The 47,885-nt window shown below is 63.1% G+C and carries 47 protein-coding genes and 1 riboswitch; of the genes, 15 read left to right on the top strand and 32 right to left on the bottom strand.

Going from position 1 to position 47,885, the window contains the following annotated elements; all coding sequences use genetic code 11:
- Positions 1 to 7 precede the first annotated feature (7 nt).
- From KF827_RS13920 to KF827_RS13880, 9 genes are all read right to left on the bottom strand, one after another.
- A complete protein-coding gene (locus KF827_RS13920) occupies positions 8 to 364 on the bottom strand; it encodes a hypothetical protein (protein ID WP_291006650.1) in 357 nt (118 codons plus the stop codon).
- Between the two features lie 166 nt (positions 365 to 530).
- On the bottom strand, positions 531 to 809 hold the full coding sequence (locus KF827_RS13915) for a SelT/SelW/SelH family protein (protein WP_291006646.1): 279 nt from the start codon (positions 807 to 809) through the stop codon (positions 531 to 533).
- Positions 810 to 825: 16 nt separating this feature from the next.
- The gene (folE, locus tag KF827_RS13910; protein WP_291006656.1) at positions 826 to 1,482 is read right to left on the bottom strand and encodes a GTP cyclohydrolase I FolE; all 657 of its coding nucleotides are present in this window, start codon (positions 1,480 to 1,482) and stop codon (positions 826 to 828) included.
- A gap of 78 nt (positions 1,483 to 1,560) precedes the next feature.
- Complete coding sequence (gene apaG, locus KF827_RS13905; protein ID WP_291006643.1) at positions 1,561 to 1,953, bottom strand: Co2+/Mg2+ efflux protein ApaG; 393 nt, start codon at positions 1,951 to 1,953, stop codon at positions 1,561 to 1,563.
- Positions 1,954 to 2,191: 238 nt separating this feature from the next.
- Positions 2,192 to 3,256 (bottom strand): OmpA family protein, encoded by a 1,065-nt coding sequence (locus tag KF827_RS13900; RefSeq protein ID WP_291006639.1) that lies wholly within the window; start codon positions 3,254 to 3,256, stop codon positions 2,192 to 2,194.
- A gap of 222 nt (positions 3,257 to 3,478) precedes the next feature.
- On the bottom strand, positions 3,479 to 4,669 hold the full coding sequence (gene metZ, locus KF827_RS13895) for an O-succinylhomoserine sulfhydrylase (RefSeq protein ID WP_291006636.1): 1,191 nt from the start codon (positions 4,667 to 4,669) through the stop codon (positions 3,479 to 3,481).
- Positions 4,670 to 4,738: 69 nt separating this feature from the next.
- A riboswitch (SAM riboswitch) is annotated at positions 4,739 to 4,818 on the bottom strand.
- 114 nt (positions 4,819 to 4,932) lie between these two features.
- Positions 4,933 to 6,804 (bottom strand): cobaltochelatase subunit CobT, encoded by a 1,872-nt coding sequence (gene cobT, locus KF827_RS13890; RefSeq protein WP_291006634.1) that lies wholly within the window; start codon positions 6,802 to 6,804, stop codon positions 4,933 to 4,935.
- A 16-nt stretch (positions 6,805 to 6,820) separates the two neighbouring features.
- Complete coding sequence (gene cobS / locus KF827_RS13885) at positions 6,821 to 7,786, bottom strand: cobaltochelatase subunit CobS (RefSeq protein WP_291006653.1); 966 nt, start codon at positions 7,784 to 7,786, stop codon at positions 6,821 to 6,823.
- Between the two features lie 124 nt (positions 7,787 to 7,910).
- Positions 7,911 to 8,528, bottom strand: coding sequence for a DnaJ domain-containing protein (locus KF827_RS13880; RefSeq protein WP_291006632.1), 618 nt, complete (start codon positions 8,526 to 8,528; stop codon positions 7,911 to 7,913).
- A 109-nt stretch (positions 8,529 to 8,637) separates the two neighbouring features.
- On the opposite strand from KF827_RS13880, the gene KF827_RS13875 reads away from it, so the two are divergent.
- Positions 8,638 to 8,922: a BolA family protein gene (locus KF827_RS13875; RefSeq protein ID WP_291006630.1), complete on the top strand. Its 285-nt coding sequence runs from the start codon at positions 8,638 to 8,640 to the stop codon at positions 8,920 to 8,922.
- Between the two features lie 215 nt (positions 8,923 to 9,137).
- Entirely contained in the window at positions 9,138 to 9,368 is a 231-nt protein-coding gene (locus KF827_RS13870) for a ribbon-helix-helix domain-containing protein (RefSeq protein ID WP_291006627.1), read from the top strand.
- Positions 9,369 to 9,371: 3 nt separating this feature from the next.
- Here KF827_RS13870 and KF827_RS13865 read toward each other — a convergent pair whose 3' ends face one another.
- From KF827_RS13865 to KF827_RS13850, 4 genes are read right to left on the bottom strand one after another with little or no spacing between them, the layout of a single operon-like run.
- On the bottom strand, positions 9,372 to 10,253 hold the full coding sequence (locus tag KF827_RS13865) for an AEC family transporter (protein ID WP_291006624.1): 882 nt from the start codon (positions 10,251 to 10,253) through the stop codon (positions 9,372 to 9,374).
- Between the two features lie 7 nt (positions 10,254 to 10,260).
- The gene (locus KF827_RS13860) at positions 10,261 to 11,556 is read right to left on the bottom strand and encodes an HlyC/CorC family transporter (RefSeq protein WP_291006622.1); all 1,296 of its coding nucleotides are present in this window, start codon (positions 11,554 to 11,556) and stop codon (positions 10,261 to 10,263) included.
- Positions 11,553 to 12,719, bottom strand: coding sequence for a 3-dehydroquinate synthase (gene aroB, locus KF827_RS13855; protein ID WP_291006620.1), 1,167 nt, complete (start codon positions 12,717 to 12,719; stop codon positions 11,553 to 11,555). The genes KF827_RS13860 and aroB overlap by 4 nt, the downstream gene beginning before the upstream one ends.
- Positions 12,712 to 13,338 (bottom strand): shikimate kinase, encoded by a 627-nt coding sequence (locus tag KF827_RS13850; RefSeq protein ID WP_291006618.1) that lies wholly within the window; start codon positions 13,336 to 13,338, stop codon positions 12,712 to 12,714. Before KF827_RS13850 ends, aroB begins: the two co-directional genes overlap by 8 nt.
- 221 nt (positions 13,339 to 13,559) lie before the next feature.
- On the opposite strand from KF827_RS13850, the gene KF827_RS13845 reads away from it, so the two are divergent.
- The 4 genes from KF827_RS13845 (at position 13,560) to KF827_RS13830 (ending at position 17,521) form a co-directional block, all read left to right on the top strand.
- Positions 13,560 to 13,700, top strand: a complete 141-nt coding sequence (locus KF827_RS13845; RefSeq protein ID WP_291006616.1) for a hypothetical protein — start codon at positions 13,560 to 13,562, stop codon at positions 13,698 to 13,700.
- 3 nt (positions 13,701 to 13,703) lie between these two features.
- Positions 13,704 to 15,542: a hypothetical protein gene (locus KF827_RS13840; RefSeq protein ID WP_291006614.1), complete on the top strand. Its 1,839-nt coding sequence runs from the start codon at positions 13,704 to 13,706 to the stop codon at positions 15,540 to 15,542.
- 3 nt (positions 15,543 to 15,545) lie between these two features.
- Positions 15,546 to 16,478: a site-specific tyrosine recombinase XerD gene (locus tag KF827_RS13835; protein WP_291006611.1), complete on the top strand. Its 933-nt coding sequence runs from the start codon at positions 15,546 to 15,548 to the stop codon at positions 16,476 to 16,478.
- A gap of 65 nt (positions 16,479 to 16,543) precedes the next feature.
- Positions 16,544 to 17,521: a CoA ester lyase gene (locus KF827_RS13830; RefSeq protein WP_291006609.1), complete on the top strand. Its 978-nt coding sequence runs from the start codon at positions 16,544 to 16,546 to the stop codon at positions 17,519 to 17,521.
- A 4-nt stretch (positions 17,522 to 17,525) separates the two neighbouring features.
- Here the strand turns inward: KF827_RS13830 and KF827_RS13825 are convergent, their stop codons facing one another.
- Both KF827_RS13825 and KF827_RS13820 read right to left on the bottom strand, forming a co-directional pair.
- Entirely contained in the window at positions 17,526 to 18,536 is a 1,011-nt protein-coding gene (locus KF827_RS13825) for a glycosyltransferase family 4 protein (protein WP_291006607.1), read from the bottom strand.
- On the bottom strand, positions 18,533 to 19,693 hold the full coding sequence (locus KF827_RS13820) for a glycosyltransferase family 4 protein (RefSeq protein WP_291006605.1): 1,161 nt from the start codon (positions 19,691 to 19,693) through the stop codon (positions 18,533 to 18,535). Before KF827_RS13820 ends, KF827_RS13825 begins: the two co-directional genes overlap by 4 nt.
- A gap of 143 nt (positions 19,694 to 19,836) precedes the next feature.
- Between KF827_RS13820 and KF827_RS13815 the strand changes: the two genes are divergently transcribed.
- The gene (locus KF827_RS13815) at positions 19,837 to 21,138 is read left to right on the top strand and encodes a nucleotide sugar dehydrogenase (RefSeq protein ID WP_291006603.1); all 1,302 of its coding nucleotides are present in this window, start codon (positions 19,837 to 19,839) and stop codon (positions 21,136 to 21,138) included.
- A 12-nt stretch (positions 21,139 to 21,150) separates the two neighbouring features.
- Here the strand turns inward: KF827_RS13815 and KF827_RS13810 are convergent, their stop codons facing one another.
- The 4 genes from KF827_RS13810 to KF827_RS13795 all read right to left on the bottom strand — a co-directional run bounded on the left by KF827_RS13810 (position 21,151) and on the right by KF827_RS13795 (position 23,322).
- A complete protein-coding gene (locus KF827_RS13810; protein WP_291006601.1) occupies positions 21,151 to 21,696 on the bottom strand; it encodes a helix-turn-helix transcriptional regulator in 546 nt (181 codons plus the stop codon).
- Positions 21,686 to 21,883: a hypothetical protein gene (locus KF827_RS13805; RefSeq protein WP_291006598.1), complete on the bottom strand. Its 198-nt coding sequence runs from the start codon at positions 21,881 to 21,883 to the stop codon at positions 21,686 to 21,688. The genes KF827_RS13810 and KF827_RS13805 overlap by 11 nt, the downstream gene beginning before the upstream one ends.
- Before the next feature lie 4 nt (positions 21,884 to 21,887).
- Positions 21,888 to 22,538, bottom strand: coding sequence for a helix-turn-helix transcriptional regulator (locus KF827_RS13800; RefSeq protein WP_291006595.1), 651 nt, complete (start codon positions 22,536 to 22,538; stop codon positions 21,888 to 21,890).
- Between the two features lie 106 nt (positions 22,539 to 22,644).
- Positions 22,645 to 23,322 (bottom strand): hypothetical protein, encoded by a 678-nt coding sequence (locus KF827_RS13795; RefSeq protein WP_291006592.1) that lies wholly within the window; start codon positions 23,320 to 23,322, stop codon positions 22,645 to 22,647.
- A 453-nt stretch (positions 23,323 to 23,775) separates the two neighbouring features.
- Here KF827_RS13795 and KF827_RS13790 point away from each other — a divergent pair, with 453 nt between their 5' ends.
- The 4 genes from KF827_RS13790 (at position 23,776) to KF827_RS13775 (ending at position 27,307) form a co-directional block, all read left to right on the top strand.
- On the top strand, positions 23,776 to 24,042 hold the full coding sequence (locus KF827_RS13790) for a hypothetical protein (protein WP_291006589.1): 267 nt from the start codon (positions 23,776 to 23,778) through the stop codon (positions 24,040 to 24,042).
- Positions 24,043 to 24,151: 109 nt separating this feature from the next.
- On the top strand, positions 24,152 to 24,916 hold the full coding sequence (locus KF827_RS13785) for a cyclic nucleotide-binding domain-containing protein (RefSeq protein WP_291006586.1): 765 nt from the start codon (positions 24,152 to 24,154) through the stop codon (positions 24,914 to 24,916).
- A gap of 133 nt (positions 24,917 to 25,049) precedes the next feature.
- A complete protein-coding gene (locus tag KF827_RS13780; RefSeq protein WP_291006583.1) occupies positions 25,050 to 26,291 on the top strand; it encodes a PLP-dependent aminotransferase family protein in 1,242 nt (413 codons plus the stop codon).
- 5 nt (positions 26,292 to 26,296) lie between these two features.
- On the top strand, positions 26,297 to 27,307 hold the full coding sequence (locus KF827_RS13775; protein ID WP_291006580.1) for an NAD(P)/FAD-dependent oxidoreductase: 1,011 nt from the start codon (positions 26,297 to 26,299) through the stop codon (positions 27,305 to 27,307).
- 10 nt (positions 27,308 to 27,317) lie between these two features.
- Here KF827_RS13775 and KF827_RS13770 read toward each other — a convergent pair whose 3' ends face one another.
- The 6 genes from KF827_RS13770 to KF827_RS13745 form a co-directional block, all read right to left on the bottom strand.
- Positions 27,318 to 28,862: an acyl-CoA synthetase gene (locus KF827_RS13770; protein WP_291006577.1), complete on the bottom strand. Its 1,545-nt coding sequence runs from the start codon at positions 28,860 to 28,862 to the stop codon at positions 27,318 to 27,320.
- Positions 28,863 to 28,864: 2 nt separating this feature from the next.
- Positions 28,865 to 30,370 carry a long-chain fatty acid--CoA ligase gene (locus KF827_RS13765; RefSeq protein ID WP_291006574.1) on the bottom strand — a complete coding sequence of 502 codons (1,506 nt, stop codon included), beginning with the start codon at positions 30,368 to 30,370 and terminating at the stop codon, positions 28,865 to 28,867.
- Between the two features lie 29 nt (positions 30,371 to 30,399).
- A complete protein-coding gene (locus KF827_RS13760; protein WP_291006572.1) occupies positions 30,400 to 31,299 on the bottom strand; it encodes a GNAT family N-acyltransferase in 900 nt (299 codons plus the stop codon).
- A 134-nt stretch (positions 31,300 to 31,433) separates the two neighbouring features.
- Positions 31,434 to 32,783 (bottom strand): AmpG family muropeptide MFS transporter, encoded by a 1,350-nt coding sequence (locus tag KF827_RS13755; RefSeq protein ID WP_291006570.1) that lies wholly within the window; start codon positions 32,781 to 32,783, stop codon positions 31,434 to 31,436.
- A gap of 51 nt (positions 32,784 to 32,834) precedes the next feature.
- Positions 32,835 to 34,739 (bottom strand): propionyl-CoA synthetase, encoded by a 1,905-nt coding sequence (locus KF827_RS13750; RefSeq protein ID WP_291006567.1) that lies wholly within the window; start codon positions 34,737 to 34,739, stop codon positions 32,835 to 32,837.
- 139 nt (positions 34,740 to 34,878) lie between these two features.
- Positions 34,879 to 35,874 carry a nitronate monooxygenase family protein gene (locus tag KF827_RS13745; RefSeq protein WP_291006564.1) on the bottom strand — a complete coding sequence of 332 codons (996 nt, stop codon included), beginning with the start codon at positions 35,872 to 35,874 and terminating at the stop codon, positions 34,879 to 34,881.
- Between the two features lie 120 nt (positions 35,875 to 35,994).
- On the opposite strand from KF827_RS13745, the gene KF827_RS13740 reads away from it, so the two are divergent.
- Entirely contained in the window at positions 35,995 to 37,008 is a 1,014-nt protein-coding gene (locus KF827_RS13740; protein ID WP_291006559.1) for an alpha/beta hydrolase, read from the top strand.
- Here the strand turns inward: KF827_RS13740 and KF827_RS13735 are convergent.
- From KF827_RS13735 to rph, 4 genes are read right to left on the bottom strand one after another with little or no spacing between them, the layout of a single operon-like run.
- Complete coding sequence (locus KF827_RS13735) at positions 36,938 to 37,495, bottom strand: L,D-transpeptidase family protein (protein ID WP_291006557.1); 558 nt, start codon at positions 37,493 to 37,495, stop codon at positions 36,938 to 36,940. The genes KF827_RS13740 and KF827_RS13735 overlap by 71 nt on opposite strands.
- Entirely contained in the window at positions 37,492 to 38,676 is a 1,185-nt protein-coding gene (gene hemW, locus KF827_RS13730; RefSeq protein WP_291006555.1) for a radical SAM family heme chaperone HemW, read from the bottom strand. Before hemW ends, KF827_RS13735 begins: the two co-directional genes overlap by 4 nt.
- Positions 38,660 to 39,271: an RdgB/HAM1 family non-canonical purine NTP pyrophosphatase gene (gene rdgB, locus KF827_RS13725; protein WP_291006552.1), complete on the bottom strand. Its 612-nt coding sequence runs from the start codon at positions 39,269 to 39,271 to the stop codon at positions 38,660 to 38,662. The genes hemW and rdgB overlap by 17 nt, the downstream gene beginning before the upstream one ends.
- 3 nt (positions 39,272 to 39,274) lie before the next feature.
- On the bottom strand, positions 39,275 to 39,991 hold the full coding sequence (gene rph, locus KF827_RS13720; RefSeq protein ID WP_291006549.1) for a ribonuclease PH: 717 nt from the start codon (positions 39,989 to 39,991) through the stop codon (positions 39,275 to 39,277).
- A 122-nt stretch (positions 39,992 to 40,113) separates the two neighbouring features.
- Between rph and KF827_RS13715 the strand changes: the two genes are divergently transcribed.
- On the top strand, positions 40,114 to 42,102 hold the full coding sequence (locus tag KF827_RS13715) for a TonB-dependent receptor (RefSeq protein ID WP_291006546.1): 1,989 nt from the start codon (positions 40,114 to 40,116) through the stop codon (positions 42,100 to 42,102).
- A 58-nt stretch (positions 42,103 to 42,160) separates the two neighbouring features.
- Positions 42,161 to 43,681, top strand: coding sequence for an alginate export family protein (locus KF827_RS13710; protein ID WP_291006544.1), 1,521 nt, complete (start codon positions 42,161 to 42,163; stop codon positions 43,679 to 43,681).
- On the opposite strand, the gene KF827_RS13705 is transcribed toward KF827_RS13710, so the two are convergent.
- The 3 genes from KF827_RS13705 to KF827_RS13695 form a co-directional block, all read right to left on the bottom strand.
- The gene (locus tag KF827_RS13705; RefSeq protein WP_291006542.1) at positions 43,678 to 45,543 is read right to left on the bottom strand and encodes a TRAP transporter fused permease subunit; all 1,866 of its coding nucleotides are present in this window, start codon (positions 45,541 to 45,543) and stop codon (positions 43,678 to 43,680) included. The genes KF827_RS13710 and KF827_RS13705 overlap by 4 nt on opposite strands.
- A gap of 125 nt (positions 45,544 to 45,668) precedes the next feature.
- A complete protein-coding gene (locus KF827_RS13700) occupies positions 45,669 to 46,637 on the bottom strand; it encodes a TAXI family TRAP transporter solute-binding subunit (RefSeq protein WP_290985667.1) in 969 nt (322 codons plus the stop codon).
- A gap of 140 nt (positions 46,638 to 46,777) precedes the next feature.
- On the bottom strand, positions 46,778 to 47,269 hold the full coding sequence (locus KF827_RS13695; RefSeq protein WP_291006540.1) for a DUF488 domain-containing protein: 492 nt from the start codon (positions 47,267 to 47,269) through the stop codon (positions 46,778 to 46,780).
- Between the two features lie 184 nt (positions 47,270 to 47,453).
- Here KF827_RS13695 and KF827_RS13690 point away from each other — a divergent pair.
- Positions 47,454 to 47,885: biotin/lipoyl-binding protein (locus KF827_RS13690; RefSeq protein WP_291006538.1), on the top strand; the 432-nt coding region annotated here is incomplete at its 3' end.

The following is a 47,885-nucleotide window of genomic DNA, read 5'->3' as shown; positions in this document are numbered from 1 at the left end:
GGCGCGATCAAACCAGCAAATTGGCGATGCCGCCGGTTTGCTTGCCGGTCTCCTTGAGCAACCTGGTACGGATATCCTCGCCGATTTCCTTTTCCAGCGCGGCACGCTTGTCGGGGTCCATGGCGGCCAAATCCTCTTCGGTGAGGCCCTTGCTCTTGAGCAATTGCTCACGCAACCGCTCGGCCACCGACATGCGGGCATAATCCAGGAAGGCTTCTTGGGTTGCCTCAGTGCCGGCTTTCTGCTCGGCCTCGGTGGGTGCTTTTTTGATGTCGTCTTCAGGATCTGGCTTGGTGAAATTGGCAACCGCTTTGGCCAGGCTTGAAATCCCGGCGGCGGCGGCCCCTACGGCGAGCAAAGACATAGCGCTTCTCCACACAGACCGGCCGCGAAATCACGGTCGGACATGGAGACAGCAGCAATCCGCATGCCAGCGGCGGAAATACTGCAAATGCGGCAAAAACACCGCCTGATCGGGGCGGCAATCCAGGCCCTGCGGCAGAATCTACCGGGTCAGGCTTGCCCAGCTATCAGCGGTCGATATGACCGAGATCGCGGGCAGGATCCATGCGATCACGTACCAGTTGCTTCAAGGTCTTCACATCGGGGAAGCCGCCGTCGCGTTTGCGTTCCCAGATCAAATCGCCATCATATTCGATGCGAAACACCCCGCCTGTGCCGGGCTGCAAGGCCACCTCGGCGAGATCCTCGCCGAAGGTGGATAGCAGTTCCTGCGCCATCCATCCGGCCCGCAACAGCCATTGGCATTGCGTGCAATAAACGATGACGATGCGGGGCCGTGCCGACAAACGCAGCCCTCGCCGCTCAGCCTTCAACCTGGCGGGTATTGGCGCCGCCGCCGATCATGGTCATGAATTCCTGCCGGGTGCGCGGATCCTCGCGGAACATGCCGAGCATGCGGCTGGTGACCATGGTGACGCCGGGCTTGTGGATGCCGCGCGTGGTCATGCATTGATGCGCCGCCTCGATCACCACGGCCACGCCGCGCGGCTGCAGCACGGTCTGGATCGTATTGGCCACCTGGGCGGTCAACTTCTCCTGAATCTGCAGGCGCTTGGCATAAATCTCCACCACGCGGGCCAGTTTGGAGATGCCCACCACGCGCTTGCCCGGCAGATAGGCCACATGGGCCTTGCCGATGATCGGCACCATATGATGCTCGCAATGGCTTTCCAGCCGGATATCGCGCAGCACCACCATCTCGTCGTAACCATCGGTTTCTTCGAAGGTACGCTCGAGAATGTGCACGGGATCTTCGTCGTAGCCGGCGAAGAATTCCTCATAGGCACGCGCCACACGCTCAGGCGTGCCCAGCAGGCCTTCGCGCTCCGGATCGTCGCCGGCCCAGCGGATCAGCAGCTTGATCGCGGCCTCGGCCTCTTCGCGGCTGGGACGCTGCACATTCACCACATCGCCAGCCTTGTTGAACTTCTCGACCTTACCGATCGCCGTGGGAGACATGTCATTCACCGTATTTCTCCGCTGCCAGGAAACATGCAACACATACGTGGCCCTGGCCGCTCTGGATCAATCCCATATTCAATTCAGCCGGCGCGCTTCGTGCGGGCTGTCGAGCGAAAAGGCCGGGATCGCCACATCGAAGGTGGACCCGCCCTTATCTACCATCTGATAACTGCCGACCATGAAACCGGACGGCGTGGGTAGCGGCGTGCCGCTGGTATATTCGAAGCTGTCGCCGGGCTCGAGCACGGGATGCTCGCCCACCACGCCAGGCCCGCGCACTTCCTGCACCCGGCCGCGCGCATCGGTGATGCGCCAATAGCGGCTTTCCAGCCGCAGGGTCATCTCGCCGCGGTTTTCGATGCGCACGTTATAGGCCCAGACGAAATAGTTTTCGTCCGGCGAGGATTGCTCCTCCAGATAGATCGGCTGCACCGTGATGGCGATGCCATGCGTGGTCTTGGAATACATGCAGAGAATATTAGGAGCATGACCGGGAATGTCCACCCCGGGCAACTCAGTCGGATGAAGCCCAATTTATAAACCGGCTCGCATCAACGCGGTTGCATTCAGTGCCGCGCATTAACCATATGCCGCAATCAAACGCACCACAGAGTGAAATCGCAAAATTAAAAAAGCTCGTAAAAAGCCAACGGCCGCTCCGGTTGCCCGGAACGGCCGCTTTGCTTAAGCGATGATCTTGCGCGGATTACTTGCGCAGGAAGATCTCGGCGCGACGGTTTTCGTCGTTGCGCTCGCCATCGGCGGTCGGAACGCGCGGACGGCTTTCGCCGAAACCAGCGGTCTGGATCACGTTGCCGGCAATGCCCTTGGCAACCAGGTAGTCAGCCACCGACTTGGAGCGGCGCTCGGACAGACGCTGGTTATAGACATCCTTACCGGAACGGTCGGTATGGCCTTCAACCACGATGCGGGTGGAACCCGTGGCGCGGTAATCGGCGATGGCGCGATCAAGCACCTGCGAGGCCACCGGGCTGATGTCCGACTTGTCGAAGGCGAAGAACACGACATAGGTCTCCGGCAGACGAGCCGGCGGCGGCGGGGGCGGCGGCGGGGGAGCAACGACCGGAGCCGGCGGGGGCGGCGGCGGGGGCGGCGGCGGGGGAGCCACAGCAGCCACAGGCGCCGGCTTGGGCGCCGGGGCGCCGAAGCGGTAGGTCAGACCCACCATTACGGTGTGCTGGGAATTGTCGGCCTTGGCGGTGCTGTTGGCCAGGCTGCCATTCAACTTGGCATCGCCGCCAGTGAGGTAGCGATAGTCGGCGCCGATCAGGAAATTGTCGGTGAGCACGAAGTTGGCACCCACGATGCCCTGCACGGCGGGAACCCAGGCGCTATCATCGAAGTTGGACGTGCCGATGCGGCCGTCGATGGCATAGTTCGCCAAGCCGACACCGAAACCGACATAGGGCACGAAACGACCGAAGCCGTTAAAATCGTACAGCAGGTTGGCCATGGTGGCCCAGGTCTTCTGCTCGCCCGAGGTATTGGCGCCGCTCAGATCGTTCTGGCGGTAGGACAGCTCGCCCTCGATGCGGACATCGCCGAAGCCGTAACCGACCTTGCCGAGACCGGCCCAGCCCATATCGGTTTCGTAGCTGCTGATACCGGGAACGCCGCTCACATCGCCATCGGCAGCCCAATTGGCACCGCCGGCCAAGCCAGCGTACCAGCCATTGGTTTGCGCCGCGACCGGCTGAGTGGCCAGCGCAAGCAACGCCGCGCCAGCGAACAGGGCAACACGCATCTTCATAATCCTCTCCTTCGCACTTTAAAGCGATTCACCGAATCTGGCCGGTCATGCAGCGCCATTACGCATGGCCTCGAAGTCCGGACACAGACTCTAAAAGTCCGCGTCACAATAGCAGAAACCCGCTGCCCTTGGAAAAGGCAAAAAACCTAGTTCCTGCTTATATTTCTGCCCTGTGGCCGGCAGGCAACATTAGCCTTAAGATCGTTTTCAACCCGCAGGTGCTTAGATACCGTTCAGGGCCTGGCGGAAATCGTCGATCACATCCTGTGGATCTTCCAGGCCGACGCTCATGCGCAGCATGGCATCTGAAATACCCAAAGTAGCACGCTCTTCCGCCGGCAGGCGCTGATGCGTGGTGGTGGCCGGGTGTGTGATCAGGCTTTTTGAGTCTCCCAGATTGTTGCTGATATCCACTAATTTCAGACCATTCAACAACTTGAAGGCAGCAGTCTTGCCGCCCTTCACCTCCAACGCAATCATGTTGCCAGGGCCACGCATCTGCCGCTGGATAAGGTCGTATTGCGGGTGCGTTTTCAACCCAGGATACATAAGCTTGGCAATGCCCGGATGGTCTTTCAGCCCCTCTGCTACCTTGGTGGCATTCTCCACATGGCGCGCAACCCGCAAATCCAGGGTTTCAAGCCCCTTGAGCATCAGCCAGGCGTTAAACGGGCTGAGCGCCGGGCCGGTGTGACGGAGATAGGGGGTCAATTCCTGGTCGATGAAGGCTTTGGAGGCCAGAATCACACCGCCCAGGCTACGGCCCTGGCCATCTATATGTTTGGTGGCGGAATAGACCACGATATCGGCGCCCAGTTCGAAGGGCTTCTGCAGCACCGGGGTGGCGAACACGTTATCCACCACCACGCGCGCACCCACCGTGTGCGCCAGTTCGGCCACCGCCGCGATATCGATCACCTCCAGCGTGGGATTGGCCGGGGATTCCAGAAACACCGCGCGGGTACGTTCGTTGATCGCCGCCTTCCAGGCCGACAGATCGGTGCCGTCAACCAACTGCGTCTTGATGCCGAAGCGCGGCAGCAATTCCTCCACGATATAGCGGCAGGATCCGAACACCGCGCGCGCCGACACGACTTCGTCGCCGGCCTTGAGCTGACACATCAGCGCGGCATTCACCGCCGCCATGCCGGATGCCACGCCGCGCGCGGCTTCCGCGCCTTCCAGCAACGCCATCCGTTGTTCGAACATCTCGACAGTGGGATTGCTGAAGCGGCTATACACAAAGCCAGGCTGCTCGTTCTTGAATCGCGCCTCGGCGGCTTCTGCATTGTCATAGCGGAAACCCGAGGTCATGAAGATGGCTTCCGAGGTTTCGCCGAACTGGCTGCGCATGGTGCCGCCGCGCACCAGCTTGGTGGCCAAACGCCAGGTCTTGCTGCGATCTTCGCTCATCACTCACGCTCCCGCCCGGCCGATGCCGGGTCAAAATGCAAAAAGCCCCGCGCCAAAAGGCCCGGGGCTTCGATAAGCCACCCGACCTTTTAGCGGATTGTTTAACGTGGTCCGCAAGCCGGTCGGCTCAAATCACCACGAATGCAACGCTGTTTTGACTCCAATACGGTCGGGCGTCAAGCGGCTAAATCGTTCCGCCTGCTTCAGCCAGCCATCCATTCAGCACGGCGTCTCTTCAGCACGGCGTCTATGCCGCCCGGCTCCTATGCCGCCCGGCGGCGCACCGGTCTGCCGGGTACGCCCTTGGCGCCGGGATCATCCTCGAACAGCTCTGCCAGGCGTTCCATCATCACGCCGCCCAACTGCTCGGCATCCACGATGGTGACGGCGCGCTTGTAATAGCGGGTCACGTCATGGCCGATGCCGATGGCGGTGATTTCCACCGGCGAGCGGCGTTCGATCCAGTCGATGGTTTCGCGCAGATGCTTGTCGAGATAATTGCCGGGATTGACCGACAGCGTGCTGTCGTCCACCGGCGCGCCATCGGAAATCACCATCAGGATGCGGCGCTGTTCTGGCCGGCCGATCAGCCGGTCATGCGCCCACATCAGCGCCTCGCCATCGATATTCTCTTTCAGCAGGCCCTCGCGCAACATCAGGCCGAGATTGCGGCGTGCGCGGCGCCAGGGCGCGTCGGCGCCCTTGTAGACGATATGGCGCAGATCGTTGAGACGGCCGGGCTGTGCGGGCTTGTTGTCGGTCAGCCATTTCTCGCGGCTTTGGCCGCCCTTCCAGGCCCGGGTGGTGAAGCCCAGAATCTCCACCTTCACCGAGCAGCGCTCCAGCGTGCGGGCCAGGATATCGGCGCACATGGCGGCAACGGTGATCGGGCGGCCGCGCATCGAGCCGGAATTATCGATCAGCAGCGACACGACCGTGTCGCGGAAATCGGTTTCCTTCTCTTCCTTGTAGCTGAGCGGCAGCATCGGATTGGCCACGATACGCGCCAGCCGCGCCGCATCGAGAATGCCTTCCTCGAGATCGAAATCCCAGGTGCGGGTCTGTTTGGCCAGCAGGCGGCGCTGCAGCCGGTTGGCCAGGCGGCCCACCACGCTTTGCAGATGATTGAGCTGCTGATCCAGATGATTGCGCAGGCGCGCGAGTTCCTCGGCATCGCAAAGGTCGTCGGCATCCACCACTTCATCGAACTGCTTGGTGAAGGCCTTGTAGGCGGCTTCCTTGCGATCAGCGCCCATTTCATTGGTGGGCGGGCGGCGGCCCTTGCCGGCCTCTTCGCCCGAACCGGCAACTTGTTGCTCCATGCCGGCTTCGGCTTCCATCTCGGCGGCATCGCCGCCGGCGGCATCCGATGCTTCCGCGCTCTGTTCGCCGGACGACGCCTCGCCTTCCTCGCCGCTTTCGCCTTCCGACTGGCTCTGCGGCTGCTGGCCTTGGTTTTCCTGATCCTCGCTCTCGGACTCGTCGTCGAGGTCGCCGTCTTCATCCTCGGCGAGATCGAGATCCTTGATCAGCTTGCGCGCCAGCTTGGCAAAGGCGCGCTGATCGGCCACGGCGTTGCACAGTTTGTCGAGATCGGCGCCGCCCTTCTGCTCGATCACTTCGCGCCACATATCCACCATGGTGCGCGCGGTATCGGGCACGGGCTGGCCGGTGAGGCGCTCGCGTGCGATCAGGCCGACCGCTTCGGCCAGGGGCGCCTCGGAACGATCCTTCACCTTGGCGAAGCCGCGGCTTTTGCAGCGTTCTTCCAAAGCGGCGGTGAGATTTTGCGCCACGCCCGGCATGCGATTGCTGCCGATGGCTTCCACGCGGGCCTGCTCGACGGCATCGAACACCGCGCGCGCCGTGCCGCCATGGGGCAGCAGGCGGCTATGCAGGGATTCGTCGTGATGACGCAGCCGCAGTGCCATGGAATCGGCCAGACCGCGCATTTGCGCTACTTCGGCGGCCGGCAGATCGCGGCCCGGCACCGGCAGGCGCGCACGCTTGCCGCGCAGCCCGGGGCTTTCCGGCCCGAAGCTGACCTGCAATTCGCGCTCGCCCGACATGGCGCGCGTGACATTGGTCAGCGCGCGCTTGAACGGTTCGGTCGGACTTTCCGGCTTGTTGGCCATCGCGGCAACGAGACCCTTATTTGAGGTCGGTCTTGGCGGCGGTCTCGGGCAGCTCCTCGCCGAAGCAGCGCTGGTAATATTCGGCTACGCTGGCGCGTTCCAGTTCGTCGCACTTGTTGAGGAAGGTGACGCGGAAGGCGAAGCCGACGCTGCCGAAGATGCGCGCATTCTCGGCCCAGGTGATCACCGTGCGCGGGCTCATCACCGTGGAGATATCGCCATTGATGAAGCCCGAGCGCGTGAGCTCGGCCACCGCCACCATGCGTTCGATCACCTTGCGGTCGGCATCGGTCTTGTAGGCAGGCGACTTGGCCAGCACGATGGCGGCTTCGTCGGCGGCCGGCAGATAATTCAGCGTGGTGACGATCGACCAGCGGTCCATCTGGCCCTGATTGATCTGCTGGGTACCGTGATAAAGCCCGGTGGTGTCGCCCAGGCCGATGGTGTTGGCGGTGGAAAACAGCCGGAAGGCCTTATGCGGGCGGATCACGCGGTTCTGATCCAGCAGGGTAAGCTTGCCATCCACTTCCAGGATGCGCTGGATCACGAACATCACATCCGGGCGACCGGCATCGTATTCGTCGAACACCAGGGCGACCGGCGATTGCAGCGCCCAAGGCAGAATGCCCTCGCGGAATTCGGTGACCTGCTTGCCCTCGCGCAGCACGATGGCATCCTTGCCCACCAGATCGATGCGGCTGATATGGCTGTCGAGGTTGATGCGCACGCAGGGCCAGTTCAGCCGCGCCGCCACCTGCTCGATATGGGTGGATTTGCCGGTGCCGTGATAGCCCTGCACCATCACGCGGCGGTTATAGGCAAAACCCGCCAGGATGGCCAACGTGGTGTCGCGGTCGAAACGATAGCTGCTGTCCAGATCCGGCACATGCTCGGAGCCGCGCGAAAACGCCGGCACCTTCATGTCGCTATCGATGTTGAACACCTCGCGCACCGAAACCGTGGTGTCGGGTTGGTCGGGCATGCCTGCGGCGGCGAAAGGGGTGGCAGCAGGCTTGGTCTGAACGGCCGTCATTTTTGATCTCTTGCGAATGTCGCTATTTGTCTGGGTCGATTTGTCTGGGTCGGTGAATACCGGAAAGCTGGCCTTAAGTATAACCCCGGCTTTCCAGGTAGGCATAGGCTTGGTTGATGCTTTTCAGCCTTTCCTCTGCGTCGCGGTCGCCGCCATTGGCGTCGGGGTGGTATTTCTTCACCATCTGCTTGTATTGCGCCTTTATCGTGGCCCAGGCCAGCGGCGGACGCAATTCCGCAAGGTCGAAACCCAACTCCAGCAGCGCCTCGCGTTCCTGCGGGTGGAACACCGCCTCGGCGCGGTCGCGCCGCCGCGGCTGGCCCAGCACCACGCCCACATCGGCCAAGATGCCGAGATCGTCGCGCACCCAGACCTGGGTATCCTCGGAAGCCGGCTTGCTGCCGAGCGGCCAGGTGGGGCGATGGCCCAGCGGATCGGCGCGCTGATAGCGCTCGACATCGTCGCGGCTCATGCCCTTGAAGAAATCCCAGCCGGCATTGTATTGCCGCACATGGGCGAGGCAGAACCAGCGCTTGCCATCGCGCGGTTCGCGGCTTTTCGGCGCCGGATACAGGCCTTCGCCCTGGCAGCCGGGAAATTCGCAGGCGCGCGCATGGGCATGCTGTTCCGCGCCCTCGGCCTGGTCGGAAACCCGGGCCGTGGGATCGACGAATCGCATATTGCGGGCCATCCGGGATCTGCTCATGGGGCGCGAGTATGGTCCGCAGCGCCGTGTTCTGGCAAGGTCAAGCAATGCCTGCCCAAAAGGCTTGACCAGAAGGCTTGAGAAACGAGGCTGCATGTCCATCGCCGATACGATCCGCGCCAAGCTGACCCAGGCGTTAGTGCCTGAATTGCTGGAAATCGAGGATCAATCCTCCCACCATGCCGGCCATGCCGGCGCCAAGGGCCTGCCGGCGGGCGAAACCCACTTCGCCGTGGCGGTGGTTTCGGCGAAATTCGGCGGCCTGAACCGGGTGGCCCGGCAACGCCTGGTCTATGGCATCCTGGCCGAGGAATTGCGTCATCCGGTGCATGCCCTGGCGCTCACCACATTGACCCCCGAAGAAGCCGCAAAGCGCTAAAAACCGCGATATCCATCCGGTTCGGATAAGGTGACTGGGAATATTCCCCTGCGCGTATTTTTTAGTTCTCATTAATCAACTAATAGATTGATTGAATACGCGGCATATATTAAATGTTGTGTATGTTAACGTTGCGACAGTCCGTCATCGAACCCACTTCCCCGGGAGATACTCCTCGGCCGAGTGTATCGAAGGCTGTTCCCTCACGCACCAGCATGATCACCCGCAATATCCGGCTCAGCCATGGCCGCACCAGCGTGCGGCTGGCGCCCCTGGAATGGCAGGCCCTGGCCCTGATCTGCCGCCGCGAGGGCCTGGATCGCCATGATTTCGCGGCCCGCGTGCTGGCCGACCCGCATCGCCATGAGCGCACCCTGACCAGCCGCCTGCGCTCCGCCATCCTGGCCTATTACATGGCCGCCTCAGGGATCGAAGAACCGAATTAATCCCTATTCGCCCAGCACCAGATACATCAGCAGCGGCAGGGTGGCGAAGCTGAGCAGGGTGGACACCACCACCAGGCCGGCCACGGCGGGCGCATCGCGGCCATGGCGCGCGGCGAACACGAAGTTGATCACCGCCACCGGCATAGCGCATTGGATCAGCATGGTGCCGCGCGCCACGCCTTCCAGGTCGAACAACCAGACCAGGCCGAGGCCCACCGCCACGCCAAGGCCCAGGCGCAGCACGGTCAGCTTGGCGGCCACGGCAAGGTCCGACACTTTCAGGCTGGCGAGCGACACGCCCAGCATCAGCAGCATCAACGGAATCGCGATGCCGCCGGCGGTATCCAGGCTGCGCATCACCCAGGCCGGCGGCACGAAGGCGAAATACTTGCCCAGCGCGGCCAGCACCACGGCATAGACCACCGGAATCCGCAGCAATTCGCGGCCGCTCAGACGCCCGGCGGCAATCGCCTGGCCGAAGGAAAAATTCGCCACCGAGCAGATGGTGAAGAAAACCAGCCCCATCGCCAGGCCCGGCGCGCCATAGGCGAACATACACAGCGACAAGCCGGCATTGCCATTATTGGGAAAGGTGAGCGCCGGCAGAAAATCCCGCACCGGCAGCTTGAGCATCCGCAACGCCAGCCAGCCGACCGCAGCAAAGCTGAGCAGGGCCAGCGAAGAAAGCAGCGCCAATTGCGCCAGCATGCCGCTATCCACATCCGCCTTCAGCAAGGCAGACAGCACCAGGCAAGGCGTGCCGATCTGCGTCACCAGCAGGCTGACCGCCTCCACCGGAAACGGCTTGCCGCGTTTCGACCAGATGAAACCGATGCCGGCCAACACGAAGATCGGCGCAATCACATTAAAAATATCAAGCAGCATTCGTGTCTCAATCGGCCGGATCGGCCTTGTCGTTGCGCGGCGCCGGCGGCGTCATGCGCAAATGGGTGATGCGGTTGCCCTGGCGGCGCAACACTTCGAAGCGGAAATCGTGGAATACGAAAACCTGGCCGGGTTCGGGTACCACCTGCGCCTCGTGCAGCACCAGACCGGCGATGGTGGTGGCATCGTCGTCGGGCAGGTGCCAGTCGAATTGCCGGTTGAGGTCGCGGATCGTGGTGGCGCCATCCACCAGCAGCGAACCATCGGGTTGTAGCCGCAGGCCGCGTTGGGCTGGATCATGTTCGTCGCGGATATCGCCGACGATCTCCTCCAGGATGTCTTCCAGCGTCACCAGGCCCATGATGGCGCCGTATTCATCCACCACCAGGGCGAAATGCGCCCGGCGATGACGGAAGGCATTGAGCTGTTCGCGCAAAGTGGTGGTATCGGGCACGAACCATGGCGTTTGCAGCAGTTGGCCGAGATCGAGTTTTTCGGGTTTGAATTCGCAGGCAGAAAGCGCACGCAGCAGATCCTTGGCATGCAGCACGCCCACCACGTTTTCCGGCTCGCCGCGCCAGACCGGGATGCGGGTATGGCTGGAGGCCAATACCTGACGCACGAATTCATCGGGCGGCAGATCCGCATCCAGCATTTCCATGCTGCGGCGATGCACCATCACATCGCCAACCGGCACTTCATCGAGATCGAGGATGGAGCCGAGCATATCGCGCTCATGCTTCACCATCGCCCCGCTCTCGGCATGCAATTGCAGGGTGGAGCGGATTTCCTCGCTGGCGGTCATCGAGGTATCGCGCGAGATACGCACACCGAATGCGCGCAACGCCAGCACGCATATCATTTGCACCACGTTGACCAACGGCGCCAGCAGGCGCACGAAGCGATAGATGAACGGCGCGAGCAAAACCGCCACCCGCTCGGGCCGGTTGATGGCATAGGTCTTGGGCATCACCTCGCCGAAAATCAGCACCAGTATCGTCATCGCCACCGTGGCATAGGCAACGCCCACATCGCCGAACAGGCCGATCAGCGCGCTGGTAGCCAGCGACGATGCCAGGATGTTGACCGCGTTATTGCCGAGCAGGATCGAAGAAATCAGCTTGTCGCGCTGGGCGAGCAATTTCTGCACCCGTTTGGCGCTTTTGTTGCCCTGATTGGCCAGGAACCCGATCCGCGCCTCCGAAGAAGCGGTCATGCCGGTTTCGCTCATCGAAAACAGCGCAGACAGCAGCAGCAGCAGGATAATGCCGCCCAGCGACAGCCATAGGCCGAATTCGGTCATCGCGCTTTCCGAAGGGTGTTATGGCCAGGAACTGGGCCTGGGCCGGCAATGGCCGCCAATTCCTCGTTCAGCAGCGCCAGCACGGCATCCTTGCTCACATCGTCGCGGATCACCGCGCGGCCGATGGCTTCGGCCAGGATGAAAACCAGCTGGCCGGCGCGCACCTTCTTGTCTTGCCCCATGTGGGCCAGCAGGGTTTCGGCATCGAAACCGGCCGCACCATCCACATCGCCGATACCGGCCGGCATGGCGCAGCGGCGCAAATGCGCGATAACACGGGCGGGCAAGGCGGCATCGCACAGGCCCAATTTGGCCGAAAGCTTGAAAGCCAGGGCCATGCCGATGGCAACGCCCTCGCCATGCAGCAGGCGGGCGGAATAGCCGGTTTCGGCTTCCAGCGCATGGCCGAATGTATGGCCCAGATTGAGCAGGGCGCGTTCGCCCTCTTCGCGTTCGTCGGCCATCACGATGCGGGCTTTATGGGCACAGCAGCGCGCCACGGCCTCGATACGCAAAGCCGTATCGCCGGCCAGCAGAGCTTCGCCATGCTGCTCAAGCCAGGCGAAGAAATCGGCATCGCCCAACAAGCCGTATTTCACCACCTCGGCATAGCCTGCACGCAATTCGCGCGGCGGCAGGCTGTCCAATGCATCCACATCGGCCAGCACCAGGCGCGGCTGATGAAACGCACCCAGCAGGTTCTTGCCGTATTTCACGTTGATCGCGGTCTTGCCGCCCACCGAGGAATCCACCTGGGCCAGCAGCGTGGTGGGTATCTGGATGAAATCCGTGCCGCGCCGCAGGATCGAACAGGCAAAGCCCACCAGGTCGCCGATCACGCCGCCGCCCAGCGCGATCACCTTGTCGCGGCGTTCCACCTTGCGGGCCAGCAGCGCATCGCAAAGCCGCTCCAGCCCGGCGAAGCTTTTCTGCCCCTCGCCCGGCGGCAGAATGATCGCATCATGGCCGATGCCGGCAGTATCCAGCGCAGCCTGCAGCGGCGCCAGACGGCGCGGCGCGACATTCTCGTCGGTGACGATCACCACCTGCGGCCGCGCCAGCAACGGCGCGATCAGCGCCCCGGCGCGTGCGGTGAGGCCGCTGCCGACATAGATATCATAGCCGCGCTGGCCGAGATTGACGGATACGATACGGTCAGTCATCGGCATGGTCCCGGGCGGCGCGTAAAGTGAGATAGGCCGGCGGCAGGGCGGCGATGATGCGCTCCACCACATCCTCATGCGGGCCATCGCCGGTTATCACCGTCAGATCGGCTTCGGCATAGATCGGATAGCGCTGGGCCATCAATGTTTCCAGAATGCTGCGCGGATCGCCGGCATGCAGCAGCGGCCGGTTGCTGCGCCGGGCGGTGCGCCGCACCAGCACATCCAGTTCGGCCTTCAGCCAGATCGAAAAACCGCATGCGCGGATGCGGGCACGGGTGTCATCATTCATGAAGGCGCCGCCGCCGGTGGCCAACACGATGGGCGACTGATCCAGCAGCCGGGCAATCACCCGGCGCTCGCCATCGCGGAAGGCAGCCTCGCCATGTTCGGCAAAAATATCCGGGATACTGGCGCCGGCGGCGCGTTCGATTTCCGCATCGGCATCGAAAAACGGCAGACCCAGCCGGCTGGCCAGGCGCTTGCCTACCGAGCTTTTGCCCGCCCCCATCAGCCCCACCAGCACCAAACTCTTCAGGGGAGCATGGCTTTTCTGCGGAGCATCGGACTCCACGTCCTGGGCCTGCAAGGCCTCAATCGTTTCTGCCGGGGCGTTCACTAGCTTCCTCTATGGCGGCGCTGCATCTGGATACGGCCACGAAGCCGCCCGCCGATTGCCTCACGATTGCCTCATGGGGGGTGTAGGGCTAGAATACTGAAATCGTGCCGTAAATCCAACGCGGGGCGCCCTTCGGCGTGGCGGGCGCCCGAATTTAAGCCAACACAGCCACAGCTTTTTCACCGCATGTCCGCAAGCCGCTTCCGGAGTTGCCGTATCCCATGACCCGCCTTCTGACTATTTTTATCGGTTTACTGCTGCTTTTGGTGGTGGCCGGTGGTGTATTCCTGGTGACCTGGAATATCCCGGCGCCCTCCGCAAAGGTGGAAAAGACGATTCCAAACGACCGGCTGGGGAAATAGTTCATGGCGCGCTGGGGATATAAACGGCTGACTTTTGTATTGGCCCTGGGGTTGCCCCTGATCGCCGATGCTGGCTTGGCGCAGCCGATCCGCCTTACCCCCGGCGCCAGCGAACCATCCCAGCAGCCGGGCAATATCCCCCCGCAAGCCAACACCCTGCCAACGAATACCCAGCCAGCGAATACCCAAGCGGGCAATGCCGGCTCGGCAGCCCCCGCAGCCGAACCGCAGAATCCCGAGCGGCAAGATGCTGCGGGCAAGCAAGACGGCGCCGTGCAGATCGAAACGCTGAAAGCGCCCGATCCTTCCAGCGCCGGCTTGCTGACCGCCGATAATGGCGGCCTGGGTGCCCGCATGTGGGCGAATACCAGCCGTGCCCAGGCCGAACGCGCCCTGCGCATCATGCCTGCCCCGGTGCTTTCGCCCGGTCTGCGCGATCTGCAGCGCCGCCTGCTGCTCAGCATCGCCGAAATTCCCGAGGGCCCCGCCAATGGCTCGATCAGCCTGCTGGCGCTGCGGGTGGAGCAATTGCTGCGCCTGGGCCTGATTGCCGATGCCGCCCAACTGGGTACGCCCAAACCCGCCGCACTGAAAGACGCGGTTTTCGATCGTTTGCCGCTGGAACAGATGCTGCTGCGCAACGACCTGAACGCCGCCTGCGAACTGGGCGCCAAAGGCCTGCGCGAAGATCCCGGTTCCAGCGCCTGGCTGCGTCTGGCCGTTGTGTGCCGTTACCGCGCCAACGACATTGCCGGCGGCGATCTGGCACTGAGTCTTCTGCGCGAACAGGATTCCGGCAATACCGGCTTCCAGGCCCTGGCCGCAGCCCTGCGCGGCGATACCCATGCCAAGATCGAAAGCCTGGGCGACGATCCGGCTTTGGGGCTGGCCATGCTGCGCGCCGCCAAGCGGCCGCTCACCGCCGCCTTGCTGAAAGATGCCTCGCCGGCCGTGCTGGCCGCTGCCGCCGAGAATAGCGAATCCGATCTGGAAACCCGCCTTGCCGCGTTGGAAGCCGCCGCGCGGTATGGCGCCGTGTCGCCGGCCCGCCTGGCACAGGGCTATATGCGCGCTGAAATCCCCGAGGCGGAACGGGCCGAGCTGGCCAAAGGCAAATCCGCCCGCACCGCCGCCCTGCTGTTTCAGCAGGCCCGCGCCCTCACCCTTGGCTCGGCCCGTACCGAGGCTTTGCAGAAGGTGCATGATCTGGCGCGCGAGCGCGGTCTGTTCATCGTCACCGCCCAGGCGCTGCGCGACAGCCTGCGCGACCTGCCGCCGGGCGCGGAGGTAAGCGAAGGCGCCATCGCGGTGATCCGCCTGGCCCTGGCCGCTGGCGAAACCGGCACCGCGCGGCTGTGGCGCAACACCTTGTTGAGCCAGGGCGGCGCCGATGGCGCCAAACTGGCCCTGCGGGTCTGGCCGCTGATGCTGCTGGCCGATCCGCCGGCTGGCGAATGGCCCGCCGATGCCTGGCGAGCCTGGAGCGGCAGCCTGGCCGATCTGCCGGCAGCCGAACGCGGGCGCCGCCATGCCCTGGCCCTGGTGCTGGCCGAAGCCAGCGGCGTGGCCGTGCCGCCGGCAGCCTGGCAGGAATTGCTCAACCCCGGCATGGCCGGCGATCAATCGGGCAATGCCATCTACTGGCGCAATCTGTTGCGGGCCCTGGAAGCCAATGCCAAAGCCGAGAGCGTGGCGCTGGGCCTTGCCCTGCTGGGCAGCGATGGTCTGGCCAAGGGCGATGCCGCCGATATCGCCACCATGCTAGGCGCGCTGCGTCGTCTGCAGATGCAGGCCGAAGTGCGCAACCTGGCGCTGGAGGCGGCGCTGTCGCGTCCGCTCTGAACCATGCCTGAGGCTACCGGCATCCTGGGCCGGCATGGCGAAAGCTTCCTGGAAATGCTGGGCGCCGAACGCGGCCTGGCGCGCAATTCGCTGGATGCCTACCGCACCGATCTGCTGGACCTGTTGGGCTTTCTGCGCGCGCGGGGCGAAACCCCGGAAAGCTGCGGCATCGAAACCCTGCGCGCCTGGCAACGCAGCCTGGACGATGCCGGGCTGAAACCCGCCACTGCGGCGCGACGGCTCTCGGCATTGCGGCAATTCTTCCGCTTCCTGGCCAGCGAAGGCATTCGCCAGGACGATCCCGGCGCCTTGCTGGATGCGCCCAAACGCGGCCGGCCGCTGCCGAAAAACCTGAGCGAGGGCGAAGTGGAAGCCCTGCTGGCCGCCGCCCATCTGAGCCGCGAAGACCCGTCCGAAACCGCCCGCCTGGTGGCGTTGATCGAAACGCTTTACGCCACCGGCATGCGTGTCAGTGAGTTGGTCGGCCTGCGCCATCCGCCCTTCGGCGACGATCCGCGCTTCCTGCTGATCCGCGGCAAGGGCAACAAGGAACGCCTGGTGCCGCTGGGCGATGTGGCCCGCGCCGCGCTGATGGACTACATGCAGAATTGGCGGCGGAATTTTCTGGCGCCCAAACAGGTTTCGCCCTGGCTGTTTCCCTCGCGCGGCGAAAGCGGGCATCTGACGCGGCAACGTTTCGGGCAATTGCTGAAGCAGCTAGCCATCGAAGCCGGGCTGGACCCGGCCCGGGTTTCGCCCCATGTGCTGCGCCATGCCTTTGCCAGCCATCTGCTGGCCCATGGCGCCGATCTGCGCGCGGTGCAGCAAATGCTGGGCCATGCCGATATCGGCACCACGCAGATCTACACCCATGTGCTGGAAGCCCGCAAACAGGCCCTGGTGCGCCAGCATCATCCGTTGGCCCGAAAAACATAGGCCTTGCCATTAACCCGGCGCTTCGTTAGCAGTTGCAGCATAAGCAAAACCATTAAGGTGCCGCCATGAGCTTCAAGACCGTGATCCCGACCACGCCCCGTCTGAACCGCTGCGAACTGGCGGTGCCGGGCTCCAGCGTGAAGCTGTTCGAGAAAGCGGCAAAATCGGCGGCCGACGTGATCTTCCTGGACCTGGAAGATGCCGTAGCGCCCGACGACAAGCCGCAGGCCCGCAAGAATATCGTGCAGGCCCTGCATGACGTGGATTGGGGCAACAAAACGCTCAGTGTGCGCATCAATGGCCTCGACACCCATTACATGTACCGCGACGTGGTGGATGTGGTGGAGCAAGCCGGCGACAAACTGCATCTGATCATGATCCCGAAGGTGGGCACGGCGGCGGATATCTATGCCGTGGACATGCTGCTGACCCAGATCGAAACGGCCAAGGGCTTCAAGCGCCGCATCGGCATCGAGGTGATCATCGAGACCGCGCTGGGCATGCAGAATATCAACGAGATAGCCGCCGCCTCGCCGCGCCTGGAAAGTCTGCATTTCGGCGTGGCGGATTACGCCGCCTCCACCCGTGCCCGCACCACCTCGATCGGCGGGCCGAACGCGCTTTACGGCGTGCTGACCGACAAGGACGGCGACAAGCCGCGCGATTATTTCTGGGGCGATATGTGGCATTACGCCATCAGCCGCATGGTGGTGGCTGCCCGCGCCAACGGCCTGCGGCCGATCGATGGCCCGTTCGGCGATTTCTCGGATAACGAAGGCTACAGAGCGCAGGCCAATCGCGCCGCCATCCTGGGCTGCGAAGGCAAATGGGCCATCCATCCCAGCCAGATTCCGCTGGCCAATGATGTTTACACCCCGCCGGAAGCCGAAGTAGCCAAGGCCCGCCGCATCCTGGAAGCGATGGCCAAGGCCCAGGCCGAAGGCATGGGCGCGGTGGCGCTGGATGGCAAGCTGATCGACATCGCCTCGATCCGCCAGGCCGAAGCCCTGGTGCAGCAAGCCGAACTGATCGCGCGCGGATAGATTGCTATTCGCTGAAATGCCGGCAGAGCAGCAAGGTCAGCAGCAGGCCTAAGGCCAGGGCGGCGAATTCCGCCCAGGGCCGGGGGCCAAGCTGGGCCAGCAGCGCCAGCAGAATCAGCAGCGCGTTGAGCGCGGCGATTTTCGCGGCCACCGGTGCATGGCCGCCCAGCTTGCGGCTACCCTGCTGATAGAAATGCTGGCGATGCGCGTGCCACACCTTCTCGCGCCGCAGCAGCCGCTTCAGCAACGTGATGGTGGCATCGCACCAATAATACAGCGGCAGGATCAGGGCTGCCGCCCAAAGCCCGCTCAAGGCCGCCTGCAGCAGCAGACCGCCCAGCAGAAAACCCACCGGCACCGAGCCCACATCGCCCATGAAAACCTTGGCCGGGCTCCAGTTGCTGCGCAGGAACGCCAAGCCGGCGGCGGCTATGATCAGCGCCAGCCCGGCCGGTGCGATGCCATAGCCCGCAAGCGCATAACAGGCGGCTAGGCCAAGACCGATGCCGGCCATCTCCACGCCGGAGATACCATCGATGCCATCCATGAAATTGAACAGATTGGTGAACCACAGCCAGGCCAGGAAACACAGCAGGCGTTCCAGCCAAAGCGGCAGCCAGGCCTGCAAGGGCGCGGGCAGCACGCGCGCCTCGGCCGGCAACAGCCCCAGCACCAGGATCACCGCCAGGGCCTGCCCGCCCAGCCGCAGAGAAACCGGCAGGCCGCGCAGGCGATCATCGAACCAGGAGAGCAACGCGAGTGCGGCGGCAGCCGCGAGCATCAACCCAGGCAGGTCGGCCTGTTGCACAGTGATCCAGGGCAGGCCTGTAACCAGGATAGCGGCAATCACCGCGATGCCGCCGCCGCGCGGGGTGGGAATGACATGGCTGGAGCGTTCGTTGGGCAGATCCAGCATGGCGCGTTGGCGCAGCCATTCGATCAGCACCGGCAGCACCAGCCAAGTGATCAATCCGGCACCGAAAGCAAAGCCCGCCGCCTGCAGCCACGCCATCATAGTTCAACACCGATCGGCTTCAGCACGTCGCCATACACTTTCAGGCTTTCCGCCACGAAAAACTCCACCGAAAATTCCGCCACCGCCATGGCACGGCCATTGGCCGCCATGCGGGCGCGTTCGGCCTTGTCCTGCAACAACCGGCCCATAGCCGCCGCAGTGGCCGCGGTATCGCGCACGCGCACCAGCAGCCCGGTCTGTTCATGGCGCACCACTTCGCGGCAACCCGGCACATCGGCGGTTACGATGGCGCGCTGGATGGCGGCTGCCTCGATCAATCCACGCGGCAGCCCTTCGCGGTAGCTCGGCATCACTATGAGGTTGGCCTTGGCCAGGCTGGCGGCCATATCGGTGCTATAGCCCCAATATTCCACCAGGCCGCTTTTGATCCAGTTCTGCAGGGCGGGCTCGCCGATATCGGTGGGATTGTCGGGATCGCGGCGGCCGACCAGCACGAAGCGCGCCTGCACGCCCTGCCGGCGCAGAATCTCCGCAGCACCGACAAATTCATTCACGCCCTTATCACCCAGCAGCCGGGCAGGAAACATCGCCACCGGCGGATCTTCGGTGGGTTCCGGGCTGGCGGGAAATGCCTGCATGTCTACGCCGCAGCCCTTGATCATGCGCCAGTGATCGGGCCGCACCATGCCGAGGCGTTGGAACAGGCCAAGGTCGTCGGGGTTCTGGAAAATCGCCAGGCTGTTGCGATGGCGCAAACTGAAACGGTAAAGCTGCTGCACCATCATGCGCAGCAAACCGGTTTTCCAATCCGCGCGGCCTTCGCCGTTGGTGAACAGAAAGCCCAGACCGGTGATCGCATGCACGGCGGCCGGCACGCGCGCCAGCCGGCTGGCCAACCCGCCCCACAGAACGGGCTTCAGCGACACATGATGCACCAACACCGGATCGATGCGGCGGATCAATCGGTACAGTGCCGCCAGCAGCTTCAGTTCAGCCAGCGGATTCATGCCGCCGCGTGCCAGCGGGATCGGATGCATCTTGATGCCCAAAGCCGCCAGCCGGGCTTCTACCGCCGGATCGGCGGGTGCGGCCACATGCACATCCCAGCCACGCGCCCGCATCGCCAAGCCGATCGGCAGGCGATGGCTGGTGAAGAACAGCGCTTCATGCACGATGATGAGCAACCGGCGGGCCATAACCGGCTCTAACCCCTTGCTTAATCTAGGTCAAGCAGGGAAGCGCAACCGGCGGGCCAGGGCGCCGCTGCAAGGGCGGATCATTGACAGGGCGGCCCGGGCGGGCTACCCCCAAGCGGCTCTTTCGCACAGGATTTCCGCGCGTGACCGGCTCTGAAACCGCCCAGCACCCCCTTCCCCGCAGCATTGTGGTTGTAGGCCTTGGCTATGTGGGCCTGCCGCTGGCCGTGGCCCTTGCCAAGCGTTTTCCGGTGCTGGGCTTCGATATCGATACCGGCCGCATCGCGGAATTGCGCCAGGGCCAGGACCGTACCCGCGAAATCGCGGCCGATGCCCTGCTGGCTTCCAGCCTGAAACTCTCCGCCGACCCAGCCGATATCGTGGGCCAGGATCTCTATATCGTTACCGTGCCAACCCCGGTGGATGCCGACAACAAGCCCGATCTGAGCCCGGTGCGCTCGGCCTCGCGCAGCGTAGGCAAGGCATTGCGAAAAACCGCGCAGGGCTGCGTGGTGGTGTATGAAAGCACCGTGTATCCCGGCGTGACCGAAGATATCTGCGGTCCGATCCTGGCCGAGCTTTCCGGCCTTGCCTGCGGCCAGGATTTTTTCCTCGGATATTCTCCCGAACGCATCAATCCCGGCGACAAGGTGCATACGGTAGATAAGATCGCCAAGATCGTAGCCGGCCAGACGCCGCCGGTGGCCGCCATGCTGGCCGAAGTGTATGGCAGCGTCACCAGCGGCGGCATTCACCTGGCGCCGGATATCAAGACCGCCGAAGCCGCCAAGGTGATCGAAAACGCCCAGCGCGACATCAACATCGCCTTCATGAATGAGATCGCCATGATCTTCGGGCGGCTCGGCATCTCCACCCAGGATGTGCTGGCCGCCGCCGGCACGAAATGGAATTTCCTGCCCTTCCAGCCCGGCTTGGTGGGCGGCCATTGCATCGGCGTGGATCCCTATTACCTGGCGCATCGCGCGCTGGAACTGGGCCATGATCCGCGCATCATCCTGTCTGGCCGCGCCATCAACGACGGCATGAGCCGCTTCGTGGCCGAGCGCATGCATGAGCGCATGGACGGGCCCGGACGCGTATTGGTGCTGGGCCTCACCTTCAAGGAAGACGTGCCCGACCTGCGCAATTCCAAAGTGGCCGATGTGGTGCGCGCATTGGAAGAACTTGGCCATCGTGTAGCGGTGCATGACCCGCTGGCCGATCCGGAAGAAGCCCAGCACGAATACGGCATCATGCTGGCGCCGAAACTGCAGGAATTACGCGGCTTCGACGCGGTGTTGGGCGCCGTGCCGCATGCCGCCTATCGCAAGCTGGATGCGCAGGCCTTGGCGTCGCTTACGCGACCCGGCGGCCTGGTGGCCGATATCAAGGGCATGTGGCGCAATATCAAACTGGCCGACGATATTAAGCGCTGGGTGCTCTGAAGTGCTGGGCGTTTATTCGGCGGATTGCGCCTGCGGCTGTTCCGGCGAGAGCGGATTTTCTGCCCTGGCAGGAATCGTAGACGCGGACCCCATGGATGGCTGCGCGCCATTCTGGATATTCACCTGCCGCAGCAGATCAACGAAAGCGCGACGGACCATCGGATCGCGGATCAACCCGAACTGACGCAGCAATTCCGTGGTTTCACGTGCCGTGGCGCCGCTTTCGATCAAACCACGATCAGCGTAAGCCGCAGTTGCTTTGCTGTCGGCGCCATTATCCTGTTCCGCAGCCGGATGGCGCGGCATGGCAAAGCCATCTTCCGCCTCGAAGAAAAACGATACCGAGACATTCAAGATTTCAGCGAATTGCTGCAACCGGCTGGCGCCGATGCGGTTCATGCCTTTTTCGTATTTCTGAACCTGCTGAAAGGTGACGCCGACGCGACTGGCCAGATCGGTCTGGCTCATGCCCGCCAATTGCCTTGCGGAACGCAGACGCGCGCCAACGGCGGCATCCATTTGCAACTCGCGCGGGCCGCGGCTGGGTTTACGTTTCACGCTGCTCTCCTGCCTTTTCATCGGCCAGTCTGCCGGTCGCCGCGCCGCCGCTTACCACAAAGGGAGCGAAGCGCAGTATCCAGGCCGGAATATCTTCCCGATCCGCTGCGATATAGGTTACCGGCGCAAGCGCTGCAGGCCCGGTTTCGGGTATCTGCGAGGTCGGCACAGGTGTCTTCTTCGGCATTGCGTCAGCTCCGGCAGGCCAGGCGATATTGCGGCTGGGTGCGGATATCGAAAGAACAGGCAACGATGAAGCTGCTATCGATCGGCACCACCAGGCGGCGGTATTCCACATCCCGGCCCACGATATGCTCCACCATGGCAAGCTGGGTCATCCGCGCCTTGTTGTTGCGCTGATGGATGATCTCGCCATAGTCGGAATCGGCGAATTCGCGCACATCGCGGCCCAGCACACGGGAATCGATCTGCGGCCGCGAGGCCATGGCATCGCCGAGTTGCAGCAGGCGCCAGCAATCGTCGGTATGGCTGAAGATGTGGCAATGCTGCAGCAGGCCGTTTTCAGCCAGCAGGCGATGATGTTCGGCGGGCTGGGCACGCAGCCCCGGCGCCAGCTCGGCCAGCCGGCCGGCCATGCCGCCCAGTTGCCGGAATGCCGCCTCGTCCAAGGTCTGGGCTTCGAAATGCCAATCGCGGCCATTGGGCGCGGTGCGCATATCGTCGATCAGGCCGGGCAGGCCATGGCGGGCAAACAGGCGATCCATCGCGTCCACCGCCTCGAAACTCGGCTTGGCCGCGCCGCGCCGCCATGCACGGATAGAGCTTGGATCGCGCCCTATATACTCGGCTATTTCCTCAATCGTCAGGCCAGATTCCGTCATACGGGAATCCATGGCCAGACGCAGATATTGGGAGATGGGAGTATTCTCTTGCATAATAAGATTAAACACCCGCCATCTCCCGATGTCAAAGCCTTTCGTTGTTTAATCAGGCATATGCACCCTCTTTAATGATGTATTTCGGTTCCATTTGCCACCGTCGCTCTATTGCCGCCTTTTCCGAGTATACGAGATAAAAAAGCTCCGGTCTGGCCGATCCCCAATAGGTATCGGGCACTTCTGCAGCACCGGCAAAGCCATATCCCTGATGCGACAAGGCCAGCCCGATATGCGGGGCGCGCACCCAGGCAAAACAGCCGTCCAGATCATGCAACCGGCATTGATGAGCCAGGGTGAGCTTGACCAGCAACGACATGATGCCCCGGCCGCGATGGCGCGGATTCACCAAGGCGCCGCCGAGATAGAGCAGCCGCCCATAAAGCTGCACGGGATGCGGCACGGAAAACGGCTTGAGCCGTTTTTCGGCGAGGAATTCCTGGCTGTCGATCAGCCGCGCCAGGCCATTGCGCCAGCGCGGCGCATGCACAACCCGGCCGGTTTCGATGCCGACAAAATCGCCGGCATGGTCGGTGACGGTGATCCAGATGAAATTGCCGTCCAGCTCCACCCGCGCGGGATCCAGCGGCATGGAGATGCTGTAGCCCGGCAGCGTGGCAACATAGGCCTTATAGGCTTCGGGATCGGCAGACATGCCCAGCCGATAACCCTGGGCTTCCAGGGCTTTGGCGATGGCATCGATATGGCGGTTGATGGCATCTTGCTGCATTTGCGCTTCTTCTTCTCCTGCAGGCCCGCGATAGGGATGGGCCAATGGCTGATATGCGCTTGATTGCGCGGGGTTACCGCTCATGCGGGAACAGCCGGACCGGCCGCTCCCGCTTTTTGCGGGTGCCCTCTCTTGCAGGAGAATGCCAAGGCAAGGCCATCCCTATTCGCGCATTTCGGGTGCAAGCGGCCGGATCGGCGCGGCGCTTGTTGCGCTGCCGGAAGGGTTGACGCCGCGCCCCGGTCTTGGTTAGGCTTGCACCATGATCGCGAACGCCACCTTCCGTCCTTGGTATTTTACGCTGCATACATAGCGGCGACGGAACGTATGTGACAAACGATCCAATGCCGCCGCCCACCGGCGGCATTCGTGTTTCTAGAACTGACGATGGCCCCGGGAAGCGGCGGGAAGTTCCACCCCAGACCGCCAAACCAACCAAGTGAGTGCCATCCGATGACCAACCAAACCGAAACCAACATGCTGACCTTGCCGCGCGAAGCCCTCGTTGCCGGCATGGATGTGGTGAACCTGCTGGTAACCGTGCGGCTTGCCGACAGCGCCAGCGATGCCCGCCGCCTGATCCGCCATTCCGAAGCCCGGCTGAATGGCCGCGTGGTGGCCCATGAGGGCGTGACCGCCGGCCTGGACGACCTGGATGCCCAGGGTACGCTGCGGCTTTCCGCCGGCCGCTACCGGGAAGCCCTGGTCTGGGCTGCCTGACTGCCTGCGGCGTTCCGTCGCTGCGACCGAATGCGCGGTTCAGCACAAGCGGGGTGGGTGTAGTATTACCTCATCGCGCGCCTGACTCGCCGCGCAAGGGGTGTGGACCATGACCGTTATCGCCATCGCAGACCGCCGGCCCAATCAAACCGCCAGCAAAGCGGCCTCCGCTGTTGATCCCTGCACCGGCTGCACGGTGGGCAAGCTCAGCCTGTGCGATGCGCTGGATGCCGAAGGCCGCAAGCGCTTCAAGCCGATGGTGCGCGGCCAGGCGCTGGAACCGCATCAGATGCTGTTTCAGGAAGGCGATGCCGCCGAGCATGTCTATACCGTCACCTCCGGCCAGGTCAGTCTGGCCCGTTCGCTGCCCGATGGCCGCCGCCAGATCGTGGATTTTGCCGGCCCCGGCGATTTCCTCGGCCTCAGCCTGGGCCTGGAAGAGCCGGTGACCCACCGCCTGAGCGCCGAAGCCCTGACCCAGAGCCGGGTTTGCCGCCTGCCCCGCGCCGCCTTCAACCGCCTGATGCAGGATGAACCGGCACTCAGCCGCCGTGCCCTGGAATTTGCCGCCCGCCGCATCCGCGCCTCCCAGGAACAGCAACTGAGCCTGGGCCGCAAAACCGCCGCCGAACGGGTGGCCTCCTTCCTGGTCGACATGGCCGAACGCAATCTGGCACGTGGCGGCAACGCCTCGCCGCTCAGCCTGCCGATGACCCGCGCCGATATCGCCGATCATCTGGGCCTGACGCTGGAAACCGTCAGCCGCGCTTTCAGCCGCCTGCGCAAGCTGGGCCTGATCAAGCTGGAAGGCGCCGACCGGGTGGCGATCCCCAATCTGGATGCCCTGAGCGGCGAAACCGCTCAATCTGCCTGAAGTTGGGCCGCCCGGCCTGATACAGGACAGGGCCCCGCCACAGTTACGGATACAGGCATCGCCTGACCCTGGCGGCATGCCAGCCGCTTGAGTATCCTCTGGCCAAATCAAGAGGAAACCGGTCCATCTCGCCATGTCGCATACTGCCCTACCAGCCCTGTCGCAGGGCGTGAATGATCTGCGCGCGTCTGAAATCCGCGAGCTGCTGAAGCTGATCAACCGGCCGGAGATCATCTCCTTTGCCGGCGGCATTCCGGACCCGGAGATGTTTCCGCTCGACAAGATCGGCACCGCCTATGCCGCGATATTGGCCGACCCGGTGCAGGCGCGGGATGCCTTTCAGTATTCCATCAGCGAGGGGTATCCGCCGCTGCGCGAATGGATCGTGGGCTATCTCAAAAGCCATGGCATCGAAGCCGCCCTGGAGCGCGTGCTGATCACCAGCGGCGCCCAGCAGGCGCTGGATTTCCTGGGCCGCGCCTTCATCGAGGCCGGCGACCCGGTGGTGGTGACCGACCCCAGCTATCTCGGCGCCATCCAGGTATTCGGCACCTACCGCCCGCGTTTCATCGCCGTACCGATGGACAACGAAGGCGCCAAACTGGCCGAGTTGCGCGAAGCCTTTGCGCAGAAGCCGAAATTCTTCTACCTCACGCCGGATTTCTGCAATCCCGCCGGGATCACCACCAGCCTGGCGCGGCGTGAGGCGATTCTGGATCTGGCGCATGAATTCGGCGTGGCGATCCTGGAGGATTCGCCCTACGAGGAATTGCGCTACGACGGCGCCCGCATTCCCAGCTTCGCCGCCCTTGAATGCCAGCGCCGCGCCAAGAATCCGGCGCTGCCTGCATTGGTAATCTATATCGGCAGCCTGTCGAAGGTGCTCACGCCGGCCTTGCGCATCGGCTGGATCGCCGCCGATGGCGCGTTGATCAACAAGCTGGTGTTGCTCAAGCAGGCTTCCGATCTGCATTGCTCCACGGTGAACCAGATCATCGCCAACGATATCGCGCGCACCTCGCATGCCAACCAGGTGGCCAAACTGCGCAGCACCTACAAGCTGCGCCGCGATGCCATGCTGGCGGCGCTGAAGCGCAGCATGCCCACCGAGGTGCATTGGAGCATCCCCGATGGCGGCATGTTCATCTGGCTGGAATTCCCCGACAGCGTCGATTGCACCGCGCTGCTGGAGCGCGCCATCAAGGAAGAGAATGTGGCCTTCGTGCCCGGCTCCGCCTTCTATGCCACCCAGCCGAAGCGCAATACCGCACGCCTCAGCTTCTCGCTGGGCGCGCCTGAGCGCATCGAGCAAGGCATCGAACGGCTGGCAACCCTGGTGCGCAACATCCTGCAGGCCAATAGCGCGGCTGCCTGAAAGGCATGACGGCTTCCACCCTTACGGCCAGCAAGGATATCGCCATCATCGGCGCCGGGCCGGTGGGTCTGTTCGCGGTGTTTCAATGCGGCATGCTGGGATTGCGCAGCCATGTGATTGAAGCGCTGCCCGAAATCGGCGGGCAATGCAGCGCGCTCTATCCGGAAAAACCGATCTACGATATTCCCGGCCACCCCCGGCTTTCGGCTGCCGCGCTGATCGAGAATCTTTCCGTGCAGGCCGCGCCTTTCGCACCGGTCTATCATTTGCGCCAGCAAGCCATGCGACTGGACGGCACGCCCGGCGACTTCACCCTCACCACCGATAGCGGCACGCGCATTCGCTGCGGCGCGGTGATCATTGCCGCCGGCGCCGGCGCCTTCGGGCCCAACCGGCCGCCGCTGCCGGGCATCGCGGCCTATGAGGGCGAGAGCGTACATTACATGGTGCGCGATCCCGAACGCTTTCGGGGCAAAAGCGTGGCGATTGCCGGCGGCGGCGATTCCGCGGTGGATTGGGCCCTGGCGCTGCATGGCGTGGCAAAACAGATTCACATGATCCATCGCCGCGATGCCTTCCGCGCGGCGCCAGACAATGTTGCGCGCCTGCGCGGCCTGCATGGCGATGGCCTGGATCTCGTGGTGCCATATCAACTCTCCGGCCTGGAAGGCGAAGGCGGCAAACTGCGCGCCGTGCTGGTGAGCGACCTGGATGGCAACGTCAAACGCCTGGAAGCCCAGCATCTGCTGGCCTTCTTCGGGTTGAAAAGCGATCTCGGCGCGCTGGCCGATTGGGGCCTGGATATCGCCGCCTATCATGTGCCGGTGGCACCGGCCGATTGCGCCAGCAAGCGCCCTGGCGTTTATGCCATCGGCGATATCGCCAGCTATGCCGGCAAGCTGAAGCTGATACTCAGTGGTTTTGCCGAGGCTGCCCAAGCAGCCCATGCCGCCTATGCGCTGCTGCATGGCCAGCCGCCGCATTTCGAATATTCGACAACGAAGGGCGTGCCCTGAAAAATCCGGGCTAAACGATCCGGCTGGTTTTGTTGCCCCAGTAGCGATCCTTCACCAGACGCTTGTAGAGCTTGCCGGTTTCATGGCGCGGCAGGGCGGGATCGAAATCCACGCTGCGCGGGCATTTGATCGGCGACAACCGGCTGCGGCAGAAATCGATCAGCGCCTGCGCCATTTCCGGCCCGGCCTGGGCAGGATCGACAAGCTGCACCACGGCTTTCACTTCCTCGCCGAAATCTTCATTGGGCACGCCGATCACCGCCACATCGAACACCGCCGGATGCTGGATCAGAACATTCTCGGCTTCCTGTGGATAGATATTCACACCGCCGGATATGATCATGAAAGCCTTGCGATCGGTGAGATAGAGGAAGCCATCTTCATCCAGATAACCGATATCGCCGAGCGTGGACCAGCCTTGCGCGTTATAGGCCGCCTGGGTCTTTTCCGGATCGTTGTGATAGATGAAAGGCTGTGCATCGGAGAAGTACACCAGCCCCGATTGCCCAGGCGGCAATTCTTCGCCGGATTCTTCATCCACCACGCGCGGTTGCCCGATGGTAGCCCGCCCCACCGAACCAGGGCGCTGCAGCCATTCCTCGCTGGTGATATTGGTGGTGCCGTTACCTTCGGAGGCGGCGTAATATTCGAACAGGATAGGCCCCCACCAATCGATCATCTGCCGCTTGGTTTCAGCCGAAACCGGCCCGGCGCCATGAATGGCAACACGGTGGCTGGACAAGTCCAACCCCGCGCGCTGGTCTGCCGGCAGCTTGAGCATGCGCACGAACATGGTGGGCACCCAATTGCTGTGGGTGACGCGATGTTTCTCGATGAGTTGCAATGCATGCACCGGATCGAAATGTCGCATCACCACCAGCAGACCACCGAAGCGCAGCACCACCATGGTGTAGCGCAGCGGCGCGGCGTGATAACCCGGCGCTGGCGATAGATAGACCATGTCAGCGTCGTAGCTGTAATAATTGCGGCAATTGTTGAAGAACAAGGTGGGCGCACCCACCGCATCGCCATTCAGCGGCCGCTTCACGCCCTTGGGTTTGCCGGTGGTGCCCGAGGAGTAGAGCATATCGCGCCCCTGCACTTCGTCGGCTATGGGCGTGGCAGGCTGAGCCGCTGTCGCCTCCTCCCAATTGCGCCAGCCGGCGGCGGATGCGCCGGTGATGAAGAAATGCTCCACCTGCACACAAGCCGCGCGTAATTCATCCGCCATATGGGCGAAAGCCGAGCCGATCACCAGCAGCCTGGCGCCGCAATCATTGACGATATAGGCGATTTCCGGCGCGGTAAGTTTGGTGGGGATCGCCGTGTAATACAGCCCGGCCCGATCCGCGCCGAAACACACATCGTAAAATACCAGGCTGTTTTCCAGCAGGAAGGCCATGTGGTCGCGGAAGCGCAGGCCGCAGGCGCGATACAATTGCGCGGCCCGGTTGGAATTGGCCTCCAGCGCCCCGAAGCTGCGCGTCTCTCCGCTTTCGGCCATGATGATGGCCGGCTTGTCTGGGTGGCGGGCTGCATGTTCACCGATATACATGCCTACTCCAGTAGCTTGCGCAATTCGGTCTTGAGTATCTTGCCGTAATTGTTTTTTGGCAATGCGGGCAGGAAACGGTAATCCTTCGGCCGCTTAAAACGCGCGATCTCGGCCAGGCAAAGCGCATCCAGATCGGCAGCCGATACCTCCGCTCCCGTTCGACGGCTGACGAAGGCCACCACCACCTCGCCCCAATCGGCATCCTTGCGGCCCACCACGGAGACTTCCGCCACACCGGGATGACGCAGCAGCACTTCCTCGATTTCGCGCGGATAGATATTGGAACCGCCGGAGATGATCATATCCTTGGAGCGATCCATCAGCGTGAGATAGCCATCTTCATCGAAACTGCCCACATCGCCGGTATGCAGCCAGCCGCCGCGCAGTGTCTCCGCCGTCGCCTCCGCATTGCGCCAATAGCCGGCCATCACCACTTCGCCGCGACAGACGATTTCACCCACCTGGCCGGGCGGCAACGAGGCGTCGTCGGCATCCACCACCCGCACGTCCACATCCGAGCGCGGAATGCCGGCGGAACCGAGATGGGCGAGATGGCGCGGATGGCCGGTATCCACATGCATCGCCTTGTCCATGCCGGTGATGGTCATCGGCGCTTCGCCCTGGCCATAGATCTGCGCCAGCTTGGGCCCCAGCACATCCATCGCCGCCTGCAGATCGGCCACATACATCGGCCCGCCGCCGTAAACGATGGTTTTCAGATTGGAGGTATCGGCCGTGCGGATTTCCGGCGCGTGGATCAGGCGATGCACCATGGTCGGCGCGAAGAAAAAGCTGCAGCGCGGCCAATGGGCGATCAGGTCCAGCGTCTCGGCCGGATCGAAGCCGCCGGATTGCGGGATCACGTTATTGGCGCCATGCAACAGATGCGGCAGAGCATAAAGCCCCGAGCCGTGGCTGAGCGGTGCGCAATGGATCATGCAATCCTCGGGCCCGATAGCATCCACATCGGCGAAGTAATTCATGATCGCCGCCCACAGATTGCGATGCGTCAGCATAGCACCCTTGGGCCTGCCGGTGGTCCCCGAGGTATAGAACAGCCAGGCCAGCGCATCGGGCGCCACCTCAGCCAGCGGCGCAGGCGCAGCGCGCGCCAGATCGGTTTCGCCCAGCACGATACGATGGGCAATACCGGACGCAATATCCGGCGTCATCTCGGCGGCATGGGCGGCATCCAGAATCAGCGCACGGGCCTCGCTGTTTTCCAGAATCCAGGCCACCTCGCGCGGATGCAGTTTGGCATTGATCGGCACGGCGGCCAGCCCGGCATGCCAGATGGCATAGAGATGTTCGAGATAGGCTGGCACATTGGCCATCAGCAGGGCTACAGTGTCGCCGGGCCGCAGCCCCAGCGCCAGCAGGCCGCCGGCAATGCGCTGCACGCGCTCTGCCATTTCGGCATAGCTGGCGACAACGCGTTTTCCCGATGAAAGCGCCGGCCGATGGCCATACACTTGGGCGGCACGGCGCAGGCCCTGGGCCAGATTCATCCCTACTCCCTCCCTTTATGGGAAAGAGTTTAGGCGTGGCCCTCGCCGTGGATCAAGCCGTCGGCTTGCGAGAAGCGATTCTGGTAGCGGGCGGCGATGCTGGCCACCGGCAGCAGGATGAATACATCCGTGGTGCCGAATTGCTCGTCCACCACCGCACCCTCGCCGATATAGGCGCCCAGGCGCAGATAGGCCTTGATCAGCGGCGGCAGGGCGTGGATGGCGGCGCGCTGCGACACCTGATCAGCCGGCAGCATATTCATCGGCACATGGCGATGCGGCAGGGCCCGCACCCGGATATCGGGCGGCGGCAGATGATGGTGGTATAGATAGCTCAGCGCCACGGCATGCTGCTGCGGATCGGTACCGGCAAACGAGGCACAGCCGAACATGAATTCGAAACGATGGTCGTCGATATAGGTGGAGATGCCGCGCCACAACAGCTGGATAATCGCATTGCCGCGATAGTTGCGGTGCACGCAGGACCGGCCAAGCTCCAACAGGCCGCCCCCCAGGTTGCTATTATGTGGGCCGACCGCGCGCAGCATCGGCGAGATATCGAATTCAGACGCGGAATAGAAGCCGCCATGGCTTTCCGCGATATCCCGGCGCAACAGGCGGTAGGTGCCCACGGCCTGGTCCGGCCCCGGCAGGCTGCGGTCGAAAACCATCAAGTGATCGCAGAGCGTGTCGAATTGATCGAAATCCAGCTGCAGCCTGGCATTCTCGGCGCTGGGCTGGGCCGCCATCTCTTCGTAGAAGACCTGAAAACGCAAACGCTGCGCCGCCCGGATGTCTTCCGGCCGGCGGGTAAGGCGAACCTCGAAACGACCGTCGCCGGCGGCGCAAAGCCAGTCCAGCGAAGCGGGCGGCGGCTGCAGCCCGATCAGCCGGGCGGTATGATGAGCGAGCGGTGCTTGCATGTTCATGTCCCGACCATCGCTATAGCCTGTTGCGGAAATAAGTCAATTCCGTGACAAGCTTGCGAAATCACATGTCGATTGAAAATATCTTGTAGCTCAGCCCAATATGACAACCAGATATAGGGAAAAACCGCGCTGTATCAAGCCGGCTTTGTCATCACGCGGGTTTCCGCGCCCTGACGCGTAAGCCAGGCGAGCAGAATCAACCCAGGCAGGGCCGCAAAGGCAGTTGCCACGAAAAATAGCGGCCAGCCGAGTGATTGCGCCAGAAAACCGGCAAAAGATGACAGGAAGGTGCGCGCCACTGCCGTAAGCGAGGAGAGCAGCGCATATTGCGTGGCCGTATAGGCCACATTGCACAGCGCCGACAGATAAGCCACCAAGGCCGCCGTGCCCATGCCGCCGGCCAGATTCTCCACGCCAACGGTGAGGGCCAGAAACCACAGATCGGCCCCCCGCAACGCCAGCACCGCAAACAGCAGGTTGGACCCCATCTGCAGAATGCCGCAAATCCACAGCGAGCGGTAAAGCCCCGCCGCCTGCATCAGCCAGCCGCCCATGAACAGCCCCAGCATGGTGGCGGCAAAGCCATAGAGCTTGCTCACCTCGGCGATCTGTTCGCGGCTGAAACCGAGCTTGAGATAGAAGCTGGTGGCCAATGCGCCGGCCAAACTGTCGCCCAGCTTGAACAACAACACGAAGAGCAACACCGCTACCCAGCCACGCCGCGTGGCGAATTGCAGGAACGGCCCGGCCACGCCCACATAGAGCCAGGCCGCGAATTTGGCGACCCAACCGCGCAAATGCGGCCGCGCCTCAAGCCAGGCCGAAACTTCGCGGAAGCGCCGCTCTGCATCTTCGCGCGGGCGCGAGGCAGGTTCGCCGATCAGCAAGACAGTGACCCCGCCGAGTGCGACCAGGGCAGCCATGATGGCATAGACCATCGGCCAGCCCAGCGGACCGGCCAGATAGAGCGCCCCGGCCGAGGATACCAGCATGCCGATGCGATAGCCGAACACGATACAGGCCGCGCCGGCGGCAAGCTGGCGCTCTTCCAATATCTCCACGCGCCAAGCATCGATCACGGTGTCCTGGGTGGCGGAAGCAAAAGCCACGGCCACGGCGCAGAGCGCGGTGAGATAAAGCAGGTCGCGCGGATCGGTGCTGCCCAGCCCCAGGATGGCGGCGATCAGCAGGATTTGCGCAAAGATCAGCCAGCCGCGCCGGCGGCCCAGCCGCTTGGTCAGGCCAGGCAGCTCCAGACGATCAACCAACGGCGCCCAGAGGAATTTCAGCGCATAGGGCGTGCCCACCGATGCAAACAATCCGATGGCTTGCAGGCTGGTGCCGCTTTCGGTGAGCCAGGCCTGCAGGGTCTGCCCGGTCAATGCCAGCGGCAGGCCGGATGCAAAGCCCAGCACCAGGATGGCCAGCACCCGGCGATCACGATAGACCGCGATGCCGGCGAGCCAGTTTTGCATACGATTCATGGCGCGATTCTATCCGCATTTCCCCCCACGCGGGAGGGCTGACGGATGGCATCAAGCTTTTTTGGCGTATCCGACTGGTTTGAGTGCGGCCTCGATCTCGGTGAGGATGACGGGATCCTCGATGGTTGCGGGCATGCGGAATTCTTGCGCGTCGGCGATCTTCTGCATGGTGCCGCGCAGGATCTTGCCGGAGCGGGTTTTCGGGAGACGCTTCACGATCACCGCCTGCTTGAAGGCGGCAACGGGGCCGATCTTCTCGCGCACCAGGGCCACCAATTCGCGCAGGATCTGCTCCTCCGGCTTGGTGACGCCCGCCTTCAGCACCACGAAACCCAGCGGCACCTGGCCCTTCAGCGTATCTGCCGCACCCACCACGGCGCATTCCGCCACATCAGGATGGCTGGCCAGCACCTCTTCCATACCGCCGGTGGACAACCGATGGCCGGCCACGTTGATGATGTCGTCGGTGCGGCTCATGATGTAGATATAGCCATCGGCATCGATGAAGCCGGCATCGCCGGTGTTGTAATAGCCCGGGAAGCGCGCGAGATAGCTTTTCTTGAAGCCCTCGTCGTTGTTCCACAAAGTGGGCAGGCAGCCCGGCGGCAGCGGCAGCTTGATGGCGATATTGCCGATATCGCCCGGCTTGGCCACCGGATGGCCGTCATCGTCCAGCACCTGCACGTCATAGCCCGGCACCGCGCAGGTGGCCGAGCCATGCTTGACCGGCAGCAATTCCAGGCCCATGAAATTCGCCGAGACCGGCCAGCCGGTTTCGGTCTGCCACCAATGATCGATCACCGGCTTGCCCAGGATATCCTCGGCCCAATGCACGGTATCCGGATCGGCGCGCTCGCCGGCCAGGAACAGTGCGCGGAACTGCGACAGATCGTATTTCTTCAGCAACTCCGCCTTGGGGTCTTCCTTCTTGATGGCGCGGAAGGCGGTGGGCGCGGTGAACAGCGCAACCACCTTGTGCTGCTCGATCACCCGCCAATAGGCGCCGGCATCGGGCGTGCCCACCGGCTTGCCTTCATAAAGCAGGCTGGTGGAGCCATGGATCAGCGGCGCGTAAACGATATAGGAATGGCCCACCACCCAGCCCACATCGGAAGCCGCCCAGAATACCTCGCCGGGCTTCACGCCATAGACATGCTCCATCGACCAGTCCAGCGCCACCATATGGCCGCCATTCTGGCGCACAACGCCTTTCGGAATACCGGTGGTGCCGGAGGTGTAGAGCACATAGAGCGGATCGGTGGCCGCCACGGCCACGCATTCGGCCGGCTGCGCCGCAGCCAGGCTGGCCGCGAAATCATGGTCTCGGCCGGCGATCATCGGCGCGATATACATCGGGCGCTGATGGATCAGGCAGGCTTTCGGCTTATGCGCGGCAATCTCGATGGCCTGATCCAGCAGCGGCTTGTACTCCACCACGCGGCCGGGCTCGAGGCCGCAGGAAGAGGCAATGATCAGCACCGGCTTGGCATCATCGATGCGGGTGGCCAATTCGCGCGGCGCGAAGCCGCCGAACACCACCGAATGCACCGCGCCGATACGCGCGCAGGCCAGCATCGCCATCACCGCCTCTGGCGCCATCGACATGTAGATGATGACGCGGTCGCCCTTCTGCACACCCAGGCCGCGCAGCGCGCCGGCCAGCTTGGCCACTGAATCGCGCAGCTCGGCATAGCTGAAGCGTTTGATGGTGTTGGTGACCGGGCTGTCGTAGATCAGCGCCAGGCGCTCGCCATGGCCAGCCTCAACATGGCGGTCCAGCGCATTGTAGCAGGTGTTGGTCTCGGCGCCGGCATACCAGCGATAGAAGGGCGGGTTGCTGTCGTCCAGCACACGCTCGTAAGGCTTGCTCCACACCACGCGGCCAGCCTGTTTGCCCCAATAGCCATTCGGATCAGATTGCGCAGCAGAATACTCAGCCGCATAACGCCCCTGCATAACCATCCCTCCATAAACCAGACGCTTATGCGCGGTTTTATATCCGTTTCCGACAGCAATGCCTGCTAGACAAAAGGCTGCGGCTTTTCGCCACGCAACTTTTTGATGCAGACCGCCCGATTTATGCGGCAGCCAAGGATTATTCGGCAGCCTGACCGAACATGGCCGGCGAACCGGCCAGCAATTCGGCCCGCGCCGCATCATATTCCTGTTTCATGCGCGCGACCAGTTCCGCCACCGGAGGAACATCCTGAATCAGGCCGATACCCTGACCGGACCCCCAGATATCGCGCCAGGCCTTCGACTTCGACGCACCACCCGAGCCGAAGCTCATGGTGGTCTTGTCGCCCTCGGGCAGGTTGTCGGGATCCATGCCGGCCTTGGCAATGGAAGGCTTGAGGTAATTGCCATGCACGCCGGTGAACAGCGAGGAATAGACAATGTCGCTGGCCACGCTATCCACCAGCATCTGCTTGTATTCCGGCACGGCATTGGCTTCCTGGGTGGCGATGAAGCGCGTGCCCATATAAGCGAAATCCGCACCCATGGCCTGCGCCGCGAGAATCTGCCGGCCGTTGCTCATCGAACCCGACAACGCAATCGGACCATCGAAGAATTGCCGCACTTCGGAAACCAGCGCAAAAGGCGACAGCGTGCCGGCATGACCGCCCGCGCCGGCGCAAACCAGGATCAAACCATCCACGCCGGCTTCCAGCGCCTTCTTGGCATGGCGCACATTGATCACATCATGCAGCACGATGCCGCCATAGGAATGCACCGCCTGCACCACCTCGTTGGGCGCGCGCAGCGAGGTGATGATGATCGGCACCTTGTATTTGACGCAGACCTGCATGTCGTGCATGAGGCGGTCGTTGGAATGATGCACGATCTGATTCACCGCAAAGGGCGCCACCGGCTTGCCGGGATTCTGCGCGCGATAGTCATCCAGTTCGGTGGTGATGCGCTGCAGCCATTGCTCCAACACTTCCGCAGGGCGGGCATTCAGCGCGGGAAACGAACCGACGATACCGGCCTTGCATTGCGCAATCACCAGTTCGGGGCCGGAAACGATGAACATCGGCGAACCGATCACCGGCAGGCTAAGCCGCCCCTTCAATACCGCGGGTACCGACATGGATGCTTCCTCCAACCACAGCGTTTTCTGATGGGCTAGATTTAAACCTGCTACGCGAGACTGCGCAATCCTGCCGCCGCGTCACTTTTCAAAGCTTTTCACATGCCGCAGGATGCCCGCATGAGCCGCGTCGTTGGGCAGATAATGCTGATCGTTCTTGCCATCCTGGCCTTGGCCCTATCGGGCCTTGGCATTGCCACATGGCTGCTTTCGGCCCAGGCCGAAAAGGATTTCCCGCCCATGGGCCGGATCATCCAGGCCGATGGCTTTACCCTGCATGCCATAGACCTGCCCGCAAAGCAGCCGCCGGCATCAGGCCAGCCCGGCAATCCGCCGCTGGTTTTCGTGCATGGCGCCTTCGGCACCGCTGCGGATTTCGCCGTTTCGATCATGCCGGAAACCAGCCGGCAGTATCGTTCGATTGCCATCGACCGGCCCGGCCATGGCTATAGCGCGCGCCGCCCCAAGCCGGATACCGATGCCGGCCCGATGACACCCGACCGCCAGGCCCGCGCCCTGCGCGCCGGATTGCAAGCGCTGGGCGTGCATGAAAAGCCGATCCTGGTGGGGTTTTCGCTGGGCGCGGCAATCGCGCTGGCCTGGGCGCTGGATTACCCCGACGAGATTTCCGGCATCCTGTTGATCAATCCGGCCTCGCATCCCTGGCCTCTGCCGATCGAGCCGAGCTATCGGATGGCGGGCATACCGCTGCTGGGGCCGCTGGCCGTGCATACCATCGTCACGCCGATCGGCAACCGGCAATTAGTGGCGGGTGCCGCCAATGTGTTCGCACCCTCGCCGGTACCGCCGCATTATGCCCAGGCACCGATAGCCCTGACGGTGCGGCCCGGCAATTTCGCAGCCAATGCCGAGGATATCCGCACCCTGAAACCTTTCCTGGCCGCGCAGATGCAGCGCTATCCCGGCCTCAAGCCGCCTTTGAGCATTCTGGTGAGCGACCAGGACAACGCCACCTCACCGGTCATTCATTCACGGCCATTGGCTGCGCAGGTGCCGCATGCCGTGCTGATCGAAAGCCAGGGCGGCGGCCACCCGCTGCATTTCAGCCGGCAGGCGGAGGTGTTGGCCGCCATCGATGGCCTTGTGGCGCGGACCAGGGCGCAATCACAATAGCGCTGCCTGCGCTTAGGCGGGGCAACAAGGCCTGCATATCGGCCAGGGCAATCGCCACGCAGCCTTCGGTGGGCGCGAAATCCTGCCGCGCCAGATGCAGGAAAATCGCACTGCCCAAACCCGGCACCGGCGGCGCATCGTTATGGCCGAGTTCCACGATCAGATCGTAGACATGATCCTCGCGCCACAGCTTTTCATGGCTGCCGGCAAAGGGCAGCGTCACCAGCCGATTGTAATCGGCGTGGCCGGGATCGTCGCACCAGCCCATGGCCGGCGTAAGCGCCAGGATAGGCAAGGCGCAATCAGGCACAGGCAGACGATCCGGGCGGTAAAACAACCGCCGTAAAGGCCAGCGGCCCAACGGTGTGGCGCCATCGCCTTCGCGCTTGTCGGCGGCCGGCCTGCAGCCCGAGCGGCCCAATGCGCAGCGCATGCTGAGATCGCCAAAGCGCAGCTTGCCATCGGCGGAAACCTGAATGTCGTTCATGCCAGAAGCCTCGCCAGCAAACCATCCAATACCGCGCGGCCTGCATCGGTAGCGACCAGCCGGTGCGGGTCGCGCTGCAACAGGCCGGCTGCTTCCAGCGGCTTGCTGCGTGCCGGCGGCACCAATTCGGCCAGCCCGATACCGGATGCCGCCCGCAGATTCACATCATACACGCCTTCGCGCAGCCGCAGGCCCATCATCAGCGCCTCTTCAGCGCGCTGGCGGGCATCCACGGGGGTTTCGCTTTCCAAACCGCTACCTTTGGCCTGCACGGCTTCGAGCCAGACTTCCGGCTTGCGCAAAGTCTGCCGGGCCAGCCATTGGCCGTTCTCGCGTAATCTGGCATGGGCGCCGGGGCCGATGCCCAGATAAGCGCCGGAGCGCCAATAAACCAGGTTATGCCGGCTTTCGCCGCCGGGCCGCGCATGATTGGAAATCTCGTAAGCCGGCAGGCCGGCTTGCTGCATGATCTCCTGCGTCAGATCGTAGAGCGCGGCCTGGGCATCGTCTTCCATCGGTTTGATCGCGCCGCGCGCCACCGCGCCGGCAAAACCGGTATTGGGCTCGATGGTGAGCGTATAGAGCGACAGGTGATCACCGGCCAGGTCCAATGCTGCGCCCAATTCATCGCGCCAGGCGGCTTCATCCTGGCTCGGGCGGGCATAGATCAGATCGAAGGAATAGCGCGGCATGCTGCGGCGCGCGGCTTTTATCGCCTGGCGCGCCTCATCGGCATCATGGGCGCGGCCGAGAAACCGCAACGCCTGGGCATCGAAACTCTGTACGCCGATGGATAAACGATTGACGCCGGCAGCGCGAAAACCGACGAATTTGCCGGCCTCGGCGGAATTCGGATTGGCTTCCAGCGTGATCTCGATATCGCTGGCGAAACCATACAGTTTCTCCGCCTCGGCCAGGATCGCGGCAGTGGTTTCCGGCGCCATCAGCGAGGGCGTCCCGCCGCCGAAAAACACCGAGGTGAGTTTCGCATCGGTACCGAAACGTTCGGCTTGTCCGCGCAATTCGACAAGCAGCGCGGCACGGAACTGCGCTTCATCTATGCGTTCGCGCACATGGGAATTGAAATCGCAATAGGGGCATTTCGATACGCAGAACGGCCAATGCACATACAGGCCGAAGCCGGGCGATGGTGCCTGGTTCTGCTCAGCCGAAACAGGCATCGATCAATTGCCGGAAAGCCAGCGCACGATGGCTGATCCCGTGCTTGTCCTGCGCCGGCATCTCGCCGAAGGTAAGGCTTTGGCCATCGGCCAGAAACATCGGATCGTAGCCGAAGCCGAGATTGCCGCGCGGAGGCCACACCAATTGCCCGGGCAGCACGCCCTCGAAACTTTCCACATGGCCATCCGGCCAGGCCAGCGTGAGCGCGCAATTGAATGTGGCGCGGATGGGCGGCTCTGCTGCCTTTGCCTGCACGGCTTCCCACACTTTGCGCATGGCAAGCGTAAAATCCTTCGATGGCCCGGCCCAGCGCGCGGAATAGATGCCGGGCGCGCCATTTAAGGCTTCCACGCTCATGCCGGAATCATCGGCCAAGGCCGGCAGGTTGGCGCCGCGTGCCGAGGCCAGCGCCTTCAATTCGGCATTGGCAACGAAAGTCGTGCCGGTCTCATCCGGCTCGGGCAAGCCCAGCGCGCCGGCGGAAATCGCTTCGACCTTGAAAGGCGCGAGCAATTCGGCGATCTCGCGCAGCTTGCCGGCATTATGGCTGGCGATCACCAGCTTGCCGCCCGCGAAACGTCGCCGCGCATTCATGGCTTAGATCCCGACGGCCTGACGCTGCAGAACGGTGAGTTCGGTCACGCCCTTGCGGGCCAGCCGCATCAGATCGAGGAAGGCGGTTTCCGAAAACGGCTCATGCTCGGCAGTGCCCTGCACTTCCACGATGGCGCCGGAATCGGTGAGCACGAAATTGGCATCGGCATCGGCATCGGAATCCTCGGGATAATCGAGGTCGAGCACCGGCACGCCTTTATAGATGCCGCAACTGATGGCAGCCACCTGGCCGATCAGCGGCACGGCGGCAATGGCGCCGGCTTTCACCAGCTTGTCGAAAGCCAGATACAGCGCCACCCAAGAGCCGGTGATGGCAGCGGTGCGGGTGCCGCCATCGGCCTGCAGCACATCGCAATCCAGGCGAATCTGGCGCTCGCCGAAGCCATCCAGCTTGGTGACGGCGCGCAACGAACGCCCGATCAGACGCTGGATTTCCTGGGTGCGGCCGGATTGCTTGCCCTTGCTGGCTTCGCGGTCGGTGCGGCTATGGGTGGAACGCGGCAGCATGCCGTATTCCGCCGTCACCCAGCCGCGCCCGGTATTGCGCAGGAAAGGCGGCACCTTTTCCTCAATGGTGGCGGCGCAAAGCACATGGGTTTCGCCGAACTTCACCAGGCAGGAGCCCTCGGCATATTTGGCAAAACCCGGCTCCAGCCGGATGGCGCGCAGTTGGTCGGGGGCGCGGCCGCTGGGACGCATGGTGCTCTCCTTCGAATGGGTCGGCGGCCGTTCTAGTCGAGGCCAAGGGGGCCGGCAAGGACTTGAGATATTTGCAAATGTTATATTATAACATATCAAAACATCCCTTGGAGCCACTTCCTATGCATAAAAGCCTGTCTTTACCCGCCTTTGCTGTCTTGCTGGCCGCACCCTCCGCCTTCGCCCAGAATCAAGTCCAGAACCAGAGCCAGGAACCCGCACAACTCGCGCCCGTGGTGGTGACCGCGCCGCTGCCCAGCGACCAGACCGATATGACGACAGGCACCACCGTTCTGGCCGGCGACGACCTCGATCGCCAGCGCGGCGCTACCCTGGGCGAAACCCTGCGCCATACGCCCGGCGTGGCCGGCAGCGATTTCGGACCCGGCGCCAGCCGACCGATCATCCGTGGACAGGGCGGCCCGCGCGTGCGGGTGATGCGCGACGGCCTGGATGCTTTCGATGCCGCCAGCGTAAGCCCCGACCATGCCGTGGCGGTGCCGATGGATAGCGCCCGGCGCATCGAGGTGCTGCGCGGCCCGGCCTCGCTGCTCTATGGCAGTTCGGCGATTGCCGGCGTGGTGAATGTGATCGACGGACGCATCCCGGATGCATTGCCCAGGAACGGCACCAGTGGTGAAACGCGCCTGAATTACGGCAGCGCCGACAAACGCAAAACCGGCTTCGCCTCCATCGATACGGCGGTGACCAATAACGTGGTGCTGCATGGCGAGGCCGGCGCGCTGGATGCCGAGGATTACAGCATCGGCGGCTATGCCTCGGCAACCCAGCGCGAGGCCGGGGTGAAAAACACCGTGCCCAATACCGCCATGAAGGGCCGCGATGGCGCCGTGGGCGCCAGTTTCCTGGGCGATGGCGGCTATGGCGGCCTGTCGCTGGCGCGCATGAACAGCTATTACGGCGTGCCCGGCGCCGATCCGGTGCGCATCGACATGCACCAGACCCGGCTGGACGGCAAATTCGGCCTCTACGACCCCCTGCCCGGACTGCATGAATTGCGCGGCAAGCTGGGCTATGCCGATTACAAGCATGATGAAATCGAACAGACCGGCGAAATCGGCACGCGCTTCAACCTGGATAATTGGGAAGGCCGGCTGGAAGCCTTGCATGAACCGATTGCCGGCATCGAAGGCGTGTTCGGCTTCCAGGGCGGGCGGCGCGATTTCACGGCAATCGGCGAGGAAGCCTATCTGCCGCAGAACACCACGGATTCCTACGCCGTATTCCTGCTCGAACGCTATGAACTGGGCGATTGGCAATTCAGCCTGGGCGGTCGGTTGGAGTATACCGAGATCGACGTACCCGCGCAGAATACCGGCCGCGACTTCACCACGCTGAGCTATTCCGGCGGCGTGAATTACCGCATCAATCCGGCCTGGACGGCTGGTGTCTCGCTCTCGCACACCCAACGCGCCCCCACCGCCGAGGAGCTTTATTCAAACGGCGAGCATGTGGCGACGAATTCCTTCGAAATCGGCAATGCACGCCTGAACAAGGAAAGCGCCTGGCATGCGGAGGCCGGCCTGCGCAAGGTGCAAGGCGACGTGACGGGTTCGGCGAGCGTGTATGCCACGCGCTATAGCGACTATATCTACGGCGCCTTCACCGGCGCGCAACAGAATGGCGTGGATGAACGGCTTTACAGCCAGACCGGCGCCGATTTCCGCGGCATGGAATTCGAAATCGCCTGGACCTTCCTGCGCGGCGACGGCTACACCTTGAGCGCGGACGGATTGCTGGATTTCGTGCGCGCCGAAGACCGCGACAATGGCCGCCCGCTGCCTTTGACCCCACCGATGCGCTATGGCCTGGGTCTGACCGGCACTTACGACGCTATCCGCCTGCGGCTGGAAATGCTCGGCGCCGCCAAGCAGGACCGCGTGGGGGCGAATGAAACGTCTACGGAAGGCTATACGCTGTTCAATGCCGCCCTCACCTGGCGCCCCTTGCAGGCCTACAAGGATTTCATTCTCAGCCTGGAAGGCCGCAACCTGTCCGATGCCGAGGCGCGCAGCCATACCTCGCTGCTGAAGGCGGAAGCGCCGCTGCTCGGTCGGGAAGTGCGCCTGGGCAGTGCGGTAAAGTTCTAGTCGTTTCTGCAACCAGCATGTAATCTCGTGGGGCAGCTTCTCGCCCCACGGGATTGCCATGACCATTGACCGCAACACCCTCATGCTGGCTACGGCCAGCCTGTTCGCCCTGTCATCCAATTTCGCCTGCGCCGAGGATAAAGGCCTCGCCACCCGGCTTGGGGAAGCGGAAATCTCCGTTACCCTGGATGCGGCATTGGCCGGCTTTGCTCTGCGCAATGCGCAATTCGGCGCCGGCTCCGCAGGCCAGAATGGCATCCGCCAGGGTGGCCGCGACTGGATCGAGGGCTTCGCCAAGCCCGGCGTTGAAATCTCCGCACCCATGGGCAATGGCCAGGCCTATGGATTGCTCTCCGCTATCGGCACCATCACCCGAGGCGATGGCGATGCCCAGGCCACCAGCGGCACCAGCATGCGGCCCAGCCATCTGGCGCCGGAAGATTATGCCATCGGCTGGCGTTCGGGCGGCAGCTTCGCGGCGTTGGGCGAAGATGCCATCGATATCTCGCTGGGCAATCAGGCTTTCAGCATCGGCGATGGCTTTCTGATCCTGGATGGCACCGCCGAGGGCTCGCGCCGCGCCGCCTATGTGCTGGGCCCGCGCGCCGCCTTCGCCGACACCGCCATCCTGCGTATCAACACCGCCCCGCTGCGCGCCGACCTGTTCCATCTGGCCGGCAATGTAGACCAGCGCCGTATGTTGGCAGGCGATGCTCCCGCCACCCGGCTTTACGGTGCCAATCTGGAATGGTTCGGCTCCGGCGATGGCAATAAAGGCCGCAACGCCTATGAAGACCGCGCCTGGTATCTCGGCTTCACGGCCCTGCATGTCTACGATGCCGATTCCTCCGGCGCATTATCCTTTGCCAATGGCAATAACGGCAGCGCGGGCGGCGCCAACCGCGATGGGCTGAATGTATTTTCCATCCGCAGCGGCGGCGCCGTGCTGGCGCCGCTGGACGAGGCCCTAGAACCCCTGGGCGAAGCCTTGGCGGATTTCGGCTTCTATGCCGAATATGCCGTGCAGCGCAACGACAGCGCAAACCGCAAGGTGCGCGCCCATGCCTGGTATGTGGAGCCGCAATACACGGTCTCCAGCCTGCCCTGGACACCCAAGCTGGCCTATCGCTATGCGTATTTCAGCGGCGACGCCAATACCAACGATGCCACCGACAAAAGCTGGGACAGCCTCTATAGCGGCGGCGGTCCGCGCGGCTTCGGGCGTTGGGACCAAGGCGAAATCTATGCCCGCTATGTGGGCGGCAATAGCAATCTCGCCAGCCATATGCTGCATCTCAGCCTGCAACCGACAGAGGCCTGGCAGATCGGTGCGATCTATTACCGGCATGATTTCGACAAAGCGCCGGCCGGCGTATCATCCAGCCGCCTGATGGACGAGATCGACCTCTATGCGCAATGGGACACGCCGCTGAAGGGCTTAGGCATCACCCTGCTGACGGCAGCCGGCAAACCCGGCAGCGGCCAGAAACAGCAGCTCACCAGCAATGCCGCCGGCAATGGCGAAGCCGTAGACCGCACGATCTGGCTCGGCCAGATCGTGCTGAGCTACAGCTTCTAGCTTTCCTTCACGCTAATGCCGGCGGTCTCAGGCGGCCGCTGGCGCTGCACCATGTACACCAGCACAATCAGCGCCAGGCCGGCCAGATCGGTATAGATGCCGGGCTTGATCAACAGCAGCGCCGCCGCCACCAGGGCCAAGCGTTCCCAAAGCACGGCATGGCGAATCAGATGGCCGTTCAGACCGGCCGCCAAGGCGAGACAGCCGATCACCGCCGAAATGCTGGCATGTATAATCGTGAGCGGGTCGCCGATAAACAGCAAGGCCGGTTCGTAAACGAACATGAACGGCACGATGAACCCGGCCGCACCGATACGCACGGCAGACCAGCCGGCATCCCAGATATTCGCCTTGGCCAGGCTGGCAGCGGCATAAACCGCCAGGGCCACCGGCGGCGTGATCGCCGACAGGATGGCGAAGTAGAAGGCGAACATATGCGCAGCCTGCTCGATCACGCCCAGCTTGATGATAGCGGGCACCATCAAAGACACCATCACGATATAAGCAGGCGTGGTAGGCATGCCCATGCCCAGGATGATGCCGGCCACCGCCGTGAGCAGCAACGCCAGCAACAGGCTGTTCTGCGCCAGGCCCACGATGGCGTTGGTGAAGCTGATGCCAAGGCCGGTCAACGTGATCGAACCGATCACCAGGCCGGCACAGGCGCAGGCCAGCGCCACCGCCAGCGTGTTGCGCGCACCATCTTCCAGCGCTTCCCAGATCAGGCGGAAACTCAGGCCCTCACGGCTGCTGGCGCGCAGCAAAGCCACCGGGAAACAGGCCAGCGTGCCGGCCAGGGCGCAAAGCGGCGCCGAATAACCCGCGAACATGCCGCCCAGGATGATCGCCACCGGAATGAACAGATGGCCGCGTTCGATCAGCACCAGTTTGAGGAAGGGCACTTCCGCCGGCGGCAGGCCCAACAGGCCACGGCGCTTAGCCTCGAAATGCACCGCGCCGAAACAGGCCACGTAATACAACACGGATGGAATCAACGCCCAGAGCGCCACTTGCGCATAAGGCACGGCCAGGAATTCCGCCATCACGAAGGCGGCGGCGCCCATGATCGGCGGCATGATCTGCCCGCCGGTGGACGCAACCGATTCCACGCCGGCGGCAAAGGCCTTGCTGAAACCGGTGCGCTTCATCAGCGGAATCGTGATCGGGCCATCCACCATCACATTGGCCACGGCGCTGCCCGAGATTGTGCCGAACAGGCTGGACGACACCACCGCCACCTTGCCCGGCCCGCCAGCCGAGCGGCCGGTAAGCGACAAGGCAAAATCCATGAACAGCCGGCCGGTGCCGGTCCGCTCCATGAAGGAACCGAACATCACGAAGACCATCACATAGGCCGCCGACACGCCCAGCGTGGAACCGAAAATGCCTTCGGTGGTCATGTAGAGCTGGTCGAGCAGGGTGAGCGGATCGACGCGGGTGAAAAACAACGCATGACCCATGAACACCATCGCGGTGATCGGCAGCGCCCAGCCGATCACCCGGCGGGTGCAATCCAGCACCACCACCACCAGCATCACCGCGGCAACGGCATCCAGCGGCTTCAGATCGTCGATATAGATGATGCGGTTGATGAAATAATCGTAATTGACGAACAGATGGCCCAACGCCAGCGTGGCGCCGGCAAACCACAGCACATCGATCCAGACGAAGCGGCGGCTGCCATCCTCGGCCTTGGCGAAGGGATAGAGCAACAATACGAGCGTGAGTGCGAAAGACAGGTGGATGGCGCGATAGATCATCGCCTCGGGCGGCGCGATGGCAATGGCATACATGTGATACAGCGCCATCGCCACGCCGATCGGACCGACGATACGGCCGATCAGGCTGGAAATCTGGGTCATGTGCATCCCCTTACTTGCACAACACAACTGCTACAAAGCAGTACGCACGACAAAAACCTGCATGCCACAAAAGCCGATGCCGCCGGATAAAAATCCACCCGGCGGCATCGTTGATCGGTGCTGGCTTATTTCAGCGCGCCAACTTCCTTGTAATACTTGGCAGCGCCCGGATGGAACGGCACGCCGATATCCTCGGCCATGTCCTTCACCGTGACATTGCTCATCGCCTTGTTCACGGCCGCCATATCGGAGATATGCGTGGCCATTGCCTTGGTGATGGCATAGACCTGCGCTTCCGGCAGTTTGCAGGAGGCGATGAAATGCGCCGAATAAGCAATCACCGGCACATCCGTGGTCTGCTTCGGATAGGTGTTGGCCGGGATGATGCCCTTCACATAGCCGGCATTGATCTTCTTCATCGCCGCCACGCTGGCATCGGTCACCGGCACCAGGGTGATGTCGCGCGCGGTGGCCAGATCCATCACCGAAGCTGCGGGGATGGTGGTGCCAAGCGTGAAGATCTGCGCGTGGCCATCCTTCAGCAGTGCCGCGGCATCGTTATAGCTGGCCATATAATTGACCTTGCTGGCCGCGGCATAGGACAGGCCATGGGCCTTGAGGATATCGGCGGAGATCGCCTCGGCGGTATTGCCACGGGTCTGCACCGCGATGGCCTTGCCCTTCATATCTTCCACCTTGGCCACCTTGGCATCAGCCAGCGCCACCACCTGGAAATATTGCGGATACAGGTTGGCGATCTGGCAAACATTGGCGGTCGGCTTGTCGAACGGCGCGCGGCCGGCAACTCCATCCACGGTGGAAATCGAGTTGCCGAAACCGAATTCGGTCTTACCCTCTTCCACGCCCTTCACATTGGCAATGCCGGCGCCGGGCAGCGTTTGGACCGTTACGCCCGAAACCGCTTTTTCAAACATCGCCTTCAGCGTGCCGCCCAGCGGCACCCAGACGCCACCCTGCGGACCGGTCATCAGACGATAGGTCTGCGCCGAAGCATCATTGGCACCCAGCAGGGCGACAAGGCCGAACGAAATTGCGGATACCATAAACGCGCCGCGCATGACGGATTTTTTCATTGTTTCCTCCAGGTTTATAATTTTTGTTTACGGAGTGTGCGGCAGCGGACTACCCGGCGTCAAGCATAGATCGCGTTTGACGCGAGAAACCAACTGGTTACTTATCGTGCAGTTTGGACTGGACGATCCGGATGCCAGCATCAGGTACCGAACAAATCTGCCTGTTTTGGCGCCAGCCGCAAGACAAGGCTGGCATGATCCTCGATGCCACCATCGGGCAGGATATGCAGCACCTGTGCGCCGCCTGCCAGCAGGCCCGGCGCCACAAGATGGGCGCGATGGCAATGGGCGGGATCGCGCTCAGCGCACATCATCGCCACCTTGTGTTCTGTGCCCAAAGCAAGCAGCTCGGCGATGCCATCCTGGAAGCGTTCGGCCCGGAGAGGCAACAATTCAGGCGGCGGCTTGCCGCCCAGGCGGTCGCCAAGCCAGCGATAGGATACGCCATTCTGCGGCAGCCATTGCCGCAGGTTGCGGCCGGCAAAACGCGGCACATAACGCGAGGCCGGGATGGAGCGCACATCGGCCAGCAGGGTGATGCCGTGCCGCCGGAGCAGGGCCAGAAACTCCGCCTCGGAATGGCTGGAATGTCCGATGCTGTGGATCACCGTATGGTAAACGCTGTCAGACATGCCCAGCCCCGAAACCTTGCCCCTGGGGAAAGGTGATGGCCATCACACGCACCGCAATCCGTGACCGCCGTTGTGGTAAAATTTGCGACAGTATATACACCGCCAGCGGGGAAAATACCGCAGGAGATTGCCTTTCCCGCCGTGTTACCACGCAATCCTGCCCCATACCATTCGGTCTGCATCCATGGCCAAATTGAAGATCGCAGTTGCCTCCCTGCTCACCCTGGCCGTGCTGGGGGGCGGCGGTTTCGTTTATATGAAGCGCAAGGCTGCGGGCGAGACGGCTGCCGTGCCGGCCGCGGCAGCCAGCCCGGCCCCGCGTTTCGAGGGCGTGGAATTCTCTCCTGCCGACCTGACCAAAGCCGCCCTTGCCGATCTGCGGCAGGCCGTGCGGCTTAGCGGCGGCCTGCAGCCATTGGAACAGACCGTGGTGCGCGCCGAAGTGGCCGCCCTGGTGCAGGATGTGCTGGTGCGACGCGGCGAAACGGTGAAGAAAGGCCAGGTGCTGGCCCGGCTGGATACCCGCGACCTGGCCGCGCGGCTGCGCGAGCGCGAAAGCAACCTGGCCTCCGCGCGCTCCAGCCTGCAACTGGCCGAGACCAATCGCGGCAAGGCC

This window comes from Ferrovibrio sp. (assembly GCF_019636075.1).
In the GTDB taxonomy this organism is placed as follows: domain Bacteria; phylum Pseudomonadota; class Alphaproteobacteria; order Ferrovibrionales; family Ferrovibrionaceae; genus Ferrovibrio.
This window is presented reverse-complemented; position numbering and strand designations above follow the sequence as displayed.

Bases quoted from the DNA above. Each gene is read 5' to 3' on its own strand.
- KF827_RS13920 (WP_291006650.1), bottom strand. From the start codon at position 364: ATGTCTTTGCTCGCCGTAGGGGCCGCCGCCGCCGGGATTTCAAGCCTG.
- folE (WP_291006656.1), bottom strand. From the start codon at position 1,482: ATGTCTCCCACGGCGATCGGTAAGGTCGAGAAGTTCAACAAGGCTGGC.
- KF827_RS13750 (WP_291006567.1), bottom strand. From the start codon at position 34,739: ATGCAGGGGCGTTATGCGGCTGAGTATTCTGCTGCGCAATCTGATCCG.
- KF827_RS13900 (WP_291006639.1), bottom strand. From the start codon at position 3,256: ATGAAGATGCGTGTTGCCCTGTTCGCTGGCGCGGCGTTGCTTGCGCTG.
- KF827_RS13785 (WP_291006586.1), top strand. From the start codon at position 24,152: ATGACCGTTATCGCCATCGCAGACCGCCGGCCCAATCAAACCGCCAGC.
- KF827_RS13860 (WP_291006622.1), bottom strand. From the start codon at position 11,556: ATGACCGAATTCGGCCTATGGCTGTCGCTGGGCGGCATTATCCTGCTG.
- KF827_RS13800 (WP_291006595.1), bottom strand. From the start codon at position 22,538: ATGACGGAATCTGGCCTGACGATTGAGGAAATAGCCGAGTATATAGGG.
- KF827_RS13845 (WP_291006616.1), top strand. From the start codon at position 13,560: ATGACCCGCCTTCTGACTATTTTTATCGGTTTACTGCTGCTTTTGGTG.
- KF827_RS13780 (WP_291006583.1), top strand. From the start codon at position 25,050: ATGTCGCATACTGCCCTACCAGCCCTGTCGCAGGGCGTGAATGATCTG.
- KF827_RS13875 (WP_291006630.1), top strand. From the start codon at position 8,638: ATGTCCATCGCCGATACGATCCGCGCCAAGCTGACCCAGGCGTTAGTG.
- KF827_RS13820 (WP_291006605.1), bottom strand. From the start codon at position 19,693: ATGGCCCGCCGGTTGCTCATCATCGTGCATGAAGCGCTGTTCTTCACC.
- KF827_RS13880 (WP_291006632.1), bottom strand. From the start codon at position 8,528: ATGGCCCGCAATATGCGATTCGTCGATCCCACGGCCCGGGTTTCCGAC.
- cobS (WP_291006653.1), bottom strand. From the start codon at position 7,786: ATGCCCGACCAACCCGACACCACGGTTTCGGTGCGCGAGGTGTTCAAC.
- KF827_RS13830 (WP_291006609.1), top strand. From the start codon at position 16,544: ATGAGCTTCAAGACCGTGATCCCGACCACGCCCCGTCTGAACCGCTGC.
- metZ (WP_291006636.1), bottom strand. From the start codon at position 4,669: ATGAGCGAAGATCGCAGCAAGACCTGGCGTTTGGCCACCAAGCTGGTG.
- KF827_RS13695 (WP_291006540.1), bottom strand. From the start codon at position 47,269: ATGTCTGACAGCGTTTACCATACGGTGATCCACAGCATCGGACATTCC.
- KF827_RS13775 (WP_291006580.1), top strand. From the start codon at position 26,297: ATGACGGCTTCCACCCTTACGGCCAGCAAGGATATCGCCATCATCGGC.
- cobT (WP_291006634.1), bottom strand. From the start codon at position 6,804: ATGGCCAACAAGCCGGAAAGTCCGACCGAACCGTTCAAGCGCGCGCTG.
- KF827_RS13805 (WP_291006598.1), bottom strand. From the start codon at position 21,883: ATGCCGAAGAAGACACCTGTGCCGACCTCGCAGATACCCGAAACCGGG.
- KF827_RS13760 (WP_291006572.1), bottom strand. From the start codon at position 31,299: ATGAACATGCAAGCACCGCTCGCTCATCATACCGCCCGGCTGATCGGG.
- KF827_RS13765 (WP_291006574.1), bottom strand. From the start codon at position 30,370: ATGAATCTGGCCCAGGGCCTGCGCCGTGCCGCCCAAGTGTATGGCCAT.
- KF827_RS13715 (WP_291006546.1), top strand. From the start codon at position 40,114: ATGCATAAAAGCCTGTCTTTACCCGCCTTTGCTGTCTTGCTGGCCGCA.
- KF827_RS13825 (WP_291006607.1), bottom strand. From the start codon at position 18,536: ATGATGGCGTGGCTGCAGGCGGCGGGCTTTGCTTTCGGTGCCGGATTG.
- apaG (WP_291006643.1), bottom strand. From the start codon at position 1,953: ATGTATTCCAAGACCACGCATGGCATCGCCATCACGGTGCAGCCGATC.
- KF827_RS13705 (WP_291006542.1), bottom strand. From the start codon at position 45,543: ATGACCCAGATTTCCAGCCTGATCGGCCGTATCGTCGGTCCGATCGGC.
- KF827_RS13735 (WP_291006557.1), bottom strand. From the start codon at position 37,495: ATGAACGACATTCAGGTTTCCGCCGATGGCAAGCTGCGCTTTGGCGAT.
- KF827_RS13835 (WP_291006611.1), top strand. From the start codon at position 15,546: ATGCCTGAGGCTACCGGCATCCTGGGCCGGCATGGCGAAAGCTTCCTG.
- KF827_RS13755 (WP_291006570.1), bottom strand. From the start codon at position 32,783: ATGAATCGTATGCAAAACTGGCTCGCCGGCATCGCGGTCTATCGTGAT.
- KF827_RS13710 (WP_291006544.1), top strand. From the start codon at position 42,161: ATGACCATTGACCGCAACACCCTCATGCTGGCTACGGCCAGCCTGTTC.
- rph (WP_291006549.1), bottom strand. From the start codon at position 39,991: ATGCGTCCCAGCGGCCGCGCCCCCGACCAACTGCGCGCCATCCGGCTG.
- KF827_RS13770 (WP_291006577.1), bottom strand. From the start codon at position 28,862: ATGTATATCGGTGAACATGCAGCCCGCCACCCAGACAAGCCGGCCATC.
- KF827_RS13840 (WP_291006614.1), top strand. From the start codon at position 13,704: ATGGCGCGCTGGGGATATAAACGGCTGACTTTTGTATTGGCCCTGGGG.
- hemW (WP_291006555.1), bottom strand. From the start codon at position 38,676: ATGCCTGTTTCGGCTGAGCAGAACCAGGCACCATCGCCCGGCTTCGGC.
- rdgB (WP_291006552.1), bottom strand. From the start codon at position 39,271: ATGAATGCGCGGCGACGTTTCGCGGGCGGCAAGCTGGTGATCGCCAGC.
- KF827_RS13740 (WP_291006559.1), top strand. From the start codon at position 35,995: ATGAGCCGCGTCGTTGGGCAGATAATGCTGATCGTTCTTGCCATCCTG.
- KF827_RS13700 (WP_290985667.1), bottom strand. From the start codon at position 46,637: ATGAAAAAATCCGTCATGCGCGGCGCGTTTATGGTATCCGCAATTTCG.
- aroB (WP_291006620.1), bottom strand. From the start codon at position 12,719: ATGACTGACCGTATCGTATCCGTCAATCTCGGCCAGCGCGGCTATGAT.
- KF827_RS13790 (WP_291006589.1), top strand. From the start codon at position 23,776: ATGACCAACCAAACCGAAACCAACATGCTGACCTTGCCGCGCGAAGCC.
- KF827_RS13870 (WP_291006627.1), top strand. From the start codon at position 9,138: ATGATCACCCGCAATATCCGGCTCAGCCATGGCCGCACCAGCGTGCGG.
- KF827_RS13795 (WP_291006592.1), bottom strand. From the start codon at position 23,322: ATGCAGCAAGATGCCATCAACCGCCATATCGATGCCATCGCCAAAGCC.
- KF827_RS13865 (WP_291006624.1), bottom strand. From the start codon at position 10,253: ATGCTGCTTGATATTTTTAATGTGATTGCGCCGATCTTCGTGTTGGCC.
- KF827_RS13745 (WP_291006564.1), bottom strand. From the start codon at position 35,874: ATGTCGGTACCCGCGGTATTGAAGGGGCGGCTTAGCCTGCCGGTGATC.